The 57,671-nt window shown below is 35.2% G+C and carries 55 protein-coding genes and 1 riboswitch (1 of these 56 running past the window's edge); of the genes, 52 read left to right on the top strand and 3 right to left on the bottom strand.

Features of this window, described 5'->3' with window-relative positions:
• The 7 genes from hisS to JUD45_RS01780 form a co-directional block, all read left to right on the top strand.
• Positions 1–247, top strand: partial view of a histidine--tRNA ligase gene (gene hisS, locus JUD45_RS01810; RefSeq protein ID WP_138727122.1) — the end only. The gene continues 1,043 nt to the left of window position 1, outside the view; 247 of the gene's 1,290 nt are visible here — the last part of the coding sequence; its start codon lies beyond the left edge, outside the window; it ends in the stop codon at positions 245–247.
• Positions 248–270: 23 nt separating this feature from the next.
• On the top strand, positions 271–2,052 hold the full coding sequence (gene aspS, locus JUD45_RS01805) for an aspartate--tRNA ligase (RefSeq protein WP_138727123.1): 1,782 nt from the start codon (positions 271–273) through the stop codon (positions 2,050–2,052).
• 90 nt (positions 2,053–2,142) lie between these two features.
• Entirely contained in the window at positions 2,143–3,021 is an 879-nt protein-coding gene (locus JUD45_RS01800; RefSeq protein WP_138727166.1) for a YitT family protein, read from the top strand.
• A 65-nt stretch (positions 3,022–3,086) separates the two neighbouring features.
• On the top strand, positions 3,087–4,253 hold the full coding sequence (locus JUD45_RS01795; RefSeq protein WP_190238374.1) for a CDP-glycerol glycerophosphotransferase family protein: 1,167 nt from the start codon (positions 3,087–3,089) through the stop codon (positions 4,251–4,253).
• Between the two features lie 16 nt (positions 4,254–4,269).
• Positions 4,270–5,079, top strand: coding sequence for an ABC transporter permease (locus tag JUD45_RS01790; protein WP_034530755.1), 810 nt, complete (start codon positions 4,270–4,272; stop codon positions 5,077–5,079).
• A 38-nt stretch (positions 5,080–5,117) separates the two neighbouring features.
• Entirely contained in the window at positions 5,118–6,332 is a 1,215-nt protein-coding gene (locus JUD45_RS01785; protein WP_373301457.1) for a CDP-glycerol glycerophosphotransferase family protein, read from the top strand.
• On the top strand, positions 6,322–7,227 hold the full coding sequence (locus tag JUD45_RS01780) for a deoxyribonuclease IV (protein WP_203619538.1): 906 nt from the start codon (positions 6,322–6,324) through the stop codon (positions 7,225–7,227). The genes JUD45_RS01785 and JUD45_RS01780 overlap by 11 nt, the downstream gene beginning before the upstream one ends.
• A 29-nt stretch (positions 7,228–7,256) precedes the next feature.
• Here the strand turns inward: JUD45_RS01780 and JUD45_RS01775 are convergent, their stop codons facing one another.
• Positions 7,257–8,069 carry a pyruvate, water dikinase regulatory protein gene (locus JUD45_RS01775; RefSeq protein ID WP_053792763.1) on the bottom strand — a complete coding sequence of 271 codons (813 nt, stop codon included), beginning with the start codon at positions 8,067–8,069 and terminating at the stop codon, positions 7,257–7,259.
• A 176-nt stretch (positions 8,070–8,245) separates the two neighbouring features.
• Here JUD45_RS01775 and rpsU point away from each other — a divergent pair, with 176 nt between their 5' ends.
• The 15 genes from rpsU (at position 8,246) to clpB (ending at position 24,542) form a co-directional block, all read left to right on the top strand.
• The gene (rpsU, locus tag JUD45_RS01770) at positions 8,246–8,440 is read left to right on the top strand and encodes a 30S ribosomal protein S21 (protein ID WP_034530758.1); all 195 of its coding nucleotides are present in this window, start codon (positions 8,246–8,248) and stop codon (positions 8,438–8,440) included.
• Between the two features lie 80 nt (positions 8,441–8,520).
• Complete coding sequence (locus tag JUD45_RS01765) at positions 8,521–8,964, top strand: GatB/YqeY domain-containing protein (RefSeq protein ID WP_054483492.1); 444 nt, start codon at positions 8,521–8,523, stop codon at positions 8,962–8,964.
• Between the two features lie 120 nt (positions 8,965–9,084).
• Positions 9,085–10,053: a PhoH family protein gene (locus JUD45_RS01760; protein WP_034530763.1), complete on the top strand. Its 969-nt coding sequence runs from the start codon at positions 9,085–9,087 to the stop codon at positions 10,051–10,053.
• Between the two features lie 24 nt (positions 10,054–10,077).
• Entirely contained in the window at positions 10,078–10,557 is a 480-nt protein-coding gene (ybeY, locus tag JUD45_RS01755; protein WP_053791815.1) for an rRNA maturation RNase YbeY, read from the top strand.
• Positions 10,535–10,930, top strand: coding sequence for a diacylglycerol kinase family protein (locus JUD45_RS01750; RefSeq protein WP_138727128.1), 396 nt, complete (start codon positions 10,535–10,537; stop codon positions 10,928–10,930). Before ybeY ends, JUD45_RS01750 begins: the two co-directional genes overlap by 23 nt.
• A 15-nt stretch (positions 10,931–10,945) precedes the next feature.
• Positions 10,946–11,857: a GTPase Era gene (gene era / locus JUD45_RS01745; RefSeq protein ID WP_371416538.1), complete on the top strand. Its 912-nt coding sequence runs from the start codon at positions 10,946–10,948 to the stop codon at positions 11,855–11,857.
• 27 nt (positions 11,858–11,884) lie between these two features.
• Positions 11,885–12,646: a DNA repair protein RecO gene (gene recO, locus JUD45_RS01740; RefSeq protein ID WP_203619537.1), complete on the top strand. Its 762-nt coding sequence runs from the start codon at positions 11,885–11,887 to the stop codon at positions 12,644–12,646.
• Positions 12,647–12,927: 281 nt separating this feature from the next.
• A complete protein-coding gene (gene glyQ / locus JUD45_RS01735; protein WP_203619536.1) occupies positions 12,928–13,860 on the top strand; it encodes a glycine--tRNA ligase subunit alpha in 933 nt (310 codons plus the stop codon).
• Positions 13,860–15,938, top strand: coding sequence for a glycine--tRNA ligase subunit beta (gene glyS / locus JUD45_RS01730; RefSeq protein WP_203619535.1), 2,079 nt, complete (start codon positions 13,860–13,862; stop codon positions 15,936–15,938). Before glyQ ends, glyS begins: the two co-directional genes overlap by 1 nt.
• A gap of 111 nt (positions 15,939–16,049) precedes the next feature.
• Positions 16,050–17,891, top strand: a complete 1,842-nt coding sequence (gene dnaG, locus JUD45_RS01725) for a DNA primase (protein ID WP_225424302.1) — start codon at positions 16,050–16,052, stop codon at positions 17,889–17,891.
• 16 nt (positions 17,892–17,907) lie between these two features.
• Positions 17,908–19,020 carry an RNA polymerase sigma factor RpoD gene (gene rpoD, locus JUD45_RS01720; protein WP_138727131.1) on the top strand — a complete coding sequence of 371 codons (1,113 nt, stop codon included), beginning with the start codon at positions 17,908–17,910 and terminating at the stop codon, positions 19,018–19,020.
• 87 nt (positions 19,021–19,107) lie between these two features.
• Positions 19,108–19,803, top strand: coding sequence for a tRNA (adenine(22)-N(1))-methyltransferase (locus tag JUD45_RS01715; protein WP_138727132.1), 696 nt, complete (start codon positions 19,108–19,110; stop codon positions 19,801–19,803).
• The gene (locus JUD45_RS01710; protein WP_187155349.1) at positions 19,804–20,607 is read left to right on the top strand and encodes a Nif3-like dinuclear metal center hexameric protein; all 804 of its coding nucleotides are present in this window, start codon (positions 19,804–19,806) and stop codon (positions 20,605–20,607) included.
• A gap of 11 nt (positions 20,608–20,618) precedes the next feature.
• The gene (gene pepT, locus JUD45_RS01705) at positions 20,619–21,854 is read left to right on the top strand and encodes a peptidase T (protein WP_138727134.1); all 1,236 of its coding nucleotides are present in this window, start codon (positions 20,619–20,621) and stop codon (positions 21,852–21,854) included.
• A 105-nt stretch (positions 21,855–21,959) separates the two neighbouring features.
• On the top strand, positions 21,960–24,542 hold the full coding sequence (clpB, locus tag JUD45_RS01700; RefSeq protein WP_138727135.1) for an ATP-dependent chaperone ClpB: 2,583 nt from the start codon (positions 21,960–21,962) through the stop codon (positions 24,540–24,542).
• Positions 24,543–24,578: 36 nt separating this feature from the next.
• Here clpB and JUD45_RS01695 read toward each other — a convergent pair whose 3' ends face one another.
• Positions 24,579–24,770 (bottom strand): DUF2929 family protein, encoded by a 192-nt coding sequence (locus JUD45_RS01695; RefSeq protein WP_225349239.1) that lies wholly within the window; start codon positions 24,768–24,770, stop codon positions 24,579–24,581.
• A gap of 114 nt (positions 24,771–24,884) precedes the next feature.
• On the opposite strand from JUD45_RS01695, the gene dnaE reads away from it, so the two are divergent.
• The 17 genes from dnaE to JUD45_RS01610 all read left to right on the top strand — a co-directional run bounded on the left by dnaE (position 24,885) and on the right by JUD45_RS01610 (position 43,543).
• Positions 24,885–28,250, top strand: coding sequence for a DNA polymerase III subunit alpha (gene dnaE, locus JUD45_RS01690; protein WP_187155350.1), 3,366 nt, complete (start codon positions 24,885–24,887; stop codon positions 28,248–28,250).
• A gap of 142 nt (positions 28,251–28,392) precedes the next feature.
• Entirely contained in the window at positions 28,393–30,153 is a 1,761-nt protein-coding gene (gene pyk, locus JUD45_RS01685; protein WP_138727137.1) for a pyruvate kinase, read from the top strand.
• Between the two features lie 108 nt (positions 30,154–30,261).
• Positions 30,262–31,146, top strand: a complete 885-nt coding sequence (locus tag JUD45_RS01680; protein WP_138727138.1) for a CvfB family protein — start codon at positions 30,262–30,264, stop codon at positions 31,144–31,146.
• 14 nt (positions 31,147–31,160) lie between these two features.
• Positions 31,161–32,048: a site-specific tyrosine recombinase XerD gene (gene xerD / locus JUD45_RS01675; protein ID WP_203619534.1), complete on the top strand. Its 888-nt coding sequence runs from the start codon at positions 31,161–31,163 to the stop codon at positions 32,046–32,048.
• A 23-nt stretch (positions 32,049–32,071) separates the two neighbouring features.
• The gene (locus tag JUD45_RS01670) at positions 32,072–32,440 is read left to right on the top strand and encodes a hypothetical protein (protein ID WP_034530791.1); all 369 of its coding nucleotides are present in this window, start codon (positions 32,072–32,074) and stop codon (positions 32,438–32,440) included.
• Complete coding sequence (locus tag JUD45_RS01665) at positions 32,421–33,176, top strand: segregation and condensation protein A (protein WP_138727140.1); 756 nt, start codon at positions 32,421–32,423, stop codon at positions 33,174–33,176. Before JUD45_RS01670 ends, JUD45_RS01665 begins: the two co-directional genes overlap by 20 nt.
• Entirely contained in the window at positions 33,177–33,737 is a 561-nt protein-coding gene (gene scpB, locus JUD45_RS01660) for an SMC-Scp complex subunit ScpB (RefSeq protein WP_138727141.1), read from the top strand. It begins immediately after the preceding gene.
• Positions 33,706–34,431, top strand: coding sequence for a pseudouridine synthase (locus JUD45_RS01655; RefSeq protein WP_034530795.1), 726 nt, complete (start codon positions 33,706–33,708; stop codon positions 34,429–34,431). Before scpB ends, JUD45_RS01655 begins: the two co-directional genes overlap by 32 nt.
• 59 nt (positions 34,432–34,490) lie before the next feature.
• Positions 34,491–34,611, top strand: a riboswitch (FMN riboswitch).
• Positions 34,612–34,693: 82 nt separating this feature from the next.
• Complete coding sequence (locus tag JUD45_RS01650; RefSeq protein WP_138727142.1) at positions 34,694–35,275, top strand: ECF transporter S component; 582 nt, start codon at positions 34,694–34,696, stop codon at positions 35,273–35,275.
• Between the two features lie 3 nt (positions 35,276–35,278).
• Positions 35,279–36,316, top strand: coding sequence for a helix-turn-helix domain-containing protein (locus JUD45_RS01645; RefSeq protein WP_138727143.1), 1,038 nt, complete (start codon positions 35,279–35,281; stop codon positions 36,314–36,316).
• On the top strand, positions 36,306–37,751 hold the full coding sequence (locus JUD45_RS01640; protein WP_138727144.1) for a RecQ family ATP-dependent DNA helicase: 1,446 nt from the start codon (positions 36,306–36,308) through the stop codon (positions 37,749–37,751). Before JUD45_RS01645 ends, JUD45_RS01640 begins: the two co-directional genes overlap by 11 nt.
• 50 nt (positions 37,752–37,801) lie before the next feature.
• Entirely contained in the window at positions 37,802–38,365 is a 564-nt protein-coding gene (locus JUD45_RS01635) for a LysM peptidoglycan-binding domain-containing protein (RefSeq protein ID WP_138727145.1), read from the top strand.
• Positions 38,366–38,386: 21 nt separating this feature from the next.
• Entirely contained in the window at positions 38,387–39,067 is a 681-nt protein-coding gene (gene cmk, locus JUD45_RS01630; protein ID WP_138727146.1) for a (d)CMP kinase, read from the top strand.
• A 77-nt stretch (positions 39,068–39,144) separates the two neighbouring features.
• On the top strand, positions 39,145–40,362 hold the full coding sequence (gene rpsA / locus JUD45_RS01625) for a 30S ribosomal protein S1 (protein ID WP_138727147.1): 1,218 nt from the start codon (positions 39,145–39,147) through the stop codon (positions 40,360–40,362).
• Between the two features lie 80 nt (positions 40,363–40,442).
• Complete coding sequence (der, locus tag JUD45_RS01620) at positions 40,443–41,750, top strand: ribosome biogenesis GTPase Der (RefSeq protein ID WP_138727148.1); 1,308 nt, start codon at positions 40,443–40,445, stop codon at positions 41,748–41,750.
• A 173-nt stretch (positions 41,751–41,923) separates the two neighbouring features.
• Positions 41,924–42,199: a non-specific DNA-binding protein Hbs gene (locus tag JUD45_RS01615; protein WP_034530808.1), complete on the top strand. Its 276-nt coding sequence runs from the start codon at positions 41,924–41,926 to the stop codon at positions 42,197–42,199.
• 81 nt (positions 42,200–42,280) lie between these two features.
• The gene (locus JUD45_RS01610; protein ID WP_138727149.1) at positions 42,281–43,543 is read left to right on the top strand and encodes a tetratricopeptide repeat protein; all 1,263 of its coding nucleotides are present in this window, start codon (positions 42,281–42,283) and stop codon (positions 43,541–43,543) included.
• Here the strand turns inward: JUD45_RS01610 and JUD45_RS01605 are convergent.
• Positions 43,540–44,361, bottom strand: a complete 822-nt coding sequence (locus tag JUD45_RS01605; protein WP_138727150.1) for a phage integrase N-terminal SAM-like domain-containing protein — start codon at positions 44,359–44,361, stop codon at positions 43,540–43,542. The genes JUD45_RS01610 and JUD45_RS01605 overlap by 4 nt on opposite strands.
• A gap of 128 nt (positions 44,362–44,489) precedes the next feature.
• Here JUD45_RS01605 and JUD45_RS01600 point away from each other — a divergent pair, with 128 nt between their 5' ends.
• From JUD45_RS01600 to JUD45_RS01540, 13 genes are all read left to right on the top strand, one after another.
• Entirely contained in the window at positions 44,490–45,698 is a 1,209-nt protein-coding gene (locus JUD45_RS01600) for a CCA tRNA nucleotidyltransferase (RefSeq protein WP_138727151.1), read from the top strand.
• Between the two features lie 4 nt (positions 45,699–45,702).
• The gene (locus JUD45_RS01595; protein WP_203619533.1) at positions 45,703–47,607 is read left to right on the top strand and encodes an ABC-F family ATP-binding cassette domain-containing protein; all 1,905 of its coding nucleotides are present in this window, start codon (positions 45,703–45,705) and stop codon (positions 47,605–47,607) included.
• Positions 47,608–47,617: 10 nt separating this feature from the next.
• Positions 47,618–48,568, top strand: coding sequence for a thymidylate synthase (locus tag JUD45_RS01590; RefSeq protein ID WP_138727153.1), 951 nt, complete (start codon positions 47,618–47,620; stop codon positions 48,566–48,568).
• Between the two features lie 22 nt (positions 48,569–48,590).
• Positions 48,591–49,082, top strand: a complete 492-nt coding sequence (locus tag JUD45_RS01585) for a dihydrofolate reductase (protein ID WP_138727154.1) — start codon at positions 48,591–48,593, stop codon at positions 49,080–49,082.
• A 56-nt stretch (positions 49,083–49,138) separates the two neighbouring features.
• Positions 49,139–50,023, top strand: a complete 885-nt coding sequence (locus JUD45_RS01580; RefSeq protein ID WP_190246330.1) for a GDSL-type esterase/lipase family protein — start codon at positions 49,139–49,141, stop codon at positions 50,021–50,023.
• 11 nt (positions 50,024–50,034) lie between these two features.
• On the top strand, positions 50,035–50,625 hold the full coding sequence (locus JUD45_RS01575; RefSeq protein WP_138727156.1) for a YpmS family protein: 591 nt from the start codon (positions 50,035–50,037) through the stop codon (positions 50,623–50,625).
• Positions 50,626–50,635: 10 nt separating this feature from the next.
• Positions 50,636–50,854 carry a YozE family protein gene (locus JUD45_RS01570; protein WP_138727157.1) on the top strand — a complete coding sequence of 73 codons (219 nt, stop codon included), beginning with the start codon at positions 50,636–50,638 and terminating at the stop codon, positions 50,852–50,854.
• A gap of 83 nt (positions 50,855–50,937) precedes the next feature.
• Positions 50,938–51,795 (top strand): ribosome biogenesis GTPase YlqF, encoded by an 858-nt coding sequence (gene ylqF, locus JUD45_RS01565; RefSeq protein WP_138727158.1) that lies wholly within the window; start codon positions 50,938–50,940, stop codon positions 51,793–51,795.
• Between the two features lie 2 nt (positions 51,796–51,797).
• A complete protein-coding gene (gene rnhB, locus JUD45_RS01560) occupies positions 51,798–52,562 on the top strand; it encodes a ribonuclease HII (protein ID WP_138727159.1) in 765 nt (254 codons plus the stop codon).
• Positions 52,563–52,602: 40 nt separating this feature from the next.
• Entirely contained in the window at positions 52,603–53,481 is an 879-nt protein-coding gene (dprA, locus tag JUD45_RS01555) for a DNA-processing protein DprA (RefSeq protein WP_138727160.1), read from the top strand.
• Positions 53,482–53,530: 49 nt separating this feature from the next.
• Positions 53,531–55,639: a type I DNA topoisomerase gene (topA, locus tag JUD45_RS01550; RefSeq protein WP_203619532.1), complete on the top strand. Its 2,109-nt coding sequence runs from the start codon at positions 53,531–53,533 to the stop codon at positions 55,637–55,639.
• Positions 55,640–55,705: 66 nt separating this feature from the next.
• Positions 55,706–56,617 carry a tyrosine recombinase XerC gene (gene xerC / locus JUD45_RS01545; RefSeq protein ID WP_203619531.1) on the top strand — a complete coding sequence of 304 codons (912 nt, stop codon included), beginning with the start codon at positions 55,706–55,708 and terminating at the stop codon, positions 56,615–56,617.
• 67 nt (positions 56,618–56,684) lie between these two features.
• Positions 56,685–57,560: an aldose 1-epimerase family protein gene (locus JUD45_RS01540; RefSeq protein ID WP_138727163.1), complete on the top strand. Its 876-nt coding sequence runs from the start codon at positions 56,685–56,687 to the stop codon at positions 57,558–57,560.
• Positions 57,561–57,671: the final 111 nt, after the last annotated feature.

Below are 57,671 nucleotides of genomic sequence, written 5' to 3'. Positions count from 1 at the left end.
TAAGGTTGTTCAAGCTTTAAGAAAGCAAGACTTTAAGGCTGATAAAGATTACCTAGCACGTAAACCAAAGGCACAATTCAAGAGTGCCGATAAGCTAGATGCTAAGTTTACCTTAACACTTGGTGATAAAGAACTAGAATCAAACACCATTCATGTTAAGAACATGGCTGATGGAAACGAAGTTACTGTAGACATTAATGAAGTAAAAGATAATTTTGCAGAATTAATTTCAAAGAACTTTAAATAAAAAATAAGATTAGGAGAGATATTATGAACCGAACAACTTATTGTGGTTTAGTAGATGAAAGCTACTTAAACCAAGAAGTATGCTTAGACGGATGGGTTGCCAAACGTCGTGACTTAGGTAAATTAATCTTCGTTGACTTAAGAGATCGTAAAGGAATTGTCCAACTAGTATTTAGTGACAAGAACAGTGCAGATGCATTGGCAATCGCTGATCAATTAAGAAATGAATATGTAATCGAAGTAAAGGGAACTGTTGTTGCCAGAAGTGAAAAGGAAGTTAACCCAGACATTAACACTGGTAAGATTGAAATTGCTGTTTCAGAAGTGAAAATCTTAAACAAGTCTGAAAACCCTCCATTTGATATTAAAGACAACATCACAGCTTCAGAAGAAACTAAGTTGAAGTACAGATACTTAGACTTAAGACGTCCAGAAGTACAACGTGGAATTATCTTAAGAAGTAAGATTACTCAAGCAGTTCACGAATACTTTAACAATAATGGCTTTATTGACATTGAAACTCCTAACTTAACAGTTTCAACTCCAGAAGGTGCTCGTGATTACCTTGTTCCTTCAAGACTTTACCATGGTTCATTCTACGCACTACCACAATCACCACAATTATTTAAGCAATTATTGATGGGTTCAGGTTTTGACCGTTACTACCAAATTGCTCGTTGTTTCCGTGATGAAGACTTACGTGGTGATAGACAACCAGAATTTACCCAAATCGATATGGAAACTTCATTCTTAAATGCTGAAGACATCCAAGACCTAACTGAAGGTTTAATCGTAAAGGTAATGAAGGATACTTTAAACATCGATATCAAGGCTCCATTCAAACGTATTACTTGGCAAGAATCAATGGATCGTTTTGGTACCGACCAACCAGATGTTAGATTTGGTATGGAACTAAAGGATCTATCAGACATCGTTAAAGATGTTAACTTCAAGGTATTTAGTGGCGCAATTGAAAACGGCGGTAAGGTAAAAGCAATTGCCGTTCCTGGTGGTGCTGACAAGTACTCAAGAAAAGACATTGACAAGTATGCTGAATATGTAGAAAGATTTGGTGCCAAGGGTCTTGCTTGGATGAAGGTTACCGACGATGGTTTAACTGGTCCAATCGCTAAGTTCTTTGATGACCAAAGTGTTGTTGACCAAATGCTTGCAGCTACTGAAGCTAAGTCAGGCGACTTATTACTATTCGCTGCCGACAGAGATAAGGTTGTTGCTGATACATTAGGTTACTTAAGATGTGCAATCGCTAAGGAACAAGACATGATTCCATCAGACGTCTTTGACTTCCTATGGGTTGTTGACTGGCCATTATTCGACTACGACGAAGGTATCGACAGATGGGTCCCAGCTCACCATCCATTCACAATGCCTAACGAAGGTGACGAACATTACCTAAACGATGGCGAAGATCCTCACAAGGCTCACGCTCAAAGTTACGACATTATCTTGAATGGTCTAGAACTTGGTGGTGGATCAATCCGTATCCACACTAAGGAACTACAATTGAAGATGCTAAAGGCCTTAGGCTTCACTAGAGAAAGTGCCCAAGAACAATTTGGTTACTTCCTAGATGCCTTAGACTACGGTTTCCCACCTCATGGTGGTTTAGCTATTGGTTTAGACCGTTTTGCTAGATTATTAGCACAAACTGAAAACATTAGAGATGTTATCGCATTCCCTAAGAATTCAAAGGCTACTGAACCAATGACTAATGCTCCAGCACCTGTTTCTAAGAAACAATTAGATGACTTAGGACTAGAAGCTGAAGACGAACCAGAAGCTTAATAACAAAGAAAGACTTCCATTAGGGAAGTCTTTTTTTAATCCGTATTTATGTTATACTATTTTCATATTAAATGAGAGGTTATGAAACTTATGGACGATGTTCAAAGGATTTTAAGACGACATCAATACTTAGCGAAAGCATCAACTGCTTTTATGTACGGAATCATGGTATCAATTGCCATGAATTTTTTCTGGACGCCAGGTAAAATCTACTCATCTGGATTTACTGGTTTATCACAGTTGATTAATACTTTATCAGGGAGATTTTTACCATTCTCAATTTCTCCTTCGATTGGTTTATTTGTATTAAATATTCCATTTTTTATATTGGCCTGGAAACAAATTGGCCATCAATTTACTTGTTTTACCATCTTAACTGTTTTTCTAGCCAGTTTTATGATTAAGTCATTGCATCCAGTGTATCTAACCAATGATCCGATGATTTGTGCTATCTTTGGTGGCGTGGTTAATGGTTTTGGAACGGGAATGAGTTTAAAAAACGAAATTTCTACAGGTGGATTGGATATTTTAGGAATTGTTATCCGGAGAAAAACGGGGAGAAGTATTGGAACGATTAACATCGCTTTCAATATCTTCATTATTACCGCTGCTGGATTTACGTATGGATGGCCATATGCATTTTATTCTGCAATCGGAATCGTGGTGAATGCTAAGGCGATTGACTTCGCATACACTCGTCAACAAAGAATGCAGGTGCTAGTCGTAACAGATCATCCAAAGACAGTGATTGATAGCATTCAAAACCATATTCCTCGTGGAATTACGATCATTCATGATGCTGAGGGTGCATATAAGCATGATGAAAAAACAATTCTATTTACAACCATTTCAAGATATGAACTATCTGAGTTACAGGAAGCTTTAGATGAATCAGATGAGCACGCATTTGCGAGTGTGACTGAAGCATCTACTATTATGGGGCATTTCTATGAACACAAGGTTGAATAGTTAAATGTAATAATTTTTCTACATTAAGTGTGATATAATACTGGATTGTGTGATAGTTTTTAAATATGGTGGGATCTGTTTTGAAGGTTATGTATATATTTTTAATTAAGATAGTTTCTTTACTATTTTATTTCAGAAAAAAAGAGAATGTAATTTACATAATGAGCTTTGATAATAATCTTGGATTAATCAAATCAATGGCTCGTCGATTGCCAAAAAATAAAAGGCTATATGTATATTATGAATCATCAAGCGAAGCGGCAGCCACTGATTTGGCTGCATACGGAATTAAGACCGTCTTGTTTAGAGACGGATTTAAACTAGTGTTTGACTTAATTCCAAAAATAATGGCAAGTAATGTTGTCTTTTGTGACAATTACTTTCCTTTTTTGGGTGGCATTGTCCATCCAAAGAATTTAAAGGTTGTTCAATTATGGCATGCCAATGGTGCAATTAAGAAGTTTGGTTGGGAAGATGCTTCTACTAAGGATAGAAGTGCTTCCGACAAACGTCGCTTTCAAAAAGTTTATAATAGCTTTGATGAATATGTGGTTGCTTCCGAAACAATGGGACATGTATTTGAGAATAGCTATCATGTTTCCTTTGATAAAATGAAGATGATTGGTTATCCAAGATCTGACAGATTATTTAAGGAAAAATGGCAAAGTATCGCGAGAAGACGTGTTTATAGCTTTGCTCCTCAATTAAAGGATAAACGAGTAATTCTATATGCACCAACATATCGTGATGAGGGAAGGTCATTTAACCCACCTAAGGGTGTTATTAAGGCTTTATCAAATGATCCTAATGCAATGGTAGTCGTAAAGCTACATCCACTTCTAAAGGACTTAGAAGAAAAATTACAAAGGGAATCAAAGAATCCAAACGTGATGTTTTCAAATCAATTATCAACAACTGATTTGTTAGCTGTAACTGACACCTTAGTAACTGATTATTCATCAGTTGCTTTTGATTATTCACTATTGCCTAATGCACATTCTCTATTGTTCTTTATGTTTGATTTAGACCAATACAAACAAAATCCAGGAATTCAAGATGATTTATTAAATTGGTTGCCTACAAAACCAATTACTTCTTTGGATGACCTAAAAACAGCAATTAGTGAAGATAAACAAACAGATTTTACCAATTTTAATCGTCATTGGAACAAATACAATGATGGTTTTGCAACAAGTCGAGTAATCGACAGATATATTAAAACTTTAAAGTAAAGGAAGTGTGATCGGCTTGAAGGAAGTCATTACATTAATCAAAGAGCAAATTCAAAATTTACCAATAATGTTTAGAGTGTCAAAATACCAAGATAAATCTGATTACCAAAGTCATTACCTAGGTATTGTTTGGGCCTACTTATACCCAATTATTCAAATCTTAATTTATTGGTTAGTATTCGGTGTTGGTTTAAAGAAGGGTACATCTGGTAGTGTTGATTACCTAACTTGGATGGTTATCGGTATTACTCCATGGTTCTACATGAACAGTGTTACATTGGATGCATCTAAGAGTATCTACCAACAAGTGGGTATGGTTTCAAAAATGAAGTTCCCGGTTAGTGTTCTACCATCAATTAAGATTCTAACTAACTTAAGTTCATTCTGGGCTATGCTAGCATGTTCAATTATCTTAGGGTACCTAAAGGGTGGAGTACTACCTAACCTATACTGGATTCAATGGCTATACTACTTCTTTGCAATGATTTGCTGGTTATTAGCATTTGGTATCTTTAACTCAACTGTCACAATTCTTGTCCGTGATTACCGTATTTTCCTACAATCAATCATGAGAGTATTGTTCTACATGTCTGGAGTTCTATTTAACTTTGAAACTAATGCATTCCCTGCATTCTTTGTAAGATTCTTACAATTGAACCCATTCTTCTACATTGTTTCTGGATTTAGAGAATCAATGCTAGGTGAAGCATGGTTCTGGCAAAAGCCAATGTTGATGTTAATTTTCTGGTTAACAGTATTATTCTTCCTATTGGTTGGATCACATCTACATTACAAGTTCAGAGCTCGCTTTGTAGATTATATTTAGTTAAAAGTTAAAAGGATTGAAAGTGTCGTATGATGAAATTGAAGAAAAAAGTAATTAGATTTATTAAAAAATCAATTCGTCGAGTATTGATTTTAATTAATAATGTTTTGATTACTTTACCAGTAAAAAAGAATCTAGTTGTTTTTGAAAGTTTCCAGGGAAAAGATATTAATGATAACCCTGCAGCTATTTATGAAAAGTGGGTTGAAAAATATCCCGAAGATAAGTCAAAAGCATATTTTACTGTGAGAAAAGCTCAATATAAGACCTTCAAAGAATTGTATCCAGATATTAATATGGTCAGAAAGTTCATGCCTAAGTGGGTATGGGTAATGGCTAGAGCCAACTTCTGGGTATTTAATTCTAGAACGCCAAAATGGTGGAATAAAAATAAAGGTACCGTATATATGCAAACATGGCATGGTACTCCTTTGAAGAAATTAGGTACCGATATTGAAAATGTTATGATGCCAGGTACCAACACTGAAAAATATAAAAGAAACTTTACTAATGAAGCTCATCGTTGGGATTACTTAATTGCTCCTAACCAATATTCGAAAGATATTTTTGCTAGAGCATTTGATTTTAACAATCATTTTCTAGACATTGGTTATCCAAGAAATGATGTTTTATATTACGGTGACACTCAAGATAACATTAGTAGATTAAAGAAAGAATACCTTGGTCGTGATGATTTAAATGTAATTACATATGCACCAACTTGGCGAGATGATAATTACAAACGTAAAGGTGTTTACAACTTTGAATTACCATTTAGTTTGAAGACTTTCTTTGAACAAGTTGATGATAATACTGTATTAATTATCAGACCACATTATCTTGTAAAAGATTTCATTGATATTAAGGGATTTGAGGACCGTGTTTACATCATGGTTGAAGAAGACATCAGTGATCTATACTTAATGTCAGATTTATTAATTACAGACTATTCATCAGTAATGTTTGACTATGCTAATTTAAAACGTCCAATGTTATTCTATGCATATGATTTAAAGCATTATGAAGATGATATTCGTGGTTTCTACTTTGACTACAGAACAGAATTACCTGGACCCGTTGTTGAAGATGAAGACGACTTTTACAAGCAAATTGATGTATTTAACAAGGAAAAGAAGTATTCTGAATACGATAAGAAGTACGAAGAATTCTATGAAAAGTATTGTGGATGGGAATCCGCAGACTCTTCAGAAAAATTTGTTGATGAAATGAGGATGATTAGTAATGACAAGTAAGTTTTTAATCGGATCTCACGTTAGCATGAATGGCTCAACCATGTTTTTGGGTTCTGCTAAAGAAGCTGACAGCTATGGTGAAAATGCATTTATGGTTTACACTGGTGCTCCTCAAAACACCAGAAGAAAGCCAATTGATGAATTAAGAGCCGAAGACGGTAAGGAATACATGAAAGAACATGGTATTTTGGAAAGCGTTGTTCATGCTCCATACATCATTAATTTAGGAAATGTTACCAAGCCACAGAACTTTAAGTTTGGTGTTGATTTCTTACATGAAGAAGTTAAACGTGCTGAAGCTATTGGTGCAACACAAATTGTGTTACATCCTGGTTCTCATGTTGGTGAAGGTGCAGATAAAGCAATTGCTCAAATTGCCAAGGGTTTAAACGAAGTCATTGAACCAGATCAAAAGGTTCAAATTGCGTTGGAAACTATGGCAGGTAAGGGAACAGAAGTTGGACGTACCTTTGAAGAAATTGCACAAATCATTGATGGTGTTAAGGACAACGATAAAGTATCCGTTACTTTCGACACTTGTCATACTAACGATGCTGGTTACAACGTTAAAGAAGACTTCGACGGTGTCTTAAATGAATTCGACCATGTAATTGGTTTAGATCGATTAAAGGTCGTTCACTTAAATGATTCTAAGAATGATTTTGGCAGTCATAAAGATAGACATGAAATCATTGGGTTAGGAACAATCGGGTTCGATGCCTTGAACTACATTGCTCACCACGAATCTTTAGTTGATGTTCCAAAGATTATGGAAACACCAGCTGTTGCTGTTGAAGGAACTAAGAAGAAGTTGTCTCCACATTACTTCGAAGTTAAAATGTTAAAAGAACAACAATTCAATAATAATTTGATGGATGATATTTTAAATCAATAAAAATAAAAAAGAGCTGTTAAGCTCTTTTTTTATTGGTATGAATCTAAATCAAGACTTTCCATAATCACAGTGGCTGTTTCTTCGATTGATTTATCGTGGACGTCGATAATTAAACAACCAAGTTCATGGTATAAGTTGTTAGCATATTCTAATTCCTCATCAATGTTCTTTGAGTTTGAATATGGTGTATCTTCATCGATACCATATGATGCCATTCTGGCTTTTCTAATCTTTTGAATATCTTTAGTTACGCTGGTAAGACCAATAATTTTCTTTGGATCAACGTCAAATACTTCTTTAGGTAACTGGATGGTAGGACCAATTGGAACGTTTGATACCTTTACCTGTTTGTTTGCAAGGTATAGTGATAGCGGTGTCTTGGATGTTCTAGAAATTCCTAGGATTACGACATCTGCTTTTGTTAGGTTTTGTGGGTTGCTTCCATCATCATTTTCAACGGAGAATTCCATCGCTTCAATTCTTTTAAAGTAATCATCGTTTAAGTCATGAACCAAACCACTAACACGTTCAGGGTTAAAACCTAATTGGCTACTAATGGCCTTCATGGGCTTTTGGACACAGTCAACGTTTTGTAAATTATTGGCCATTGCAAAATCTTCAATTAGTTTACTTAAATCGGCGTTAACTAGGGTATGAAAAATGACGGCTTCTTTTTGTTTAGCAATTTTTAAGATACCACTTAACATTGATTCGGTAGTGATAAATGGGTATCGTTCGTATGAAATGTCAGCACTTTCGAATTGTGCACCAGCGGTTTTAGCAACTTGCATCGCTGTTTCACCACTAGAATCAGAGATGGCAAATATATTAATATGTTTCATTAAAATCACTCCTTTTTAACGACTATATTATATCTAAAAAACTGTCATAAAAGTAGTTTTAAATTGAAATGTAATATTGACGTTATAAATATTGTTTTGTATAATTATTAAGAACAGTTTTAATAAACAAAAAAAGTAACTGTTGTATTTCGAGCTCGGAGGGAGGGAATTTTCATATGTCAAAAACAGTCGTTCGTAAAAACGAATCTCTTGATGATGCTCTTCGTCGTTTCAAACGTACAGTTTCCAAGAACGGTACTTTACGTGAATACCGTAAACGAGAATTCTACGAAAAACCAAGTGTTAAACGTAAATTAAAATCTGAAGCAGCAAGAAAGCGCAACAACAAGAAAAAAAGCCGTCGCTTTTAATTACTAAAAACGTTCCTGTTATTTCAGGGACGTTTTTTTTGCTAAAACTAAGCTGAATATTTTGAAAGAGGGAAACTATAATGAGTATCGCTACAAATCTTAATGAAGATCTTAAAAATGCAATGAAGGAACACAACAAAACTGCTTTGAACGTTATTCGTTCTCTAAAATCAGCCCTAACTAACGAAAAAGTTGCTTTGGGTCATGATTTAAGTGATGACGAAGAATTAACTGTTATCAGTCGTGAAGTTAAGCAAGTTAAGGAATCTATTGCTGAATTCAAAGATGGTGGTAGAGATGATTTAGTTGCCGAACAAGAAGAACAATTAGCTGTGCTAAGCAAGTATGCTCCAAAACAAATGTCAAAAGAAGAAATTGACAAGGTAGTTGAAGAAACTATCAGCGAAGTTGGCGCTTCAGCAATGTCTGATTTTGGTAAAGTAATGGGTGCTATCATGCCAAAGGTTAAGGGTAAAGCTGACGGAAACGAAGTTAACCAATCTGTAAAAGCTCACTTAAGCTAATTATTTATAAAGTATGGTTGTAATACATTACAATCATGCTTTGTTAGTACATATTAATAACTTTTTTAAAGTCAAAATCTGTGCTAATATTTGATTATCAATAAAAAAGGGGTCGCTATATTGACAGAACAAACTGAAGTAACCAAAGAATTTATTATTCATAATTTAGATTTTGAACCTAAGTTATTAGGGGCACAAAATAAATACGTTACAATTCTTGAAGAGGGTATGGAAGTATCAATTAATGCTTTTGGAACCAATGTGAAGGTATCTGGAAGCGAAGATAATGTTAATAAAGTTATTTCAATTTTTAAGAACTTAATGGACTTAATTCAAAATGGTGTTACATTGAATAGCAGTGATTTTGTATCTGCTATGAATATGGCCAAAAATGATACATTAAGTTATTTTAAAGAGCTATACAATCAAATATTAATCAAAGACTTTAAGGGAAAACCAGTCCGTGTTAAGAACTTTGGCCAACGCCAATACGTTCAATCTGTAAAACGTAATGATATTACTTTTGGAATTGGACCTGCCGGTACTGGTAAAACATACTTAGCTGTGGTTATGGCAATTGCAGCATTAAAACACGGTGATGTCGAAAAGATTATTTTGACAAGACCTGCCGTTGAAGCCGGTGAAAGCCTAGGTTTTCTACCTGGTGATTTAAAAGAAAAAGTTGATCCATATTTGAGACCAATATACGATGCTCTTCATTCCATTTTAGGTCGTGAACACACCGCTAGATTGATGGAAAGAGGAGTTATTGAAATCGCTCCACTTGCTTATATGCGTGGTAGAACGTTGGACTCTGCTTTCGTTATTTTAGATGAAGCTCAAAACACCACAACTGCTCAAATGAAGATGTTCCTAACTCGTCTTGGATTTGGTTCGAAGATGATTGTTAACGGTGATATATCTCAAATTGATTTGCCTAAACATGCAAGTAGTGGTCTAGTTCAAGCTCAATCAATCTTACAAAATGTAGAAAAGATTCGTTTTGTTAAGTTTGATTCTAAGGATGTTGTTAGACATCCAGTGGTTGCTAGAATTATCGATGCCTACGAAGAATATCAACAAAACTAGAAATTTTATAACAGGAGTACCAGAATGGATTTAGAAATTTACGATAAGACAAAAGACGGTGTAGACCAAAAACACATCGATTTAGTGGAAGATGTACTGCAATTTGCTAGCAAGGCATTAGACCTTAAGGATAATACTGAAATGTCAGTAACATTCGTTAATAACGACGAAATTAAGGAAATTAACAGTAAGTATCGTGGCGTTGACCGCGCAACTGATGTTATTAGTTTTGCGATTGAAGACGGTGATGACGACTTTCCATTAATTATGGATGATGAAATGGCCGCAGAAATCCCAGAAAACATTGGTGACATCTTTGTTTCAATCGATAAGGTTGCTGAACAAGCAGAATTTTTAGACCACTCATACGAACGTGAATTAGGATTCCTTGTTGTTCATGGCTTCCTACATTTAAACGGTTATGATCACATGAAGCAAGAAGATGAAGATGTTATGTTCCCATTGCAAAGAAAGATTATGGATGACTATGGGCTTAAAAGATAAAAAAGTAGTCAGAAAAAATCGTAGCTTCGTTGAATCATTTAAGCACGCTTTTGATGGTTTAGTGATATTATGCAAGACAGAACGTAACTTTAGATTTCATCTAATTGCATCTTTAGTTGTAGTGATTATGTCGTTTGTTCTTAAGATTGATTTGAGCCAATGGGTTTGGATTTTATTAGCAATATTTATGGTCTTAATCGCTGAAGTTGTAAATACGTTATGTGAATCAATTGTTAATTTAATTGTTGGTAATAAGTATGATGAGATTGCTAAGAAGGCAAAAGACGTAGCTGCCGCTGGTGTGGTCATTGCGTCTATCTTTGCAGCAATCATCGGATTATTGGTATATGTTCCAATCATATTTGGACTTTAACAGCACGGAGGAATTATTATGGAATTTGATCCAAACTTTCATTCAGGATTTGTAGCAATTGTTGGTAGACCTAATGTTGGTAAATCAACATTTTTGAACCGTATTATCGGTCAAAAGATTGCGATTATGAGTGACAAAGCACAAACAACTAGAAACAAGATTCAAGGTGTATACACCGATGATGAATCACAAATTGTTTTCTTGGATACCCCAGGAATTCATAAACCAAATAACAAATTAGATGATTTCATGGAAAAATCAGCGTTCTCAGCATTAAAAGAAGTTGATGCTGTCTTATTCATGGTAAGCGCCACTGAAACCAGAGGTGCTGGAGATAACTTTATCATTAACCGTTTAAAGGATATTGATAAACCAGTTTACTTAATTATCAATAAGATTGATGAAATCAATCCAAACAAGCTTCTAAGTATCATGGATATTTACAAGAAGGCGCTTGATTGGAAAGAAGTTTTCCCAATCTCAGCACTACAAGGTAACAACGTTGATGAATTGATGGACAACTTGAAGCAATTATTACCAGCTGGTCCACAATACTACCCAGAAGATGAAGTAACTGATCATCCAGAACGTTTTATTGTTGCTGAACTAATCAGAGAAAAAATCTTAATGCTAGCAAGAGACGAAATTCCTTACTCAATTGCAATTGATATTCTAAGCATGAAGACCAAGGAAAACGGAAACGTAGATATCCAAGCCGATATCTTAGTAGATCGTCCCGGTCAAAAGGGAATCTTAATTGGTAAGCAAGGATCAATGCTAAAGAAGATTGGAACACTTGCTAGACAAGATATCGAAGACCTATTAGGTAGCAAGGTTTATCTAAAGCTTTGGGTTAAGGTTCATCCCGGATGGCGTAATGAATCATCCGTTCTTAAGTCATTAGGATACAAGAAGGATAATTACTAAAATTTTAAAAATGGTCGGTGAATAAAAATGGATTCACAAACATATATGAATTTTCACGGTATTTTACTATACCGAAAAAACTTCAAAGAAAATGATATGTTAGTTAAGTTTTTAACGGCCGAGGCAGGCAAGAAGATGTTTTTCATTCGAGGCGCTCGAAAAAGGGGCTTTAAGATGATGGCGAATATCTTGCCTTTTACCTATGGTACGTATTCTGGAAAGATAAATGCTGAAAACTTATCTTATATTTATAGTGGATTAGATACTGACCATTATGAAAACATTAGCGAGGATATTTTCTTAAATGCCTACGCTACTTACATTATGTCTTTAGTGGACGTTGCGTTTCCTGACTCAACACCAATTCCACATTGGTTCAATCAGTTATTTGCAGCGTTACGATTGATCGATAACGGTGTTGACCCAGAGGTGATTACAAACATCTGTGAAATCCAACTTCTAGGTGAGTTCGGGGTTCAACCTGAACTAAGGGGATGCGCCATTTGTGGTCGTACTGATCTTAACTTTGACTATTCCGAAGCCTATGGTGGATTGATTTGCCAAAATCACTTTCATTTAGATGCTAACCGTTTGCACTTAGATCAAAAGACTATTTATTATTTACGTCGTTTTTCAATTATTGATTTAAATAAATTGGGTAACGTTAACGTAAATGACAATACAAAGCAAAATTTAAGAATGTTACTCGATAAGATTTACTCGGATTCTGTAGGGATTCATTTAAAGAGTAAAAGTTTCTTAGATCAAATGAATGACCTAAGATTATAGAATTGATTTTTTAGCAATTGTAAACTATAATTAAGTTAAATAAATACGAATGGTAATGACAAAAGAGGGTCATTGAATAAAATGATATCCAGCGATAGTAGGACAGTGTGAGCTACTTGCATTTTTCAATGATTGGCACTTTTTGAACCAAAGAAATCAAGCTGCTGACGAAAGTCAGAAGTAGGGTGGAACCGCGAACAATCGTCCCTATGTAAACTGTATTTAAGTATACTTTTTGCATAGGTTTTTTTTATGCCATTCGTTTATTAGGAGGAAGTAACATGACAGAAAAGTTGTCAATGCAAGACATCATTTTAAAATTACAACAATACTGGTCATCACAAGGTTGTATGTTAATGCAAGCATACGATACTGAAAAGGGTGCCGGAACTATGAGTCCATACACATTCTTACGTGCAATTGGACCTGAACCATGGAACGCAGCATACGTTGAACCTTCTAGAAGACCTGCTGATGGTAGATATGGTGAAAACCCTAACCGTTTATACCAACATCACCAATTCCAAGTAATCATGAAACCATCTCCTGAAAACATCCAAGAACTATACTTGGATAGTTTAAAAGAACTTGGCATTAACCCAGAAGAACACGATATTCGTTTCGTTGAAGATAACTGGGAAAACCCATCAATGGGTTGTGCCGGTGTTGGTTGGGAAATCTGGCTAGACGGAATGGAAGTTACTCAATTTACTTACTTCCAAATCGTTGGTGGTCAAGAAATGAACCCTGTTGCTTCAGAAATCACTTACGGTCTAGAAAGACTTGCTTCATACGTTCAAGACGTTAACAACGTTTTTGAACTAGAATGGAGTGATGGTGTTAAGTACGGTGATATCTTCAAGGAACCTGAATACGAACACTCAAAATACAGTTTCGAAGAAAGTAACCAAGAAATGTTACTAAAGATGTTTGATGACTTCGAAACAGAAGCTAAAAAACAAATCGCAAACGGCTTAGTTCACCCTGCATACGACTACGTTCTAAAATGTAGCCACACATTTAACTTATTAGATGCTAGGGGTGCCGTTTCAGTTACTGAACGTGCCGGATACCTTTCAAGAATCAGAAGAATGGCCAGAGAAATTGCTAAGGCCTTCATTGCTGAAAGAAAGAAACGTGGTTTCCCACTTATCAAAGATGAAAAATTAAGACAATCTCTTCTAAAAGATAATGAAAACAAGGAGGAAAAATAATGGTTCACACATTTTTACTTGAAATTGGACTAGAAGAAATGCCAGCTCATGTGGTAACTCCTAGTATCAAACAATTAGTTAAGAAGACTGAAGATTACTTAAAAGATCAAAGAATCGATTTTGATGCTGTTAAGCCATTCTCAACTCCTCGTCGTTTAACTATCCAAATTGAAGGTTTAGCAGACAAACAACCTGACGTAAACGAAACTGTAAAAGGTCCTGCTAAGAAAATTGCTTTAGATGACGAAGGAAACTGGTCAAAAGCAGCCATTGGTTTCACTAAGGGACAAGGGTTAAGTACAGACGATATTACTTTTAAAGAAGTTAATGGTACTGAATATGTTTTCGTTGAAAAACACATTGCCGGAAAGCCTGTTAAAGAAGTGCTAATGGGATTAAAGGATGTTATTACAAGCATGACATTCCCAACACTAATGAAGTGGAACGTTTACCGTTTAGACTTCATTCGTCCAATTAGATGGATGGTAGCTCTATTAGATGATGAAGTATTACCAATTCAAATTCTAGACGTTACTGCTTCAAACGTTAGTCGTGGTCACAGATTCTTAGGTCAAGACACAACTATCAACTCAGCTGACGAATACGAAGAAAAGCTAAAAGAACAATTTGTTATTGTTGATGCTCAAAAACGTAAAGACTTAATCGTTAAACAAATCAAAGAAATCCAAGATGAAAACAACTGGGTAATTAACATTAACCCAGGTCTTCTTGAAGAAGTTAACAACTTGGTTGAATGGCCAACTGCATTCTTTGGTAAGTTCGATGAAAAATACCTACAATTACCTTCAGAAGTTCTAATTACTTCAATGAAGGATAATCAAAGATTCTTCTACGTTAACGATCAAAATGGCAATATATTACCATTCTTTATCTCAGTTAGAAACGGTAACAGCGAATACATTGAAAACGTGATTGCTGGTAACGAAAAAGTGCTTACAGCACGTCTAGAAGATGCAATGTTCTTCTATCAAGAAGATCAAGCTAAGAATATTGACTTCTACGTAAACAAGCTAAAGAAGGTAAGTTTCCACGATAAGATTTCAACTATGTTTGAAAAGATGCAACGTGTTGAAAAGATTGCAGAAGTAATTGGTCAACATGCTAAACTAAACGACCAAGAACTAAAAGATGTTAAACGTGCTGCTCAAATTTACAAGTTTGATTTAGTAACTGGTATGGTTGGTGAATTCTCAGAACTACAAGGTGTCATGGGGGAAAAGTACGCTCTATTAAAGGGTGAAAACGAAGCTGTTGCTACTGCTATTCGTGAACACTACATGCCAATCTCAGCAACAGGTGAACTACCAGCGACAAAGGTCGGTTCAGTTCTTTCTCTAGCTGATAAGTTTGACAGTATCCTAACTTTCTTCGCTGCTGGTATGATTCCAAGTGGTTCAAATGACCCATACGCATTGAGAAGACAAGCTAACGGTATTGTTAGGATTGTTAAGAACGAAGAACTAAACTTCAACTTAACTGAAATGATGGAAGCATTCATCAACGCTGAAAAGGATGCTAACGTTGCTCCTGACTTGGATCAAAACAAGGAAATTAGCGAGATCGTTTCATTTATCAAGGATAGAATTGTTAAGCAATTAAAGGCTGACAAGATTAGACATGATATTATCGATGCTGCAGGTAACTCAAACAATGATAATATCGAATTTATCTTCAACGTTGCCGACATTCTAAACGAACACAAGGAAGATGATAACTTCAAGGAATCAGTTGAAGCATTAACTCGTGTTCTAAGAATTTCTGAAAAACAAGATTTTGCTTCAGACGACTTAAATGTTGATGAATCATTATTCGAAAACGATTCTGAAAAGAACCTTCATTCAAATGTTGAAGCAATCTCTGGTGACTTCTTCTCACTAAGTGCAAACGATGAATACAACAAGTTATTCGACTTGAAAGATTCAATTAACGATTACTTTGACCAAACAATGGTTATGGCTAAAGATGAAAACGTTAAGAACAATCACTTACGTGAATTAACTAAGTTATCAAACATGATTAACTGGTTTGCTGACTTAAACCAATTAATCGTAAAATAGAATCGATAGACAAACCTATGATGGGTTGATAAAATACTGTATAATATTTATTCGTATTTTTAACAAAAGTCGCACTAAAAATCGGTGCGACTTTTATCAGTGAAAGGAGATATGCTGACAATGATTCCTGAAGAAGTAATTGATCAGATTAGAAATGAAACCAACATTGCCGATGTTGTTGGTCAATTTGTTTCATTGAAGAAATCTGGTAGTAATCTATTTGGTATATGTCCATTTCATAACGAAAACACTGCATCATTTTCTGTTAATGAACAAAAACAAATCTTTCACTGTTTCAGTTGCGGAAGAGGTGGAAATGTCTTTAAGTTTATGATGGAATTGGAAAATCTTTCATATCCGGAAGCGGTAATGAGAGTTGCTGATATGCAAGGAATTGAAATTCCAGACCAATATAAGCATTCCAATAAAGCTAAATCAAACATCAATCCGGTTGAGAAAAAATTAATCGATATGCATGAGCAAGCCACCGAATTGTATAGTCATATTTTGATGAATACTGAAGTGGGACAACCAGCATTAGATTACTTGCACGAACGTGGATTGACTGATGAGACCATCAAGTTCTACCGTTTGGGATTTGCGCCTAAGGAACAAATCTTAAATAAGTTTTTGGAAAATAAGAAAGTTCAATATGATGATATGAGAAAATCTGGTCTATTTATTGAAACTGATGATGGTAAACTTCGTGATCGTTTCTTTGACCGTATCATGTTCCCAATTAAAAATGAGTTTGGTAATCTGATTGGTTTCTCAGGACGTGTGATGGATAAAAATGCCTCAACGGCAAAATATTTAAATAGTCCTGAAACTGACATCTTCAACAAACGAAAAGTGTTATTTAACTTATCGGATGCCAAGACAACCATTCAAAAGCAAAAGAATGTTATCTTGTTTGAAGGATTCATGGATGTTATATCTGCTTATCAATCAGGTGTAACCAATGGAATTGCTTCAATGGGAACTAGTCTTACCACAGAACAAATCGCTACGATTAAACGTTTAACACCAAGCGTTAGTGTTTGTTATGATGGTGATGCACCGGGACAAAATGCGATTAATCGAGCATTGTCATTGTTAGGCAATACAGATCTATCTCTAGGTGTTATTCAAATGCCTGAGGGAATTGATCCCGATGAATATCGTAAACAATATGGTGAGGAAAGATTTGCTAGTTATATGCATTCCGCATATGAATCACCACTTTCGTTTAAGATGCGATACTTCAAGTTAAACCGTAACTTGGATAATGAAACTGACCAGATTAGTTATATTAACGATGTCTTGCAAGAAGTTGCTAAGATTTCTGATCCGTTGGAAAGAGACATTTATGTTAATCAACTATCTGATCAATTCAACTTGAACAAGTTAGATTTGACAAATCGAATGAATACCTATATTCAAAAGAATAATGTTAACAAGTCGATTCAGAAATCAAGGGATGAACCACAACAAGGCCATCCAGTCATCCAACCATTTGATAACGTCAAATCACACAGCAAGGTGGAATTGGCGGAATTATATTTATTTAATCGGATTTTGATGTCACGTGAAATGTGGCAACATTTAATGAGTAAAGATGGTTTTTCATTTGTGGATGATGATTTTCAACTTCTATACACATTGGCACAAGGGTACATGGCAACACATGACGAGTACAAATCAGCTGAATTTCAAGACTTCATCAAAGAAGAAAAGTTGCAAAACATGCTGATTAATATTGAAATGTTACCTTTAAGCGATGCGCCAAATAAAGAAGAGGTTGACGATTATGTTAATATAATAATGAATGAGGCGCCGATCGATGTTCAGCTTAAGAACAAACAGGCTGAATTGAATGATGCCAAGAAGCTAGGGGATGTTGATAAACAAACGGAACTAGCGATGGAAATCATCAAGTTACAAAGACAAAAACAGTTGAACGACAGATCGTAATTTAGGAGGCACTTTAATGGCTGAAAAGAAGTTAAACAAAAAAGAACTAAAAGAATCAACCAATGCTTTAATTAAGAAGCAAAAGAAAGTTGGACACGTTACCTATGACGATGTTAATGACACAATTGCTGTGCCATTCAAGCTAACTAAGAATGAAATGTACGAATTACTAGAAAAAATCGAAGATGCTGGTATCAGTGTTGTTGATAAAAATGGTGATCCAGATCCACGTGCCTTAGAAGCAGCTAAAAAGGTTACTCAAGCAGAATTGAAAAATTCTGGTTCTGCTCCAACTGGTGTTAAGATTAATGACCCGGTTAGAATGTACCTAAAAGAAATTGGACGTGTTCCACTTCTAACAGCTGACCAAGAAGTTGACTTGGCTCTTCGTATTGAAGAAGGCGACGAAGAAGCTAAACAAGAATTAGCTGAAGCTAACCTTCGTTTGGTTGTTTCAATTGCTAAGCGTTATGTTGGTCGTGGTATGCAGTTCTTGGACTTAATCCAAGAAGGTAACATGGGGCTAATGAAGGCCGTAGAAAAGTTTGATTACAGAAAAGGTTTCAAGTTCTCAACTTATGCTACTTGGTGGATTAGACAAGCTATTACACGTGCGATTGCTGACCAAGCTAGAACTATCAGAATTCCAGTTCACATGGTTGAAACAATCAACAAATTAATCCGTATTCAAAGACAATTACTTCAAGATTTAGGTCGTGAACCTACACCTGAAGAAATTGGTGCTGAAATGGATATGCCAACTCAAAAGGTTAGAAGCATTCTAAAGATTTCTCAAGAACCTGTTTCTCTAGAAACACCAATTGGTGAAGAAGATGACTCTCACTTAGGTGACTTTATTGAAGACCAAGATGCAACTAGTCCAGCTGACCATGCTGCATACGAATTACTAAAGGAGCAACTTGAAGGTGTCCTAGATACTCTAACTGACCGTGAAGAAAACGTTCTAAGATTACGTTTCGGTCTAGATGATGGTCGTACTAGAACTCTTGAAGAAGTTGGTAAGGTCTTTGGTGTTACTCGTGAAAGAATTAGACAAATTGAAGCTAAGGCTTTGAGAAAGTTACGCCACCCATCCAGAAGTAAACAATTAAAGGATTTCCTTGAATAATATTAAAACAGATAGCATTTGCTATCTGTTTTTTATTTTCTATAGCGGTTATAATATAAATAATAACAAAGTAGAAAAGGTGTTTTTATGGACGCAAATAAGTTATCTCAAAGATTGAAAGTAGTTGCAGATTTTGTTCCGCAAAATAGTCGAGTAGCAGACATCGGATCAGACCATGCATACTTGCCAGTTTATTTGATGAAACAAAAACAAATTGAATTTGGAATTGCTAGTGAGGTTGCTAAGGGACCTCTAGACAACGCAATTCAAGAAATTAAAGCTGAAGGTTTAAGTAATCGAATCGACACTAGACTAGCTGACGGCCTATTATCAGTACAACCAGAAGATAAGATTGATTGTGTTACCATTGCCGGAATGGGCGGAACTTTAATCAAGAATATTCTAGAAAACGGGAAGTCACACTTGTCAGGCGACGAATTATTGATTCTTCAACCAAACGTTGGTGAAGATCGCTTGAGAACATGGTTAATGAATAACCAATACGAAATTAGTGATGAAACCATTTTAAGAGAAGACGGTCACACCTATGAAATTATCGTTGCGAAAAAGACCGACGAACCACTGAAATACACAGAACAGGAAATTAAGTTTGGTCCATTTTTACTAAAACAACATTCAGATGTTTTTGTTGAAAAGTGGGAAAACGAAATTGAAAGAATTGAAATGGTAATTGACCAAATGAGCTTGGCTAAGCATGATAAACCAGTTGATAAGATTAATTCAATGAAGAAGGAAATTGAGGAAATTAAAGAGGTGTTATAAATGAAAGCATTCGACTTAATTAACCAGTTTGAAAAATTTGCACCAAAGGAGATTGCGGTTGAACATGACCCAATTGGTTTGCAAATCGGATCGATTAATCAAGAAATTCATAAGGTCTTAGTAACTTTAGATGTTAGACCGGAAGTAGTTGAAGAAGCCATTGAGAACGACTGTGATATGATTTTTTCTCATCACCCAGCGATGTTTAGACCCGTTAAGAGCATGGATTTAGATGTTCCACAAAATAAGATGTACGCAGATATCATTAAGAACAACATCGTTGTCTATTCAGCACATACAAATTTGGATAATGCTGATGGCGGTATGAATGATTGGTTAGCTGAAGCAATGGATTTGAGAAACGTTGAAGGACTAGTAAGCCAAGGAGAATATAATGGCGTTGAATATTTCATGGGTCGAATTGGTGAACTAAAGGAAACCACAACAGTGGAACAATTTGCTCGTAATTGCAAGGAGTATTTCAATGTTGACGGTCTTAGACTAATTAGTCATGAGTTAAATAAACCTGTCAAAAAAGTTGCCGTATTAGGTGGAGATGGTGGTAAGTTCTATAATCTTGCTAAGAATAAGGGTGCAGACGTTTATGTGACAGGAGATGTTTATTACCACGTCGGGCATGATATGATAGCTGACCATATGTCAGTCGTTGATCCTGGTCACCACATCGAAAGCATTTGTAAGCCATATTTGGCAGAAATGTTCAAAGAGTGGTCAAAAGATTATGATTGGCCAATAGATGTGATAGAATCTTCTATAAACACTGATCCATATCAATTTATTTAGGGGGAAACACCATGAGTAAGTATGAAGACTTAGTACCTCGTTTTTTGAGATACGTTAAGGTTAACACGCGTTCTGATGAAAGCAGCACTACTATTCCATCAGCTAACCGTGAAACAGTATTTTTAAACCAATTAAAGGAAGAACTAAAAGAAATTGGTTTATCTAACGTAAGAACAAATGAAGAAAGTGCATATGTATTTGCGACTCTACCTTCAAACATCGACAAAGATGTAAAGAAGATTGGTTTCATTTCACATATTGATACTGCTGATTTTAATTCAGAAAATGTGAACCCACAATTTGTAGAAAACTATGATGGAAAATCAAACATCAAATTAGGTGACGGTGAATACAACTTAGATCCAAACGTATTTGAAAGTCTACATAAGTATTCTGGTGATACTCTTATCACAACTGATGGAATTACTTTATTAGGAGCTGACGACAAGTCAGGAGTTTCCGAGATCATTTCATCCATGAAATACTTAATTGACCATCCTGAAATTAAGCACGGTGAAATCGAAGTTGGTTTTGGTCCGGACGAAGAAATCGGAACTGGTTCATTGAAATTTGATGTTGAAGATTTCGGTGCCGATATGGCTTACACTGTCGATGGTGGAGCTAAAGGGCAACTACAATACGAAACCTTTAACGCTGCTGGTGCAACTGTTGAAATTAAAGGAACTGATGTCCATCCTGGTGAAGCCAAGGATGTTATGGTTAATGCGGCCTTATTAGCAATGGAATTCAATGCTAAGCTACCTGCATATGAAAGACCTGAATACACTGATGGTAAGGAAGGATTCTACTTCTTGCTTGAAATCAATGGTACTCCAGACAACACTAAGATGTCTTACATCATCAGAGATCATGACAGAAATCGTTTTGAAGAAAGAAAACAATACTTCAAAAAGATTGCCGATGAAATGAACAAGCGTTTTGATTATGACCGTGTTCACGTTGAAGTTAAGGACCAATACTACAACATGGCCGAAGTTATCGAAAAGAACATGGAAGTTGTTGATTTAGCCAAGGAAGCAATGAACAATGTTGACGTTAAACCAGATATTTTCCCAGTTCGTGGGGGAACTGATGGTTCAACAATCTCATTTAAGGGGTTACCAACACCAAACTTGTTTGCCGGTGGTGAAAACATGCACGGTCGTTTTGAATACGTATCTGTTCAAACAATGGAAAAGGCATGTGATGTCATCATTGAAATCGCTAAGTTAAACGCAGAAAAATAATTAGTCAAAAAAGGTCAAAATAATTTGATTTAATGTGACCTTTTGGTAAAATTTACCTATGAGATGGATTTCTCATAGGTATTTTTTATTAAGTAGGTGAAATAATTGAATCCAGATGAATTAACAGAAGCAGTATCACAAGCGTTAGCTGAAGCACAAAAGGTGGCTGCTAATCGCAAACATCAAGAAATCACAATTACCCATTTGTTCAAGGTATTGGTACAACCAGGTGAATTAGCAAGACAAATTTTTGCTGAAGCAGGGATGAACGTTGATGATTTCGAAAAGCAATTGGATCAACAACTAGATGAAATTGCAACAGTAGATGGCCAAGGCGTGGCCTATGGACAAAATATTTCATCCAGTATGCTCGAACTATTACAAAATGCAGAAAAAGAAAAAACAAACTTGGGTGATGGCTATGTTGCCGTTGATACATTAGTAATCGCATTAATGGATACAACGGGTAACAAAGTTGTTGACTATGTAAAAGACCAAGGAATTACAAAACAAAAGATTGAAGAAGTAGTACAAAATATCAGAGGGGGCGAAAAGGTGACTTCAAAGAATCAAGAAGATAATTATCAAGCACTTAAGAAATATGGTGTTGACTTGGTTGCCGAAGCCAGAGCAGGTAAGTTAGGCCCTATTATCGGAAGAGACGAAGAAATTCTAGACGTAATCAGAATTCTTTCCAGAATGACCAAGAACAATCCTGTTTTGATTGGTGATCCAGGTGTTGGGAAGACTGCCATTGTTGAAGGTTTAGCAAAGCGTATTGCCGTAAACGATGTTCCTGAAAATCTAAAGGACAAGTCATTGTTTGAACTAGACATGAGTTCATTGATTGCAGGTGCCAAGTACCGCGGTGAATTCGAAGAACGTTTGAAGGCTGTACTAAAGGCTGTTAAAAAGTCTGAAGGCCAAATTATCATGTTCATCGATGAAATTCATAACATTGTTGGTGCCGGTAAATCAGAAGGTAGTATGGATGCCGGAAACATCTTAAAACCAATGTTAGCTCGTGGTGAACTACATTTGATTGGTGCGACTACTGTTGATGAATACAGAAAGTACATGCAAAAGGATAAGGCACTTGAAAGACGTTTCCAAAAGGTCAGCGTTGATGAACCAAGTGTTGACGATACCATTACAATTCTTCGTGGAATTAAAGAACGACTAGAAATTCACCACGGAGTAAGAATTCACGATAACGCGTTAGTTGCAGCTGCTAAGTTGGCTGACCGTTATATCCCAGATCGTTTCTTACCAGATAAGGCGATTGATTTAGTCGATGAAGCATCTTCCACAATCGAAGTGGAAATGAATTCTAATCCAACTGAATTGGATCAAGCCAACCGTAAGTTAATGCGTGCCGAAGTCGAAGAAGCAGCATTGAAGAACGAGGAAGACGACGAATCAAAGGCTCGTTTGGCCAAACTAGAACCAGAACTAGCCAACTTAAAGGAAACCGTTAATAAGTTAAACGCTAGATGGCAACAAGAAAAGTCATCCATTAAGACATTAGGTGACAAGAAGGCTGAATTAGACCAAGCTAAAAATGACTTGCAACAAGCCGAAAGTTCATACGACCTAAATAAGGCTGCAATTCTAAAACATGGTACTATTCCAAAGCTTGAAGAAGAACTAGCTAAGATGGAAAATCAAGACCATGAAGATGACTGGTTAGTTAGTGAATCAGTTACAGAAGATGGCATTGCAGAAGTATTAAGCCGTGAAACTAAGATTCCTGTTGCTCGTTTGATGCAAGGTGAAAGAGAAAAACTGCTTCATTTAGATGATAACTTACACAAGCGAGTAGTTGGTCAAGATGAAGCTGTTGAAGCCGTTTCTGATGCGGTATTACGTTCTAGAGCTGGTCTACAAGATCCAAGCAAGCCATTAGGTTCTTTCCTATTCCTAGGACCTACCGGTGTTGGTAAAACTGAACTTGCCAAATCATTAGCTGAAAACTTATTCGATTCAGAAGAACACATGGTAAGAATTGACATGTCAGAATACATGGAAAAAGAATCCGTTTCTAGACTGGTCGGTGCTGCTCCAGGATACGTAGGTTACGAAGAAGGTGGCCAATTAACTGAAGCCGTTAGAAGAGACCCATACACCATTGTTTTATTTGATGAAATAGAAAAAGCGCATCCTGATGTCTTCAACGTCTTACTACAAGTTTTAGACGATGGAAGATTAACTGATGGTCAAGGCCACACAGTTGATTTCAAGAATACGCTATTGATTATGACATCAAACCTAGGTTCTGATATCTTATTGAATGGTTTGGATAAGGATGGCAATATTTCTGATAAGGCTAAGAAACAAGTTGATGACTTATTGAAGAAGAGCTTTAAACCAGAATTCCTAAACAGAATTGACGACATCATTACATTCAAACCACTATCCAAGAAGGATGTAAGACAAATTGTTAAGCATTTAATCGATCAATTAGGCAAACGCTTAAATGACCAACAAATCAAGATTGAAGTCAGTGATGAAGCGCTAGACTGGATCACTGATAATGGATACGACCCACAATATGGTGGAAGACCATTACAAAGATTTGTGACAAGAAATGTCGAAACACCATTGGCTAAGTTAATCATTGCAGATAAGGTGAAAGCCAAATCTACAGTTAAGATTGGATTAGCTAACAATGAATTAACATTTGAATAAACAAAAAAAGCTCAAGTTGATTAACTTGAGCTTTTATTATTTGACTGAGTGTTTTGAAATAAGTGTTAAAGCGTTAACAGCAATTAATACAACAACGGCTGATACGACACCAATTTCAGTTAAGTTATAGGTTAGTCCAGTTAATTGACTGGCAATGTATCCGATGATTTCACCGAAGATAACAGCCCAGAAAATAACTAATAGATTTGAAATAATGAATTTCATCATATCCACCTCACATTTCATAGAAATTTTACCACAGTTAAGAAGTAAAAAACAGTTATAAATAATCCAACCAATTGATATTTTTGTTATAATTATTGAAGGAAAGGGATGATTTTTATGGATTATACACCGTTAAACGTAATGAGTTCATACAGTTTGTTGAATAGTACAATCTCAATAGATGAATTAATTTCAACAGCAATTAAACGTGGGTATACTAACCTGGCGTTAACTGATGACAAAGTTATGTATGGTGCAATTGAATTCTATGATAAGTGTATAAAAAATAATATTCATCCAATTATCGGACTTACTTTGTCTGTTGAGAATGTCTCAACTGATGAAGAGGCAAATCAATTGATTGTTTTAGCAAAGAATAATGATGGATACAAAAACATCATGAAATTATCCACTCTAGCTAAAACGAGGGAAAACGAAAATCTTTCAATAGATGATTTACTTAGTTTTACCAAGGATACCTTTATAATTGTTCCTGATTACGGCGAGGTAGCAGCGTTGATTAAACAACACCAATTCGATACAGTGATCGATTTTATAGGTAATCTTAAAAATGGCCACCAAGATGATATCTTCTTGGCAATTAGTGAAGAAAAACTAGAAGATAATGACTACATTGAACAAGTTAAGTCATTATCGGGACAATTAGGAATTGGCCTAATCGCATCATCTAGAGTTCAAAATCTAAATAGTGATGATGCATTCGCGCTGAAGGTAATGCAATGTATTCGTGACGATAATCGCCGTTTAACCAATCCGCTTGGGGAAAGTCATGAAGAAACTCAGAATTGGTTAAAACCAAGTTCTGACGTAATTAATGACTACCAGCTAAAGGGACTTGAAGAATGCTTAACTAATAATGAAAAGGTAGCAAAAAGCTGTCATGTCGAAATTAGTAAAAAACAACCGGTTTTACCACATTATGATAATGGTAAGAACATGTCATCCAAGGATTTCTTGGCAGAGTTATGTATAACTGGTTTAAAGCATCGTTTAGTGGAACTAGCGGTTCCAAAGGATAAATGGCTAGTCTATCGTGATCGTCTAAAACACGAATTACAAGTGATTGATGGCATGGGCTTCAACGATTATTTCCTAATCGTGTGGGATGTTATTAACTATGCTCATCAACAAAATATCATGACCGGTCCCGGACGTGGTTCAGCAGCTGGATCGCTTGTTTCATTTTGTTTGTACATTACAGATGTTGATCCGATTGAATACGACCTATTGTTTGAACGTTTCTTAAATGACCAACGTGCTCAAATGCCGGATATTGATTTGGATATTCCAGATGATAAACGTGAAGTGATCCTAAATTATGTCCATGACAAGTATGGGCATCAAAACGTTGCCCAAATCGTTACTTTTGATACGATGTCGACCAAACAAGTATTAAGAGATGTTGGTAGAACATTTGGTTTATCTAAGTTTGAACAAGATGAGTGGAGTAAAGCCATTCCAAATAAGTTGAAGATTACGCTTAAGGAATCTTACGATAACTCACTAAAACTAAGAAACCTAGTTAACGACAATGCATTAAATAAGTTGATGTATGAAACGGCTACTAAGCTAGAAGGTAACCCTAGACATTCATCGACTCATGCTGCCGGATTGGTGTTAAGCCAAAATAAAATCGTTGAGACTTCACCACTTCAAGCAGGAAATGAAGAGCTTTTAATTACTCAATACTCTAAGAACTACGTTGAAGAAATCGGTTTGTTGAAGATTGATTTTCTTGGTTTAAAGAACCTTTCGATTTTAAATGACATTATTCAACTAGTTAGAAAAGATGTTAACAGTAACTTTGATATCAGAAAAATTAATTTAAACGATCCAAAAACACTAGAATTATTCCAAAAGGGTGACACTAATGGAATCTTCCAATTCGAATCTGACGGAATTAAACGTGTTTTGAAATCATTACATCCTGATAACTTTAATGAGGTTGCCGCAGTTGATGCCTTGTATCGTCCAGGCCCAATGGAAAACATCGACACTTTCATTGCTCGAAAGAAGGGCAAGGAAAAAGTTGAAGGAATTGATGCAACCCTCGTCGATGTGTTAGGACCAACGTATGGAATCATTGTTTACCAAGAACAGGTAATGCAAGTGGCATCAATCATGGGTGGTTTCACACTTGGCGAAGCCGACTTGTTACGTCGTGCAATGAGTAAGAAAAAACAAGGCGTAATGGAATCCATGAGAGATAAGTTTATTACTGGAGCCGAAAAGAAGGGTTACTCAAAGAAATCCGCTAGTCAGACCTTTGAATACATTGAGCGATTTGCTAGTTACGGTTTCAATAAGTCTCATGCCGTCGCATACAGTAAGATGGCATTTGAATTAGCTTATTTGAAAGCCCATTTTAGTCGTCAATTCTTTACCGGATTGTTGAATTCCGTAATGGGAAATCACGACAAGATTAACGTTTATGTTGTTGAGGCTAAGAAACGTAATATTAATGTATTGGCACCTGATATCAATAAGTCGTTTGAAGAGTTTATTGATGATGGGCAAAACATTATCTTTGGTCTAAGATGCATCAAGGGAATCCGTAGTGATTTTATTCGTGAAATTGTTGAAGAGCGTGAACAAAATGGCCCATACAAGGGACTAGAAGAGTTCATTTCCAGAATTTCACCACAGTTCAGAAAGAATGACTTATTGAAACCACTTATTTACGTAGGTGCCTTTGATAGTTTTAGTGATAATCGATCAGAATTAGCTAATTCAATTGATGAATACGTTGAATCAGTTAACCTAAGTGGAGGATCACAGGACTTGTTTAAGACATTAAAGCCTAAGAAACGAGTTGCTGAAGATCTTAGTCTGGTTGATAAACTGGAATTGGAAAATAAATACGTGGGTGTTTATTTATCAGGTCATCCAGTGGAACAATATCAACAACTACAAAGTTCGATGAAGATTGTTTCTTCAGACGAATTGGGAAGTTATGATGAACCGATTAACTGCCTATTGTTTGTTCAACGAGTTAAGACCATCAGAACCAAGAAGGGTGACAATATGGCATTTGTTGATGGAACCGATGTTGCTGGAGACATTAACGTGACGGTCTTCCCATCAACTTATAAACTTATAGCTAATTGGATCAGAACATCAATGGTGATTCTGGTAAGTGGAAAACCAGAAAAGAGAAACGGTCAGTATCAATTGATTGCCGACAAGATGTATCCAGCAGCAAACGTTTTGAGTAAGATTAAAAAACAAATTCCTAGTCAAAAATGGTATTTGAAGATTGATGAGGACCACAATTCTAATCAAGTATTGAGAAATGTTTATGCATTGATGAAACAAAATCACGGAACTCATCAAGTCGTTATATATAATTCACAAAACGGGACTAAAAAGCTGTTAAGTACTGACAATAATTTGAATAATAGCAAGGAATTGCACGATAAACTTATTCAATTATTAGGCAATGGCAATGTAGTTTATAAATAATTTTGAATTATTAAAAAATTGCGCAAAAATAAAAGACATAAATTTTAAAAAGTGATACAATTCTAGATGAAACCTAGTTATGCATGATAATCATCTTTTAGGGATGATTTATCATACAAAATAAAAGGAGAGATTTTTACTTATGAAGAAAACAAAAATCGTAAGTACATTAGGACCTGCTAGTACCGATGTTGACACTATTGTCAAATTAATCGAATCTGGCGCTAATGTTTTCAGATTTAACTTCTCACATGGTGACCATGAAGAACACTTTGATCGTTTAAACAAAGTTCATGAAGCCGAAAAGAGAACTGGTAAGACTGTTGGTCTTATGCTTGATACTAAGGGTGCTGAAATCCGTACTACTATCCAAAAAGATGGTAAGATCGAATTCCACACTAACGACGAATTTAGAATTTCAATGGACGAATCTATTGAAGGTACTAAAGAAAAGATCGCCGTTACTTACCCTGGCTTATTAGCCGACGTTCACGTTGGTGGCCACATCTTATTTGATGATGGTATCTTAGACTCAGTTATCAAAGAAATCGATGAAGCTAACAAAGAACTAGTTGTTGTTGCTCAAAACAACGCTACTCTAGGTTCACGTAAAACTGTTACTGCACCTGGTGTTTCAATTAACTTACCAGGTATTACTGAAAAGGATTCAAGCGACATTCGTTTTGGTCTTTCAGAAATGCACATTAACTTCATCGCCGCTTCATTTGTAAGAAAACCAGAAGATGTTTTAGACATCCGTAAATTACTTGAAGACGAACACAAAGAAGACGTTCAAATCTTCCCTAAGATTGAATCACAAGAAGGTATCGACAACTTTGAAGAAATCATGAAGGTTTCTGATGGTTTGATGATTGCTCGTGGTGACATGGCTGTTGAAATTCCAGCAGAAAACGTTCCAATCGTTCAAAAACACTTAATCCACAGATGTAACGAAATGGGTAAACCAGTTATTACTGCAACTCAAATGTTGGACTCAATGATCGAAAACCCACGTCCTACACGTGCTGAAGCTTCAGACGTTGAATACGCTGTATTAAGCGGTACTGATGCTACTATGCTTTCAGGTGAAAGTGCTAACGGTGACTACCCAGCAGAAGCAGTTGCTACTATGGCTAAGTTAGACGTTAAGGCTGAAAACCACTACGCTGAATACGGTGACGCTCGTCCTGCATTCAACAATGGTGACGTTACTGAAGCATTCGGTAAGCAAGTTGCTGAAATGGTTAAGGATCTTGACATCAAGACTATCGTAACTACTACTTCAACTGGTTACTCAGCTCGTATGATTTCTAAGTACCATCCAAATGCTGATATCTTAGCATTAACTTTTGATGACCGTGTACGTCGTGGTCTAATGGTTAACTGGGGTGTTCAACCAATCGTTGTTGACAAGCCAGAAAACAGTGATGGTATGTTCGACTTCGCAGCTAAGAAGGCAGTTGAAACTGGCTTAGCTAAGGAAGGCGACTTAATCCTTGTAGTTGCAGGTCTACCTGTTGGCGAAAAGGGTACAACTAACGTAATGAGCGTTAAGTTGATCGGTTCAGAACTTGCTCAAGGACAAGGTGTTGGCGACAAGACTGTTATCGGTAAAGCTTTTTTAGCAAGTAACGCTGCCGATGCAAACAGCAAAGCTGTTGACGGTGGCGTGTTGGTAGCTAAGAATACCAACAAAGACTTCTTGCCAGCTATTAAGAAGGCAAGCGCAATTATCGTTGAAGATGGTGGTATGACATCACATGCTGCAGTATTAGGTATTTCACTTGGAATTCCTGTTATTGTTAGCGCTAAGGGTGCTACTGAAAACATCACAGACGGTCAAACTATTACAGTAGATGCACGTCGCGGAATTGTTTACGCAGGCGCTGCTAACTCACTATAATATTTACTCGAAAAGAGGATGCATTTTAAATGCATCCTCTTTTTTTATCGAAATATTATGTAAATTAGTGTAGAATTGACATATAACGATTCGAAATGAGGAATATTAATGAATAACTTTTTAGGCCGTGTTGTTTCTGGTAAAGTAACTGACGAAAATGACAAAAACTATTTTGTTCAAATTGAAGGAACAACATTCCTATTGGATAAGGACGAAATATTAAAGCCACTAAAGATTGGTAGTAACTTTAAAGGATTTGCATATGAAAATGAAAATCATAAGATGCAAATAACAAGAAACATTCCAGATGTACAAGTGGATCACTATGCATTTGGAACGGTTGTCCAAAGCAAGTATGGATTGGGGATTTTTGTTGATATCGGTTTACCTAACAAGGACATTGCCGTTTCAATCGATGATCTTCCCGAATTAACAAAGTTATGGCCTCAACATGGTGATAAAGTCATGATTGCCTTAAAAATCGATAAAAAAGATCGAATTTGGGGTGAATTAGCTGATGAAGAAATCTTCAAGAGCATTTCAATCCCAGCTAATCCCAAGCTAAAGAACCGTAACATGAAGGCGACAACTTATAGATTGAAGTTAGCTGGAACTCGTGTTATCACAGACGACTATCGACTAGGATTTATCCATCCGAGTGAACGTGAAATGGAACCACGCTTGGGTCAACAAGTTGACGTCAGAGTGATTGGAATTTTACGAGATGGAACATTAAATCTTTCAATGAAGCCTCGTGCATATGAAGCAATTAGTGATGATTCAAAAATGATTTTTGCTGTTTTGAAGAGATCAGAAGATGCAAAGATTGCTTATACCGACAAGAGTACTCCTGAAGATATCAAGGCTTTCTTTGGTATTAGTAAGGGACAATTCAAACGTGCCGTAGGTAATCTTTTGAAGAACCGTCTGATTGAACAAAAGGATGGCGAAATGTTGTTAACTGAAAAGGGTAAAGAAACTGATATTGAATAAAATCGGGTGATATTATGGACTCCGAAGTTAAGGACTACTTACATTATTTGGTGATTGAACGTGGATTATCAGATAATACTATTAAGAGCTATCATCAAGATATTAAGGGATTTATCAATTACTTAAAAGACAATCATATTAATGAATTTAAAAAAGTCGATTCAAAGACAATTTTAGATTATATGAAGTACATGAAGGATTGTGGAAAGGCAAGAAATTCCATAATCCGTTTTGTTTCAACGATGAAAAAGTTTTTTAAATACCTACAAAGATATCACTTCATCTTAGAAGATCCTATGGTGAATGTAGATACACCTAAATCAGCCAATCATTTACCAGATGTATTGACGATGAAGGAAATTGATAAATTGCTAGCAGTTCCAGATACAAACGACAAATATGGCATTAGAGATAGGGCGATATTAGAAGTTATGTATGCAACAGGATTGCGTGTTAGCGAAGTAGTTAATTTGAAGATGGATAATTTACATTTAGATATGGGAATTATTCAAACAATTGGTAAGGGAGACAAGGAAAGAATCATTCCGATTGGATCTCAAGCCATTAAATGGATATACACTTATATGGAAAACAGTCGCAATCTTTTGCTAAAAAGAAGACATTGTGATTATCTATTCTTAAATGCTCATGGATCTGGTTTGAGTAGACAAAGTATTTGGCAAAAGCTAAAACGTTATGTTGGATTAGCTGGAATTAAGAAAAAGGTCACGCCACATACCTTACGCCATTCATTTGCCACTCATATACTAGAAAACGGAGCAGATTTGAGAGTTGTACAAGAGCTATTGGGGCACTCGGATATTTCAACAACTCAAATCTATACACATGTTTCCCATGAACATCTAAATAAGGCGTTTGATGACTTTCATCCACACGCTTAAAGCACAGATTGGAGGAATTTGGGATGCTACTAAAATATAGAACAGAATATAAAAAAATCGCTATGGATATGCTTTCTTTATTACCAGACATGAATAAGGGGAATCACTTAGAAGATGAAATGAACTGGTATGAAGATAGTGATAACCGTGTTATTTACTTATGGAAAAATCAAGATGACAATTGGGCTGGATTAGTCGCAATTGAACAAAAAAATGATTTATTAGTTCTAAGAAGAGTAGTCTTAACACCAGATTCTTGGAACATTAATAACTGTTGTTCGATGATTGACGATTTAAATAACCTATACATGGGTAAAAAAATTGTCGGAACAATGGATACCACTTCAATCTGTGAAATTTGGGAGAAACGTAATGGAACCAGAGTTCAATAACTCTAACAATATAAATATTCACATTGATGATTTTGATGGCCCCTTAGAATTACTATTACATCTAATCAAGCAATCTGAAATGGATATCTATGACATCCAAATTGAAAAGATTACCAGACAATACGTTGAATATTTAACAGAAATGAAAAACCTAAACGTCAATATCGCAGGTGAATACTTTGTAATGGCGTCTAATTTGATGGCTATCAAGTCTAAGCTATTGTTACCTAGAAATGATGAAATCAATGAAGATGATGATTATGAAGATCCAAGGGATGAACTAGTAAATCAACTTTTGATCTATCAAGAATATAAAGAAGTATCAAAAGTATTGAAAAAAATGGAGTCTAAGACTAGTCAATATCACAGTGTGGATCCCGTTTTACCGAGTGTCGATGAGATGATTGATTTTAATGATAATGAAAAGTTCAGTATCGATTTAATTCAACAAGCGTTTGATCGAATTATCGAAAAAATTAAATCAAACGAACCATACGTGCACTCAGTGATTGAATGGGAATATACTGTCAAAGGGCAATCAACATATGTTATGGATAGATTATCTAATCATCAATCTGTTGAATTTGATTCCTTATTTGATAAGACTAGTAACGTTGAATTTGTAGTTACTACATTTTTATCATTACTAGAGTTAGTGAAGGAACAAAAGGTTAAGGTCGGACAAATTGACGACAAACTATATTTAGAAAAAATCGTAAAGCAAGGTGAAGAGTAATTGGTTAGTAAGTTAGCGCAGCTAGAGAGTCTAATATATATATCTGGTGAAGATGGAATAACATACGATAATCTAAGCACATTATTGGAATTAAATACTAGTGAGCTAGAAACGTTAATGAATCAATTAAAGGAGTCTTTTGAGCACGAGGACTCTCCGTTTACGTTGATGGAATATTCTGATAAGGTTCAACTTGCCACAAAGGAAGAACTAAACGAATTGATTAAGGGATATTTACAAAGCGATGAAAGCATTTCTTTAACTCAAACAGCGCTAGAAACACTTACGATTATTGCTTATAATCAACCAATTACTAGGGTTGAAGTTGATGACATTAGAGGTGTGAACAGCAGTAAGACGGTCCAAAGATTGTTGAGACAAAGTCTAATTGCTACCGCCGGTTACAAGAAGGTACCGGGTCATCCAAAACTTTATACAACAACTGATAACTTTTTGAAGTTGTTTGGGATTAAGAGTTTAAACGAATTACCAAAAATTGATAATGAAATTTTACTTCAGGAGGAAGAAAATGGCGGAACGACTACAGAAGATAATGGCTAAAGCCGGTGTAGCTTCAAGACGTAAATCAGAAGAAATTATTTTAGCCGGTCGAGTGAAGGTAAACGGTCAAGTTGTTACTGAACTTGGAACAAAGGTTAAAGTTTCTGATGAAGTACAAGTTGATGGTTTACCAATCAACAAGGAAGCACCAGTATATTACTTGTTATACAAACCAAGAAGAATTATCACTTCAGTATCTGATGAAAAGGATCGTAAGACTGTCTTAGACTTTTTCGAAGATGTTGAACAAAGAATTTATCCAGTTGGTCGATTAGACTACGATACATCAGGTCTTTTATTAATGACTAATGATGGGGACCTGGATAATCGTTTAACTCATCCTAAGTACGAAGTTGAAAAGACTTATGTTGCTAAGGTGGAAGGAATTCCAACTAACGATGAATTAAAACAACTAAGACTAGGTGTTAAGATTAACGGTAAGAAGACTGCACCTGCCAAGACAAACGTCTTAGAAACTGATAATGGTAAGAAGACTGCCGTTGTGCAATTAACAATTCATGAAGGTAAAAACCATGAGGTTAAGAACATGTTCAAGGCCATCGGTCATCCGGTTAAAAAGTTAAAACGTGAATCATTTGCCTTCTTAAACTTAAAAGGATTACAACCAGGTGATTACCGACCACTAAAGAAATTCGAAGTGGAAAAGTTATACGAAATGACTGAAAAGAGATAAAAAGGCTTGTTTCAAACAATCCTTTTTTGCTATAATCATTCTTGAAAAAATAAAAATTGGTTTATCTTCAGGGCAGGGTTAGATTCCCGACCGGCGGTTACAGCCCGCTACCTATCGTTTGATAGTTGATTTGGTGAAATTCCAAAGCCGACAGTACAGTCTGGTATAAAGAAGATCTCTTTTTGAGTACGCAAAAAGCTCATTGGTCTTCGATGGATCAATGGGCTTTTTTTGAAGATATTCCTCATATGGAGGATTTATTATGTTAAGTAGTACAAGTAGTCGTTTTAGTTTGAAGAACCTGGTTCAGGTTTCTATTTTAGGAGGATTGGCATATCTATTGACCTATCTTTCAGTGCCTATCTTACCGATGGCACCATACATGAAGTTAGATTTTGGTGATATCCCAATTCTTTTAGCAACTGTGTTATTATCAACTCGTAGTGGTTTGATTGTAGCATTGCTAAGAGCGGTACTATACTTCGTATTTACCGGTGTTTCTTTGATTAATCTGATTGGAATTTCAGCATTATTAATCGCTAGTTTAACAATCGTGTTGTCAGTTACATTGGTAAATAAACTGGTTCAGAATAAAGCTAAATACGTTATTATGATTTTGTTTGAAACATTCATGCTAACATTAGTTTTAAGTGTGTTGAACTATTTCGTGATTACACCACTATACATCAATTTAACTGGTTTTAAATTGAGCTTTAGCCTATTGGATTCTGTATTATACACAGTCGCACCATTCAACATTATCAAGGGATTATTCATTGGGATTGTCTTTGTGATTGTATATAACAGAAGTAATGCATGGGAAAAATATAAAGAAAAGAGATAAACAATGAACAAAGATTTGCTGTTATTGCTTCTATCATCAACGCAACCAAGAAGAATTAAATTAATTCAAAACTTGTTAAACGGGAAAAGAACTGTTTCAACACTTTTTTGGGCAATGCGTTATGATTTATTGCAATACTCAGCAATTTTTAAAACATATGATCTGAATTCTATCAACGGAGCTATCAAAAAACTAATTGCAGATGGCTTGGCTAAACAAGTTGATGAGTTCCAGTATCAATTGACCTCAAAAGGTCAAATTAAAAAGGATTCTGTAAAGGAATCCTTTTACATATTACAGAACACATCGTATCAATATGATTATGATGTTAATGAGTTTAAATCAAGATTATTATTAGCCATTCAATCTGTATCGGAATATAGTTATCAAAATAAAAACTATTATCCTGTCAAAACTGATATGAAGAGCGCTATGATTGTTAAAAGATGGTTCATTCAAAATAAAAAAGAAATAGTGAACCGATTAGAAGATTATTTAACCAAGTACTTATCGCAAGTTGATGATAAAAAGGCTGATATCATTGCACAGCAAATGATTGGTCATGATGTCTATGGGATGACTAATAGTCAATTGGCAGACATTTTGGGTATTTCGAATGTTGAAGCATATTTCATGGAATATGATGGATGGGTTGATTTCATTAATTATATTATTAATGATGATGACAATTTATTATTACCACTGATAAATGATGTACGAACTTTAAAGATGAATCATCATGCAATTCAAACATATAAACAATTTGTTACTGGAAATACTCTAGACCAAATTGCTAAAAACTTAAAAGTAAAGATTTCAACAATTAGAGAGCATCTATTAGAAATGGCAATTTGGTTGCCAGAAAATAAGTTTCCTTACTTTAAAATCATTAATTCCGATGATGAAAGAACACTAAGTAAAGCCTTTGGTAATCAACCAATTGATGATTGGCAATATCGTCAAATCAGCGAAAGCACGGATATCAATTTTTTTGAGTTCAGAATTTATCAAATATTAAGGAGCAAACAAGATGTTAAGTGATGAAGAATTAAAGAAACATCTAAAGAAATGGTTTGGCTTTGATGACTTTCGTTCTGGGCAAAAAGAGGTTATCCAATTAATCTTAGATGACAATGACACATTAGGCGTTTTGCCAACTGGTACGGGGAAGACACTTATTTATCAATATGTTGGTAAGATGGTTGATGGCATGGTAATAGTGGTATCACCGTTAATTTCTTTGATGCAAGATCAAGTTGATAGAATGAGATACTTGGGTGAAAAGCAAACGGTCGCGATAACATCTAATCTATCTTGGGTAGATCGAAAAAGAGTCATCAAAAATTTAAATAATTACAAGTATGTTTACGTTTCACCAGAAATGTTATCTAATTCAGATGTATTAGATGCTTTTAAGCAGTACAAAATATCGTTGTTTGTGATAGATGAGGCTCACTGCATTAATCAATGGGGACCAGATTTTAGGCCTGAGTATCTAAATCTAAAGGATATAATCATCAGATTAAATCATCCAACTACTTTAATGCTGACTGCAACTGCATCTAATGATGTTGTTTTAGATATTAAAGAAAAAATTGGCTTGCCAAACTTAAAAACGATTAAGTATTCGACGAATCGACCTAACATTGCATTGGCCGTTGATACATTTACTAGTAATGAAGATAAGAATGACCAACTTCTTTACCTAGTTAATAAATTGATGAAACCAGGGATTATTTACTTCTCTAGTAAAAAGGTCGCCAATGCAGTTTGCGAGTGGTTAAAAGAGAAAACCAATTTAAACGTTGAGGTTTATCATGCTGATTTGGATGCTGACAGTCGATATCGGATTCAACACCAATTTATCAGTGACAGAATTGATATTATTTGTGCTACAAGTGCATTTGGAATGGGAATCGATAAGGACAACATCAGATTTGTTATTCATTACCACATGCCAGCAAATCTTGAATCATATGTTCAGGAAATGGGAAGAGCAGGAAGGGATGGTAAACAAAGCATCTCGGTTATTCTGTATAGGGAAAAAGATGAAATTTTGCAATATCGATTTATTGATGACACTATTCCAAGTGAAGATATGATTAACTTCTTCTATGATCACTATCAACAACTGAAAAATAATGAGTTGGACGACAAAGCCAATCTTATTAACTATTATTTTCAAAATGGTTTTACGAAAAATGAAGTGATTAACATATTTGAGGGAAGAAGAAATGAGTTGATAACATCTTTAAATCAGATGTTAGGTTATGTCAGAACAAAGGGATGTAAGCGTGAATTTCTGCTTAGTTATTTTAACGAAACTTTTTCTGAACACGATGAAAATTGTTGTAATGGAGATGCTACCCAATTACAATTAGAACAGATGGATTTAGTCCAAGAAAGCAAAAGCTTGAATTCACGGCCACGAAACGTCAAATGGCAAAGTATTATTCAAACTCTTTTTTCTAAATAGTAAAATTCATGTATAATTAAGACATAAGATATTATTAGGAGGTCATTATTTTGAATAATAACGACGATTACAGTAATTTTTCAAGAGTAGAAAGTAGAAGAAAACATAGAGGACATAAGACAGTTGCAATCGTATTAATTACTATCCTAGTAGTAATTGGATTATTTGCGCTTGTATACGGAATGATTAGTAGTCCTAGTGGTAATAACAACGACTCTACAACTACTTCAACATCAACATCTTCTTCAATGTCTTCAAAGAAGAAAGAAAGCGATGAAGATAGTGAAAAATCTAATTCAATGAAGTCTAGTTCAAGTTCAATGAGTAGCTCTTCAGAAATGAGCAGTTCATCAAACATGAACAACACAATGAATAACTCAAACAATAATACTCAAGGCCAAACTAACGGCAATAACACACAAAATCAAACAACAACTACCAACCAATCAACAACTGCTAACAACAGTGGATATGCTGTTATTGGTCAAGATGGTATGACTGATTTATATCGTGTTGCTAAGAAGTACGGTACAAGTGTTCAAAGTCTAATGAGACTTAACGGTATTGCTGATTCTAATAAGGTTAGAAATGGTCAAAAGATTCAAGTAAAATAATATTAAGTGGTGTTTAAGTTTATGAATAATAGTAAGTTACAAGTAGCAATTGACGGACCAGCATCTGCTGGAAAAAGTACAGTTGCCAAATTAGTTGCAGCAAGATTTTCATACATTTACTGTGATACTGGTGCGATGTATAGATCAACTACTCTAAAGGCCTTACGATTAGGATATCCTTTGGATGACGAAAAAGTAATTTTGGATATGTTAAATGGTACTGAAATTACCTTTGAACCTGGGGAAAAACAACAAAAAGTTTTCCTTGACGGACAAGAAGTCACTAACGATATTAGACAAGAAGATGTTACTAATAATGTATCAACTGTTGCTAGTCTTGGTGCAGTTAGAAAAGAACTTGTTCAAAGACAACAAGATATTGCAGCTAAGGGTGGAATTGTTATGGACGGTAGAGATATCGGAACAACAGTTTTACCAAATGCTGAAGTTAAAATTTTCTTGATTGCTAGTGTTGATGAAAGAGCTGATCGTCGTTTTAAAGATAATGCCGAAAAGGGTATTCATGTTCCATTAGAACAATTGAAGAAAGAAATTGAAGAAAGAGACTACAAAGACTCTCATAGAGCCGTGTCTCCATTGACAAAAGCTGCTGATGCAAAGGAAATTGACACTACTTCAATGTCAATTGATCAAGTGGTAGATGCCATCTCTGATGAAATAACAAAAAAACAAACACTATAATTTAATCATTAAACTAGATTTTATTAATAACATAGTCTAGAATGTAAGTTATAGTAGTCTCAAGGAGGAAATATCAGATGAGTGAATCAGATGAACAAACAAACAAAGATTTATTAGAAGCCTTGGATAGTGTGGACCAAGTTAATATTAACGATGTTGTCAGTGGTGAAATTTTAGCCTTTGACAAGGATCATCAATTAATTATTGGTATTGACAACACCGGGGTTGAAGGAGTTGTTCCTCGTCGTGAACTATCCTCACAACCTGTTGATGACGTTGAAAGCAAATTTAAAGTTGGAGACAAAGGTAAATTTGTTGTAATTTCACGTATCGGTGATGATAAAGAAGGTGGAAGCTTCCTTCTATCAATTCGTCGTTTAGAAGAACGTAAGGTTTGGGACGAATTAAAGGCAAAAGCTGAAAACAATGAAACAATTACTGTTACTGTTCAAAACGCAGTGCGTGGTGGTTTAGTAGTAGACGCTGGTGTACGTGGATTTATCCCTGCATCAATGATCACTAACCACTTTGTAAGAAACTTAAACCAATACAACGGTCAACAATTTGAATGTAAGATTGTTGAAATCGTTCCTGAAAAGAACCGTTTAGTTCTTTCACACAGTGATGTTGTAGCTAAGAACCAAGAAGAAGCTCGTTCAGAAGTTATGGACAAGCTAAATGTTGGTGATGTTGTTGAAGGTAAAGTTGCACGTATGACTGACTTCGGTGCTTTCGTTGACCTTGGTGGTATTGACGGACTAGTTCACGTTTCAGAAATTTCATACGAACGTGTAAACAAGCCAGCTGATGTTCTAGAAAATGGCCAAGATGTTAAAGTTAAGGTTATTGCTATGGACGCAGAACGTGGCAGAATTTCACTTTCAATCAAGCAAACCAAGCCACAACCATGGGATGAAATCGAAGAAAAAGCTCCTCAAGGTAGTACTGTAAAAGCAACTATCAAGAGATTAGTTGACTTTGGTGCTTTTGCTGAAGTAATTCCTGGTGTTGAAGGTTTAATTCACATTTCTCAAATTTCACACAAACATGTTAATACACCTTCTGATGTATTAAAGGTTGGTCAAACTGTTGATGCTAAAGTTTTAGATGTTAACCCAAGTGAACATCGTTTAGCTTTATCATTACGTGCTCTTGAACCTGAACCAGAAAATGCTCAAGATTCAAGTGAACATGTCGAAGCTACTGATAATGCTACTGAAAATGCTCCTGAAGAAGAAAATGGATTCACTTTAGGTGACATTGTTGGTAAAGGATTAGACGAAGATAATCAATAATATATTATAATCTTTAAAAATATCCTTCATTTTTTGGTGAAGGATATTTTTTTCATTATGAAAGAAAGGGTGAATATTAAATGAGTTTACCTACAGTTGCAATTGTTGGAAAACCAAATGTTGGAAAATCAACAATTTTTAACCGTATCGCTGGGGAACGAATTTCTATTGTTGAAGACACTCCTGGTGTTACCAGAGATAGAATCTATTCTCACGGTGAATGGTTAGGGCACGAATTTAGTATGATTGATACCGGTGGTATTGAAATCGGTGATCAACCATTCGTAAAACAAATAACTGCGCAAGCAGAAATCGCAATTGATGAAGCTGATGTAATTATTTTCATGGTCAATGGAAAAGAAGGAATTACAAACGCCGATGACAACATTGCTAGAATTTTATACAGAACCAATAAGCCAATTGTTTTAGCAGTTAACAAAGTTGATAACTTTGAAAGCCGTGCTAACATCTATGACTTTTATTCCTTAGGATTTGGAGATCCATATCCAATTTCTGGTGCTCATGGATTAGGTCTTGGTGACTTATTAGATGAAGTTATTAAGAACTTCGATGAAAAAACAGAAGAAGAAAATGAAGATAACATCAAGTTCAGCTTGATTGGACGTCCTAATGTTGGTAAATCTTCACTTGTTAACGCCATTCTAGGTGAAGATAGAGTAATCGTTTCAAACGTTGCCGGAACAACTAGAGATGCAATTAATACCGAATTTGAACAAGATGGTCAAGAATTCACTATGGTGGATACTGCCGGATTGAGAAAACGTGGTAAAGTTTACGAAAATACTGAAAGATATTCAGTTATGAGAGCAATGAAAGCCATCGATAATAGTGATGTAGCTTTAATCGTTTTAAATGCTGAAGAAGGTATTCGTGAACAAGATAAGCGTATTGCTGGATATGCCCACGAAGGTGGAAAAGGTGTCATCATCATTGTTAACAAATGGGATACTTTGAAGAAGACCAGTAAGACACAACAAGAATTTGAAGCAGGGATTAGAAGTCAATTCCAATACCTATCATATGCTCCAATCTTGTTTGTTTCAGCTAAGACTAAACAACGCTTAAGTCAAATTCCTGACCTGATCAAGCGTGTTTATGATAACCATGCTAAGCGTATTTCTTCATCAATGTTAAATGATGTCTTGATGGATGCGATTGCCATGACACCAACTCCAAGCATCAATGGTAGAAAATTACGTATTTACTACGCAACCCAAGTTACTAGTGAACCACCTACCATTGTTATCTTTGTAAATGATGAAGAATTAATGCATTTCTCATATAGAAGATATATCGAAAATCAAATTAGAGAACACTTTGACTTTTCTGGGACTCCGATTAAAATCATTTCTAGAAAACGTAAGTAATAAAGGATATTTAGGAAAATATTTTAATATTTTGTACTAAAAAATATTAAAAATCGTTGAATTGCGGGCATTTATGTGATATCTTGAATAAATGTAATGACATTAATTTGTTGTGATTACATAAGTCGAAAAGCATAGATTGTTTTCCGAACATTGTGGGAGGTGAAACACACATGGCTAACAAGGCAGAATTAGTAAGTAGTGTTGCTACTAAAACTGGTTTAACTAAGAAGGATGCAACTGCAGCAGTTGATGCTGTATTTGATTCAATCCAAGGTAGTTTGGCTAAGGGCGAAAAAGTACAATTAATCGGCTTCGGTAACTTCGAAGTACGTGAACGTGCTGCTCGTAAGGGTCGTAACCCTCAAACTGGTGCAGAAATTCAAATTCCTGCAAGCAAAGTACCTGCATTCAAACCAGGTAAGGCTTTAAAGGATGCTGTTAAATAATAACAGTATGCTATAATTAGGCTAGTTCGTTTTTTGCGGACTGGCCTTTTTTATATGTTTTAAATGATAGGAGCGAGATTTTTGAGCTACTCACAAAAAGCACTAGAATTCCTTGAAGAAGGAAAAATCGATGAATTTAATAAACAATATAATCTAGCATTACACCATGATAGCGATGAAATGGTGTACTCACTTGCTGAGGAACTTTACTCATATGGTTTCACCAACCAAGCAAAAGAACTATATGAAAAGTTATTGAAGAAGTTCCCTGATGAAGACGAACTAAGAACTGACATCGCTGACATTTTAATTAGTGAAGGAAATACTGATGAGGCTTTGGAACAATTAAGCAAGATTAGCAAGGATTCACCTGCTTATCTTCAATCTTTGATGGTTCAAGCCGACTTATATCAAACTCAAGAGTTATTCGAAGTTAGTCGCGAAAAGTTGCTAGAAGCTAAAAAATTAGCCCCTGACGAAGAAGTAATCACATTTGCGTTGGCGGAATTGTATTACACAATGGGTGAATACAATAAGGCCATTCCTTTGTATTTAAGTTTGATAAAGAAGGGAATTACCAATCTATCAGCTGTTAACATTGTTGAAAGAATTGGGATTTCATATGCTAACGACAGTAACTTCGAAAATGCAATTGGTTACCTAAAGCAAATTAAGACAATTGATATGTCGTCTGACGTTAAGTTTGAAACAGCGTTCACTTACCTACAACTAAAGGAATACGATGAAGCAATTGATTTATTTGAAGAACTTCGTGATTCTGATCCACAATATGCAACCCTTTATCCTTACTTAGGTCAAGCGTTAGATGCTGTGAACAAACAAGAAGAAGCATATCGTGTATTGCAAGAAGGACTAAGTGTTGACCAATACAACGAAAAGCTATTCTTAGCAACAGCACGAGAAGCACTGAAACTTTCTGAAAACGATGAAGCATTGGGATACCTACAACAAGGAAATGAAATTGATCCAGATGATATTGAAATTGTTTTGGAAATGTCCAATTTATTGGTTGCCAAGGAAGACTATGAAGAAAACATTAAATTGTTGAATAGTTACATTGAAAATCACGAATTGGATCCTCAATTCTACTGGAATCTAGCTATTTCATACGACAAGTTAGATAAACTAAAAGAAGCTCACAAGAATTACTTAGCGGCCAAACCATATTTCTCTGATAATGCTAGTTTCTTGAAACAAGCAGCATTATTCTTCCGTGAATACGGTGATCGTGATAATTCTTATGAACTTCTTAAAAAGTATGTTCAACTTCAACCAAATGATGATGAAGCTGCATTTATGCTTGATGAATACATGGACGATTAGTCTTTTTTGATTAATCCTTTGTAGTAATTAATCGATGATAAATCCAGATTTAATTGACTTGATAGTTTTGAGTCACTTAGGTCTGGATTTTTTTTAATGAAATCAACGACATAACCCTTGAATAATTCTGATGGACTAAGTGAGAATCCTAGATATTGTTCGCTAGGCGTTAGGTATTTATGCAATCCAGCAGAAGTGATGTGGGGATCCTTAGAAAGTCGTTGTTTTAAAAAGATATCTTCACTGTTTTGTTTTAATTGAATTGGTTGAATGAATTTATAAAATAGGTTGACGAATACTTTTTCCTCATCCGAGAATGTAATTTGATTAAATAATCGATAAAAACCTGGTTGAAGGAATTCTTCTGATTTGAATCCTTTACTAATCAGTAGGACAGTCATTCTAGCGTAAAAATGGACGTTTGCGTCAGCTAGAATATCATTTAGCTTATCTATCCAAGAAGCATCTAACTCACTCTTAGATTCGTGTTTTAAGCCCTTAATATCGATTGTAGGTAAATTACTATTCAATTGATGGGTGAACAGGTAATTAAAATAGACATTAATGTGCGATAGGACCTTGTTATAGGTGTTGTGGTTAATTTTTCGTTCGCTTAAAAGCATTTGAAGATATTCTTCAATATCACGATTAAACAAGTTACTAACTTTATGATTTTCTTGATATCCCTTATTGAAATCGGATAGGTAGTCAAACATGTCAGAAAGGATTTTGGTGTATTCGTTAATAGTTACTTTTGCTAAGCCTTTATTTTGTAAATCAATCTCAAAAGTATCTTGATATGGATAATCATTAGACATATGGCCAGTTCAACTCCTAATAGTTATTTATTCCTATTACAGCACTAAAGTTAGCAAACTTCAATCTGTAAATTGTAATGCTAATCTGTTAATATTTAATATAGATTGTATTGAGAGTAGGTATAAAGATGAAGATAGAAAACTTACCGAACGAATTTGAAAAAGCTCGTCCAGTGATGCAAAAAATTGAAGATGCTGGTTTTGAAGCTTATTTTGTTGGCGGAAGTGTTCGTGACACAATATTAGGACTAGACATTCATGATGTTGATATCGCAACCAGTGCTTACCCCGAAGAAATTAAAAAGATATTCAAAAAAACGGTTGATACCGGAATTGAACACGGTACTGTAATGGTAATTCACGAAAAAAAGGGTTATGAAATTACCACTTTTAGGACTGAGTCAGGATACCAAGACTATAGACGTCCGGACAAGGTAGAATTTGTAAGATCACTTGCGGAAGACTTAAAGCGTCGTGATTTTACAATTAATGCATTTGCAATGAGAGAAAATGGGGATGTTACTGATTTGTTCGATGGTTTAACTGACTTAAAGAATCATTTGATTAGAGCTGTGGGTAGCCCTAACGAACGTTTCCATGAAGATGCATTAAGGATGATGCGTGCGGTTAGATTTGCCAGTAAACTAGATTTTGTTATCGAATCAGAAACACTAGCGGCAATCAAATCAAACAGTGCATTGTTAGAAAAAATTGCGGTAGAACGAATTTATACCGAATTTGTTAAGATGATGATGGCCAAAAGACCTAAGCAGGGAATTTTGGACATGATTAATACTGACATGTATAAATACGTTCCTGGATTTGCTAGTCATCAAAACGAATTGGAAACAATTGCTAAAATTGATGATTTAAACTTATCCGATGAGGTTTCCGTATGGTCATTGCTATCATTTGAGTTTGGACTTGATCGAGTTGGTATCACCAGTTTTCTAAAGTCATGGAAGGCTTCTAACGATATCATTAAAAATACAGAAATTTGTACAAAGACCATAGAAAAGCTAAGGGATGATTCTTTAGATAAATGGGCGATGTATGAAACTGGCAAGGAACTTCTAGTTTTGGCTAACCACATTGCTAAAATGTATGGATTTGCCAAGTCTGAAGAAGATTTAGTATCTCAATACGATGCCTTACCAATCAAGAACAAAAAGGAAATTGCAGTCAATGGTGGTGACCTGATTAAGAATGGTATCGTCAAACCAGGACCAGCATTGGGTAAAATATTATATGCAATTGAAACTGGAATTGTGAACGGAGAATTCCACAACGAAAAAGCTGAATTAATTGAAGCTGCGAAAAAAATTGTGAAAGAGTGATTACATGCAAACGTTAAGAGCGGAAGCTTTAACTAAAACATATGGTGAAAAGACCTTATTCAAGGATTTAGATTTCATCATCAACGAACAAGATCGAATTGGTTTAATTGGGACCAATGGTAGTGGTAAGTCATCACTTTTAAATGTTTTATCACAGGAAGATATTGATTCTACTGGTGAAATTATCACTTCAAAGACATACACAATTGGTTACTTAAAACAACAACCAAAATTAGACGAATCATTGACTATTTTGGAAGCTGTCTTTGCTGGAAGTCAGGATATTTTTAACACCATCAGAAGATATGAACAAACCTTACAAAACTATTCCAATCATCCAGACGATCCAAAGGCAGAAAGACAATACCTTGATGCCGAAGCCAAGATGAACGAAGAAGATGCATGGAATGCTGAAAACGATGTTAAGACTATCTTGACCCAATTAAAGATTGATGATGTTAACCAAGTGGTTAGCACACTATCAGGGGGACAAAAGAGACGTGTTGGTTTAGCCCAAGTGTTAATTCAATCACCTGATTTGTTAATCTTAGACGAACCTACCAATCATTTAGATTTTGACTCAATCGAATGGTTACAAGAATATCTTGCTAAATATAAGGGTGCTTTACTATTCGTAACCCATGATAGATACTTCTTAGATCAAATTGCTAACAAGATTTGGGAACTATCATTTGGAAGTCTTTACGAATACACAGGTAATTACCAAGATTATTTGGGACAAAAGGCCGAACGAGTTGACCTAGAAGTTGCTGCTGAACATAAAAAGCAAAAACTTTACAAACAAGAATTAGCTTGGATGAAAAAGGGTGCTAAGGCCAGAACAACCAAACAACAAGCCAGAATTAATCGTTTTAATGACCTAAAAGAAAATGTTGGTAACCTACAGACAGAAGAAGATATCGACATCAACCTGGGTCAACAACGATTAGGGAAAAAGGTTATCGAAATTAAAGATGCTAACTTAATCCTAAACAATAAGACGATTTTGAAGAACTTTAGTGATTTGGTTCAACGAAATGAAAGAATCGGTATTTCAGGTGAAAATGGTGCTGGTAAATCATCACTATTAAACGTAATTACCGGGAAGTTACCATTAGATAGTGGAACCATTGAAATTGGTGAAACAGTTAAGATGGCTTATTACACACAACAAACTGAACCAATTCCAGAAGACAAACGTGTAATCAACTATTTAACAGATGTTGGGGAACACGTTACTGATAACACTGGAAATAAGATTAGTGTTACCGACTTATTGGAACAATTCCTATTTCCAAAGTTCATGCACGGAACATTGATTCGTAAGTTGTCCGGTGGGGAAAAACGTCGTTTGTATTTACTAAAACTATTGATGCAACAACCAAACGTTTTACTACTTGATGAACCAACCAATGACTTGGATATCTCTACATTAACGGTGCTAGAAGATTATATTTCACACTTTAGTGGAACTGTAATCACCGTTTCTCATGACCGTTACTTCTTAGACAAGGTTGCAAACCGTCTATTAATCTTTAACGGTGATGGCGATATTGAAAGTCATGTCGGCTTGTTCACTGACTACTTGAAGCAATCAGCCGAACAAAACAAGACAGAAAAGAAACAAGCACATGTTGAACATGCTGCAAAGAAAAAAGAAGAACAACAACCAGCAGAAGAAAAGACTACCAAGAAGAAACTGACTTATGCTGAACAAATGGAATACGATCAGTTAGAAAAAGACATTGATGATTTGGATCAACAAATCAGTCAATTGAAAGAAGAAATGACCCATTTGGGAAATGATTATGATAAACTAGCTGAAACACAATTAAAGATTGACGACTTAAATAAACAGTCCGACGAGAAGATTAGTCGCTGGGAATATTTAAGCGAATATGTTGAATAGGGGTAATGACATGTTAGAAGATGCTTATTTAAATCTTGCCAAGTACGTATTAGAAAATGGCCATCGTAAGGAAGATAGAACAGGAACAGGGACAATTAGTACATTTGGGTACCAAATGCGTTTTGACCTATCAAAAGGTTTTCCTTTATTAACTACCAAGAAGGTTCCTTTTGGCCTAATCAAGAGTGAATTATTATGGTTCTTACGTGGTGACACTAATATTCAATTCTTACTAAAGCACAAGAACCACATCTGGGATGAATGGGCTTTTAAAAACTGGGTTGAATCAGATGAATACACTGGACCGGACATGACCGATTTTGGTTTAAGAGCCGAAAAGGATGCGGAATTTAAGAAACAATACCTAGCTGAAAAGAGAAAGTTCTGTCAAAGAATTGTTGAAGATGACGAATTTGCCAAGAAATACGGAGATTTAGGACTTGTTTATGGTAGTCAATGGCGTAAATGGAAGACAACTACTGGTGGCACCATTGATCAAATTCAAAATGTAATCGACCAAATTAAGAAAAATCCTGATTCAAGAAGATTAATTGTTTCAGCATGGAATCCAGAAGACATTCCTTTTGTTGCATTACCACCTTGCCATACAATGTTCCAATTTTATGTCAACGATGGTAAGTTAAGCTGTCAATTATACCAACGTTCCGGTGACATCTTCTTAGGGGTACCATTTAATATTGCAAGTTACGCACTATTAACTTCACTGATTGCTAAGGAATGTGGATTAGAACCTGGTGAATTTATTCATACTTTAGGGGATGCTCATATTTACTCAAACCATGTTTCTCAAATTGAAGAACAATTGAGTAGAGAACCATATGAAGCACCTAAGCTATGGTTAAATCCTGACAAGGAAAGTATTTTTGATTACGATATGGATGACATTAAAGTAATCGATTATAAACATCATGATCCAATTAAGGCACCAGTTGCTGTATAAATAATAAAGGGGAATATTACTAATGATTTCATTTTTATGGGCTGAATCAGATAATCATATTATTGGGTTAAATGGCGGATTACCTTGGCATTTGCCAGCTGATATGAAGTATTTTAAAGAAACTACCACACATCAAATCATCATGGCAGGAAGAACAACATACGAGAGCTTTAAACGTCCACTACCAAATCGTTTAAACACAGTATTAACTAGTCATGATAAAAGTGAATATCCTAACGACGTTGTTGTCTTTAACACGCTAGATGAATTCCTAGCTTTTGCCAAAAAGTTTAGTGATAAGGAAATTTTCGTTGTTGGTGGTGCAAAAATTTTTGCTGAATTACTTCCATACGTTGATCGTTTATACAAGACAGTAATCGACCACGACTTTGAAGGTGATACTCAAATGCCAGAAATTGATTACAATCAATTTGATTTAGTATCAACCAAAGAAGGAATCATTGATGATAAAAATATTTATCCATACCGTTTTGAAATATTTGAACGTAAATAAAATAATAAAGAAAGGTTATGGATTACTACATAACCTTTTTTTATGGGGTGATTATTATGAAAAAAATATTTAAATTTATACTATTTTTGATTTTAGTATTTGGGATAGCAGGAGTGAGCTATCAGGTTTATTCAAATGTTAAACATAAGACCAAAATTACTAATGTTAACAAGAACAAAAAAGTATCAATTGTTGCCTTAGGTGATTCACTAACACAGGGAGTTGGTGACCCTAAAAAGGCCGGTGGGTATGTATCAAGAACTAAACAGGCATTGAATAAAAAGGGTTATAAACACGTTACGTCCGTTAATTATGGGATAGCCGGACAAAGAAGCGATCAAATCGATAAACGTGTCAAAAATAACGTTAAAGGCCTTTCAAATGGCTTAAAAAAGGCTAATATTATCGTTCTAACTGTTGGTGGTAATGACTTACTACAAAGTTTACAAAGTAATGCGTTGGTTGATAGTAAGTCAAAATTTGATAGTAGAATGAAACAAGCTTCCATCACCTATCAAGCTAAATTAAATAGATTAATGAATGATATTCGCAGAGAAAATAAAAAGGCACCAATATATGTGTTTGGTATCTACAATCCAATTTATGTATACTTTGCAAATGTTGAGGTGATTAATCAATATGTTAAGAAGTATAATCAAATTACTTCAGGTGTTGTGTTAAGAAATAAAAAAGCTCATTTTGTTGACATAACCAAACTATCTTATGGACAATATAAGAGTAAGGCCCAAAAAGAGAAGCTAGTTGAATCAAGTGATGAAGTAACTTTTAATCCGTTGGACATTTTAAAATTAGATGATACTAAAGGTGAGTTAAACAATTATATTTCTCCAGATGATCATTTCCATCCAAACAATAAGGGATATAATTTTATGACAGAACAATTAGTATCTAAACTATTTAAATATAATGACTGGAATTAGAGGCAATTGTAATGGAAAAAGCAAAAGAGAAAAAACTATTTAAGTACCTATTCATTTTATTAGTATTAGTACTGCTTGGGGGTGCATTTTATGCTTGGCAACAAATGAATAGTGAACCAGTAAATCCCCAAATGGGAACAGCATCCAAAAATAACACCCCAATTAGTGTTAATTTAAATAAAAAACAAGTTAATGCTTTATCAAGTTACTATCTAGAAAAGTTCGAAAAGAAAGAAAAAAACATGGACTACAAGTTCTGGGTAGACAAGCAAGCATACGTTTATGGTAAGATTACCATCTTAGGTTCTAAAGTTGGATACCTATTAAGTTTAGATCCACATCTATTGAGTAATGGTGATGTAGAACTAACCGCAAGTAAGCTTGAAGTTGGTAAGCTAAACGTGCCACCTCGTTTTGTTATTGGTTATGTTGGCAAGCATTATAAGATTCCAAAATGGGTTGAATTAGATAGTAAGAACAGTCGCATCATTCTACATGTCAACAAGTTAGGTGGTAAAAAAGAACTTTCATACCAAGCTAATAAAATTGATATGAACGGTGAAGGTGACTTTGAATTTAAAGTCCTAATCCCTAATCAATAAAGGAGTAACTATGAAAAGTTTTTACCAGTATTTAATGACTGAACGTAATCCTAAGAGTACCGAAGCAGTTGCTCAATTTGCAAACAATGCATTTTATGATCAATCATTTCCCAAGCAATCCACTGATTATGATGAAATTTCAGAATACTTGGAAGAAAATGCTAGTTATTTACCAAGTATGACCATTTTTGATGATGCTTGGATGAGTTTTCAAAATAGTAAACACTAAAAAAATGAACCTATGAATTTAGGTTCATTTTTTGGTGACTAATATAGTACAATTAATATATATAAGTTAGGAGCGGATAAAATATGATTCAATGGTTTCCAGGACATATGGCGAAAGCAATTCGTCAATTTGAAGAAAATATTCATTTAGTAGATATTGTATTTGAACTGGTGGATGCAAGATGCCCATTTAGTTCAATCAACCCGGAAGTAGCAAGAATTAGTCAAGGTAAGCCTAGATTAATGATTCTTACAAAGGCAGATTTGGCAAACCCAAACATTACCAACCAATGGTTATCATACTTTAAGAACCAAGGATATGCTGCAATTGCAATTGATTCAAAGAAAAACACTACTGGTAAATATATTACCAAAGTTGTTAAGGATCTTTTGGCTGATAAGATTGATGATGCAAAAGAAAAAGGATTCGACAAGAAGGTTATTCGTGCAATTTGTGTCGGGGTGCCAAACGTTGGTAAGTCAACATTATTGAACCAAATCGTTAAGAGACGTGCTGCTCAAGTTGGTAACCGTGCCGGTGTTACAAAGGGTCAACAATGGTTAAAATCTAGTGATGAACTAGAACTACTGGATACCCCAGGAATCTTGTGGCCTAAGTTCCAAAATGATGACATTGCTAACAAGCTAGCGATGACCGGAGCAATTAAGGACAGCATTTACCACAGTGATGATGTTGGTTTGTTTGCTCTTCATTTCTTTAGAACCACTAATCCAAAAGAATTAATCGATCGTTACCATCTATCAGAAGATGATATGGAACTATCCGACGTTGATTTACTATTGAAGATTACTAAAAAGGTCGGCATGCAAGATGACTACGAAAGAGCATCAATGAGAATTATTTTAGATTCCAGAAAAGGTAAGATTGGCCGTTTTACGCTTGATGATGTTAATGACCTATCTGAAGAAGAGGAAGAATAAAAATGGCTGAATCAATCAAAGATATCAAAGAAATTTTAAAATCTGTCGATGATGTAAACTCTGAATTACTTCGAAAATATAAAGATGATAGCAGGGTTGGTGTTCAAAAATTAATTACACAGCGTGTCAAACAGATTGAGAAGAGAAATCATGAAATAGAAGAATTTCAACAACGATTAAAGTATGAACATGGATTTTGGAACGAAGGAATCAATGTTATTGCTGGAGTCGATGAAGTTGGGAGAGGGCCACTAGCTGGGCCTGTGGTTACATGTGCAGTAGTGTTACCTCATGACTTTGATGTCTATGAAGTTAATGATTCAAAGCAACTTTCTGAAAAGAAAAGATATGAATTAGCTGAGCAAATTAAAGCTAAGGCAATTGATTATTCATATGGAATTGCTGATAACAAATTAATCGATGATATTAATATCTATGAAGCTACTAGAGTAGCGATGAGAGAAGCAGTATTAGGATTAAAAGAATTACCGCAAGAAGTTATCGTAGATGCAATGCAAATTGATGTTGATATTCATCAACTTAAATTGATCAAGGGTGATGCCAAGAGTGCTAGTGTTTCAGCTGCTAGCATCTTAGCAAAAACCTATCGTGATGACTTAATGAAACAATACGACAAGCAATATTCAGAATACGATTTTGCCAATAATGCCGGTTACGGTACTAAGAAGCACTTAGACGCTTTACACAAATATGGTGCAACGCCAATTCATCGAAGAAGTTTTAAACCAATTTCTGATTTATTGTAGTCATTCTTATCGTATATACCATGTAAAACTGGAGGTATATATGAAAACAAGAGAATTATTATTAAAACTAAAATTAGCTAAGGGGATTGGTATTAAATCGGAATATCGATTTTATAGGTGGCTAAAAAGCACTTATGAGATAATTCCTGAAGAGTTAAATATGACTGCCGAAGAGATTGCAGAAACATTAATGTTATCTAAAAATAAATCAAAAACATTTATTAATTTCTATAATAGTGATAAATTAAATAGTGAACTTGATCATCATATAAATCATGTTAAATGGTTAACCATTATAGATGACTTATATCCGGAGAATTTAAAGGAAGCGTATTTGCCACCAATTGTGTTATTTTACTTTGGTGATTTAAGGCTTTTAAAAAATAAAGCATTAGCAATTGTCGGTTCTAGAAATAATACTGAATATTCAGTTGAGGTAATTAGGCGGTTAATGCCAGATATTATTAGTAATGGAATTACGATTGTTTCTGGACTAGCCAAGGGAGTCGATAGACTAGCTCACTTGGCAGCAATTGCAAATCATGGTAAAACCATTGCTGTGATTGGAACCGGTTTAGATCAATATTACCCAAGAGAAAATGAATCGCTACAACGAACGATTGCTAAAAATCATTTGTTGCTAAGTGAATATCCAGTTGGTTGTCGACCAGCTAGGTATCATTTTCCAGAAAGAAATCGAATTATAGCTGGATTGGTACGTTCCATATTGGTAACGGAAGCTAAATATAGATCAGGTAGTTTAATTACCGCCAATTTAGCACTACAAAATAATCGAAACGTTCTATCAGTTCCAGGAAGAATTGATAGTGAGTTATCGGTTGGTTGTAATGATTTAATTCAGGCTGGCGCTAAGCCAGTAATTACTGCCAAAGACATATTAGAAGAATATAGATATTAATAATTAGCCTTTGGAAGATATTAAATTAATAAAATGACGAGGGATGTAAATGGCGACTACTACAAAATCAACAACAAAGAAAAAAAGACAGTCGGCTAAAAAGAAACTAGTGATTGTCGAATCTCCAACCAAGGCTAAAACCATTCAAAAATACCTAGGTAGAACCTACCGTGTTATCGCTAGTAAGGGTCACGTTAGAGATTTGCCGAAGAGTAAGATGGGCGTAGACGTTGATAATGATTTTGAACCTCATTACATTTCTATTCGAGGTAAAGGTGAAACAATCAAGGAACTAAAGGCTGAAGCTAAAAAAGCCAAAAATGTCTACCTTGCATCTGACCCGGATAGAGAAGGAGAATCTATCGCTTGGCATCTATCACACTTACTTGGATTGAAAGAAGACGATAAGAATCGTGTTGCTTTCCATGAAATTACCAAGGATGCTGTTAAGGAAGCATTTAAGAACCCTCGAGAAATTGACATGAACTTAGTTGATGCTCAACAAGCTCGTCGTGTTTTAGACCGTTTAGTTGGTTATTCTATTTCTCCATTACTATGGAAAAAGGTTAAAAAGGGTCTAAGTGCCGGACGTGTTCAATCAATCGCTTTGTGGTTAATTATCCAAAGAGAACGTGAAATTAAAGAATTCGTTCCAAAGGAATATTGGACCATTGATGCCGACATGAAGAAGGGTCGAGAAGCGTTCAAGGCTAGTTTTTATGGAGTGAACGCTAAGAAGGCTGAACTAAATAGTAATGAGGAAGTTCAAGCTGTTTTAGCTAAATTTGATAAAAGTAAACCATTTGAGGTTCAAAACGTTGTTAAAAAGGAACGTAAGAGACAACCTCAACCACCATTTACTACCAGTACAATGCAACAAGACGCTAACGTTAAGTTGAACTTTAAGACTGGTAAGACAATGATGGCGGCTCAACAATTGTATGAAGGTATCAATATTGGTAAAGATGGTAACCAAGGTTTGATTACCTACATGAGAACTGATTCAACAAGAATTTCTGCTTTAGCTAAGCATGAAGCATCAGAATTTATTCATGACAAGTATGGTGCAGAGTTTGCTGCTACTAAACCAGTTAAGGGTAAATTACCGGAAGGTGCTCAAGATGCCCATGAAGCAATTCGTCCAACTTCTGTTAAGAGAACACCAGCTAGCTTAAAGCAATATCTAACAAATGATCAATACAAGTTATACAACTTGATTTGGTCAAGATTCATGGCTAGTCAAATGACTCCTGCTATCATGGACACCATGACAGTTGATATGGAACAAAATGGTGTTGATTTCCGAGCTAACGGTTCAAAGCTTAAGTTTGAAGGTTTCTTAAAGGTTTACAACAAGGGAAAAGAAAAAGACAATATCTTACCTGACCTAGCTAAGGGTGACGAAGTGAAGATGGCTAAGAACAATCCAGATCAACACTTCACTCAACCACCTGCTAGATACAGTGAAGCTAAGCTTATCAGAACACTTGAAGAAAATGGTGTAGGTAGACCATCTACATTTGCACCAACTTTGAGTACTATTCAAAAGAGATACTATGTTAAGTTAGTTGGTAGAAGATTCGAACCTACTGAATTAGGTGAAATCGTTAATAACATCATCGAAGAATACTTCCCTGATATCGTTAACATTGAATTTACTGCTGACCTTGAAAATAACTTAGATGAAATCGAAGAAGCAAAGCAAAACTGGGTTGAAGTTGTCGATAAATACTTCAGACCATTTGAAAAAGAAGTTAAGAACGCTGAAAAGAACATGGAAGATGTTCAAATTAAAGACGAACCAGCTGGTTACAACTGTGAAGTCTGTGGTGCTCCAATGGTTATCAAGATGGGAAGATATGGTAAGTTTTATGCTTGTTCTAGATTCCCAGATTGTCGAAACACACAAGCTATCGTTAAGAAGATTGGTGTCACATGTCCAAAATGTAAAAAGGGTGATGTTATTGAACGTAAATCAAAGAAGAATCGTATCTTCTATGGTTGTTCAAGATACCCTGAATGTGATTTTGTTACATGGGATAAACCAATCGGAAGAGACTGTCCAAAGGATGGTAACTTCTTGGTAGAAAAGAAGATTAAAGGTGGTACCCAAGTGGTATGTCCTAACGGTGATTACGAAGAAGCCGTGCAAAAATAGTTAATAGCCCCTAAAGATTTAAAACTCTTAGGGGCTATTAGTTTAATAAGATAAGAGAGATAGACAATGAAAAAATATCAAGATAAAGAATTAATTGAATGGTACATGGAATATTTAATCAATGAACGTCAATATTCTGATAATACAGCCATTGCTTATCAATCTGATATCAATGAATTTGTAAAAACGTTAGAGGAAGAAGATCGTATCTTACAGCAAACTGATGATTTGGATGTCAGTAACTATCTTACGATTTTGAAAAAACGAGATGAAAGTAGAAATACTGTTATAAGAAAGATTTCATCACTTCGTTCTTTCTTTCATTTTTTGGAAAGAAATGATGTAATCACACAAAATCCATTTGATCAGGTTAATTTAAAAAAACACCCTAATCATTTACCTCGTTTCTTTTATCAAAAAGAACTATATGAGCTTTTTGAAGCAGCCAAGCATGGCAAAAATGAGATGCTTAGTTACAGAAATTATGCAATCATTGAAATCTTATACGATACAGGAATGCGTGTAAGCGAATGTGTGAACTTGCAGTTTAGCGATATCGACTTTGATAATCGAATTATCAAGGTAATTGGTAAGGGAAATAAACAAAGATATTTACCATTTGGTAACTATTTGATTAAAGCGTTAAAGGAATATCAAACTAATTGTCGTGATTTGTTAGTTAATAAGTATCATAAGCACCATGATTATGTTTTTGTAAACCAGTACGGTGACGAATTGACCAGTCGAGGAGTAGAATACATTTTAGATGAGATTGTTAAACAGACATCATTAACGACTAACATTCATCCGCACATGTTGAGACATACGTTTGCCACAGAAATGCTTAACAATGGTGCTGATTTAAGAACAGTCCAGGAATTACTTGGTCACAGTAGCTTATCAACCACTCAGATTTATACTCATGTATCTAATGAGCATTTACTACGTGATTATAATAAGTTTTTCCCAAGATCTTAACGTAACAATTGCATTATGAAAGCGCTTTATTGTAAAATAGACGTACAGATTAGTTAGGGGGGAGATTATGATTAAAACAATTAGTAATGAATACCTAAAGGTTAATATTAATACACGTGGAGCTGAAATTAATCGCGTTACTGGAGCAAACGGTATTGAATACATTTGGTCTGGTGACAAAAAATATTGGGGTCGTCATGCGCCAATTCTATTTCCAATTGTTGGCCGCTTAAAGGACAATCATTATACTTATGACAGCAAAACATTTGAAATGGGTCAACATGGTTTTGCACGCGATATGGAATTTGAAGTTATTAATCAAAATAATGATTCAATAGAATTACAACTTGTTAGTAACGATCAAACTAAATCAATGTATCCTTTTAATTTCAAGTTGATTGTTCGTTATGAATTGATTGATCATAAACTATCCACCAACATCAATGTTTATAATACAGATGATAAAGAAATGTACTTTTCAGTGGGTGCCCATCCTGCATTTAATTTGCCACTACTTAAAGATGGCAGCGAAAAATACGAAGATTATTCTGTAAAATTTGATAACAAGGGAGTATATGATCAAATTCAATTTGACGTCCCTTATGCAAATTTAGAAAGCATTGAAAAGATTGAGTTAGATCAACCAATTCAGTTATCTCCTGAATTGTTTTACGACGATGCTAAGGTAATTGAAATTAAAAATCGTGAATTCACAACAACATTAAGCAGCGATGTCTCTAACCATGGGGTTACTATGACAGGTTATAATACCGAATATGGTGGAATTTGGTCAGCTAAGGATGCACCATTTGTTTGTCTTGAACCATGGTGGGGAATTGCTGATGATATTCATACTGACGGTAAGATTGAACATAAGGTTGGAATTAACAACATTAGTCCAAACAAAAAGTTTGTCGCTAAGTTCGACTTATCATTCTTCTAAAAATACGCAATAAAAAAACACCTTTGAAAAAAGGTGAACTGAACCCCTTGAGTTGGAGAAATCTAACCTAAGGGGTTCTTTTATGTTTTCTAAAGAATTAAAATTAGCTGC

The organism is Apilactobacillus nanyangensis, assembly GCF_016861915.1.
In the GTDB taxonomy this organism is placed as follows: Bacteria; Bacillota; Bacilli; order Lactobacillales; family Lactobacillaceae; genus Apilactobacillus; species Apilactobacillus nanyangensis.
The sequence above is the reverse complement of the archived record's forward strand: the minus strand, read 5'-3'. Positions and strand labels throughout refer to the sequence as shown.

What these genes read in the sequence shown, in the direction of transcription:
- aspS (WP_138727123.1), top strand. Translation starts at nt 271, where the DNA reads ATGAACCGAACAACTTATTGTGGTTTAGTAGATGAAAGCTACTTAAAC.
- JUD45_RS01800 (WP_138727166.1), top strand. Translation starts at nt 2,143, where the DNA reads ATGGACGATGTTCAAAGGATTTTAAGACGACATCAATACTTAGCGAAA.
- JUD45_RS01795 (WP_190238374.1), top strand. Translation starts at nt 3,087, where the DNA reads ATGGTGGGATCTGTTTTGAAGGTTATGTATATATTTTTAATTAAGATA.
- JUD45_RS01780 (WP_203619538.1), top strand. Translation starts at nt 6,322, where the DNA reads ATGACAAGTAAGTTTTTAATCGGATCTCACGTTAGCATGAATGGCTCA.
- JUD45_RS01775 (WP_053792763.1), bottom strand. Translation starts at nt 8,069, where the DNA reads ATGAAACATATTAATATATTTGCCATCTCTGATTCTAGTGGTGAAACA.
- rpsU (WP_034530758.1), top strand. Translation starts at nt 8,246, where the DNA reads ATGTCAAAAACAGTCGTTCGTAAAAACGAATCTCTTGATGATGCTCTT.
- JUD45_RS01765 (WP_054483492.1), top strand. Translation starts at nt 8,521, where the DNA reads ATGAGTATCGCTACAAATCTTAATGAAGATCTTAAAAATGCAATGAAG.
- ybeY (WP_053791815.1), top strand. Translation starts at nt 10,078, where the DNA reads ATGGATTTAGAAATTTACGATAAGACAAAAGACGGTGTAGACCAAAAA.
- JUD45_RS01750 (WP_138727128.1), top strand. Translation starts at nt 10,535, where the DNA reads ATGACTATGGGCTTAAAAGATAAAAAAGTAGTCAGAAAAAATCGTAGC.
- recO (WP_203619537.1), top strand. Translation starts at nt 11,885, where the DNA reads ATGGATTCACAAACATATATGAATTTTCACGGTATTTTACTATACCGA.
- glyQ (WP_203619536.1), top strand. Translation starts at nt 12,928, where the DNA reads ATGACAGAAAAGTTGTCAATGCAAGACATCATTTTAAAATTACAACAA.
- glyS (WP_203619535.1), top strand. Translation starts at nt 13,860, where the DNA reads ATGGTTCACACATTTTTACTTGAAATTGGACTAGAAGAAATGCCAGCT.
- dnaG (WP_225424302.1), top strand. Translation starts at nt 16,050, where the DNA reads ATGCTGACAATGATTCCTGAAGAAGTAATTGATCAGATTAGAAATGAA.
- rpoD (WP_138727131.1), top strand. Translation starts at nt 17,908, where the DNA reads ATGGCTGAAAAGAAGTTAAACAAAAAAGAACTAAAAGAATCAACCAAT.
- JUD45_RS01715 (WP_138727132.1), top strand. Translation starts at nt 19,108, where the DNA reads ATGGACGCAAATAAGTTATCTCAAAGATTGAAAGTAGTTGCAGATTTT.
- JUD45_RS01710 (WP_187155349.1), top strand. Translation starts at nt 19,804, where the DNA reads ATGAAAGCATTCGACTTAATTAACCAGTTTGAAAAATTTGCACCAAAG.
- pepT (WP_138727134.1), top strand. Translation starts at nt 20,619, where the DNA reads ATGAGTAAGTATGAAGACTTAGTACCTCGTTTTTTGAGATACGTTAAG.
- JUD45_RS01695 (WP_225349239.1), bottom strand. Translation starts at nt 24,770, where the DNA reads ATGATGAAATTCATTATTTCAAATCTATTAGTTATTTTCTGGGCTGTT.
- dnaE (WP_187155350.1), top strand. Translation starts at nt 24,885, where the DNA reads ATGGATTATACACCGTTAAACGTAATGAGTTCATACAGTTTGTTGAAT.
- pyk (WP_138727137.1), top strand. Translation starts at nt 28,393, where the DNA reads ATGAAGAAAACAAAAATCGTAAGTACATTAGGACCTGCTAGTACCGAT.
- JUD45_RS01680 (WP_138727138.1), top strand. Translation starts at nt 30,262, where the DNA reads ATGAATAACTTTTTAGGCCGTGTTGTTTCTGGTAAAGTAACTGACGAA.
- xerD (WP_203619534.1), top strand. Translation starts at nt 31,161, where the DNA reads ATGGACTCCGAAGTTAAGGACTACTTACATTATTTGGTGATTGAACGT.
- JUD45_RS01670 (WP_034530791.1), top strand. Translation starts at nt 32,072, where the DNA reads ATGCTACTAAAATATAGAACAGAATATAAAAAAATCGCTATGGATATG.
- JUD45_RS01665 (WP_138727140.1), top strand. Translation starts at nt 32,421, where the DNA reads ATGGAACCAGAGTTCAATAACTCTAACAATATAAATATTCACATTGAT.
- JUD45_RS01655 (WP_034530795.1), top strand. Translation starts at nt 33,706, where the DNA reads ATGGCGGAACGACTACAGAAGATAATGGCTAAAGCCGGTGTAGCTTCA.
- JUD45_RS01650 (WP_138727142.1), top strand. Translation starts at nt 34,694, where the DNA reads ATGTTAAGTAGTACAAGTAGTCGTTTTAGTTTGAAGAACCTGGTTCAG.
- JUD45_RS01645 (WP_138727143.1), top strand. Translation starts at nt 35,279, where the DNA reads ATGAACAAAGATTTGCTGTTATTGCTTCTATCATCAACGCAACCAAGA.
- JUD45_RS01640 (WP_138727144.1), top strand. Translation starts at nt 36,306, where the DNA reads ATGTTAAGTGATGAAGAATTAAAGAAACATCTAAAGAAATGGTTTGGC.
- cmk (WP_138727146.1), top strand. Translation starts at nt 38,387, where the DNA reads ATGAATAATAGTAAGTTACAAGTAGCAATTGACGGACCAGCATCTGCT.
- rpsA (WP_138727147.1), top strand. Translation starts at nt 39,145, where the DNA reads ATGAGTGAATCAGATGAACAAACAAACAAAGATTTATTAGAAGCCTTG.
- der (WP_138727148.1), top strand. Translation starts at nt 40,443, where the DNA reads ATGAGTTTACCTACAGTTGCAATTGTTGGAAAACCAAATGTTGGAAAA.
- JUD45_RS01615 (WP_034530808.1), top strand. Translation starts at nt 41,924, where the DNA reads ATGGCTAACAAGGCAGAATTAGTAAGTAGTGTTGCTACTAAAACTGGT.
- JUD45_RS01605 (WP_138727150.1), bottom strand. Translation starts at nt 44,361, where the DNA reads ATGTCTAATGATTATCCATATCAAGATACTTTTGAGATTGATTTACAA.
- JUD45_RS01600 (WP_138727151.1), top strand. Translation starts at nt 44,490, where the DNA reads ATGAAGATAGAAAACTTACCGAACGAATTTGAAAAAGCTCGTCCAGTG.
- JUD45_RS01595 (WP_203619533.1), top strand. Translation starts at nt 45,703, where the DNA reads ATGCAAACGTTAAGAGCGGAAGCTTTAACTAAAACATATGGTGAAAAG.
- JUD45_RS01590 (WP_138727153.1), top strand. Translation starts at nt 47,618, where the DNA reads ATGTTAGAAGATGCTTATTTAAATCTTGCCAAGTACGTATTAGAAAAT.
- JUD45_RS01585 (WP_138727154.1), top strand. Translation starts at nt 48,591, where the DNA reads ATGATTTCATTTTTATGGGCTGAATCAGATAATCATATTATTGGGTTA.
- JUD45_RS01580 (WP_190246330.1), top strand. Translation starts at nt 49,139, where the DNA reads ATGAAAAAAATATTTAAATTTATACTATTTTTGATTTTAGTATTTGGG.
- JUD45_RS01575 (WP_138727156.1), top strand. Translation starts at nt 50,035, where the DNA reads ATGGAAAAAGCAAAAGAGAAAAAACTATTTAAGTACCTATTCATTTTA.
- JUD45_RS01570 (WP_138727157.1), top strand. Translation starts at nt 50,636, where the DNA reads ATGAAAAGTTTTTACCAGTATTTAATGACTGAACGTAATCCTAAGAGT.
- ylqF (WP_138727158.1), top strand. Translation starts at nt 50,938, where the DNA reads ATGATTCAATGGTTTCCAGGACATATGGCGAAAGCAATTCGTCAATTT.
- rnhB (WP_138727159.1), top strand. Translation starts at nt 51,798, where the DNA reads ATGGCTGAATCAATCAAAGATATCAAAGAAATTTTAAAATCTGTCGAT.
- dprA (WP_138727160.1), top strand. Translation starts at nt 52,603, where the DNA reads ATGAAAACAAGAGAATTATTATTAAAACTAAAATTAGCTAAGGGGATT.
- topA (WP_203619532.1), top strand. Translation starts at nt 53,531, where the DNA reads ATGGCGACTACTACAAAATCAACAACAAAGAAAAAAAGACAGTCGGCT.
- xerC (WP_203619531.1), top strand. Translation starts at nt 55,706, where the DNA reads ATGAAAAAATATCAAGATAAAGAATTAATTGAATGGTACATGGAATAT.
- JUD45_RS01540 (WP_138727163.1), top strand. Translation starts at nt 56,685, where the DNA reads ATGATTAAAACAATTAGTAATGAATACCTAAAGGTTAATATTAATACA.